This is a genomic window from Pseudomonas sp. ANT_J28 (genome assembly GCF_008370005.1).
Lineage (GTDB): Bacteria > Pseudomonadota > Gammaproteobacteria > Pseudomonadales > Pseudomonadaceae > Aquipseudomonas > Aquipseudomonas frigoris.
Genome location: NZ_VOBM01000050.1, coordinates 1 through 42,778 on the forward strand (window position 1 = coordinate 1; position 42,778 = coordinate 42,778).

33 protein-coding genes and 2 pseudogenes are annotated in these 42,778 nt (G+C 60.3%); 28 read left to right on the forward strand and 7 right to left on the reverse strand.

The window, feature by feature from the left end:
- Window positions 1-150 precede the first annotated feature (150 nt).
- Window positions 151-594 (reverse strand): YkgJ family cysteine cluster protein, encoded by a 444-nt coding sequence (locus FQ187_RS26035; protein WP_129439247.1) that lies wholly within the window; start codon window positions 592-594, stop codon window positions 151-153.
- Window positions 595-849: 255 nt separating this feature from the next.
- On the opposite strand from FQ187_RS26035, the gene FQ187_RS26040 reads away from it, so the two are divergent.
- The 5 genes from FQ187_RS26040 to FQ187_RS26060 all read left to right on the forward strand — a co-directional run bounded on the left by FQ187_RS26040 (window position 850) and on the right by FQ187_RS26060 (window position 10,122).
- A complete protein-coding gene (locus FQ187_RS26040) occupies window positions 850-3,300 on the forward strand; it encodes a glycogen/starch/alpha-glucan phosphorylase (RefSeq protein WP_149631671.1) in 2,451 nt (816 codons plus the stop codon).
- A 102-nt stretch (window positions 3,301-3,402) separates the two neighbouring features.
- Window positions 3,403-6,975, forward strand: a complete 3,573-nt coding sequence (locus tag FQ187_RS26045; protein ID WP_149631672.1) for a DUF2339 domain-containing protein — start codon at window positions 3,403-3,405, stop codon at window positions 6,973-6,975.
- A complete protein-coding gene (locus FQ187_RS26050) occupies window positions 6,972-8,345 on the forward strand; it encodes a DUF3999 domain-containing protein (protein ID WP_149631673.1) in 1,374 nt (457 codons plus the stop codon). The genes FQ187_RS26045 and FQ187_RS26050 overlap by 4 nt, the downstream gene beginning before the upstream one ends.
- 159 nt (window positions 8,346-8,504) lie before the next feature.
- Complete coding sequence (locus FQ187_RS26055; RefSeq protein ID WP_129439239.1) at window positions 8,505-9,515, forward strand: class 1 fructose-bisphosphatase; 1,011 nt, start codon at window positions 8,505-8,507, stop codon at window positions 9,513-9,515.
- Window positions 9,516-9,519: 4 nt separating this feature from the next.
- Window positions 9,520-10,122 carry a DUF924 family protein gene (locus tag FQ187_RS26060; RefSeq protein WP_149631674.1) on the forward strand — a complete coding sequence of 201 codons (603 nt, stop codon included), beginning with the start codon at window positions 9,520-9,522 and terminating at the stop codon, window positions 10,120-10,122.
- 117 nt (window positions 10,123-10,239) lie between these two features.
- On the opposite strand, the gene FQ187_RS31000 is transcribed toward FQ187_RS26060, so the two are convergent.
- The 3 genes and pseudogenes from FQ187_RS31000 to FQ187_RS30050 form a co-directional block, all read right to left on the reverse strand.
- Window positions 10,240-11,004: a methyl-accepting chemotaxis protein gene (locus FQ187_RS31000; protein ID WP_371925557.1), complete on the reverse strand. Its 765-nt coding sequence runs from the start codon at window positions 11,002-11,004 to the stop codon at window positions 10,240-10,242.
- A gap of 93 nt (window positions 11,005-11,097) precedes the next feature.
- A pseudogene (locus FQ187_RS31005) lies at window positions 11,098-12,132 on the reverse strand (cache domain-containing protein); the annotation flags it as partial.
- A 74-nt stretch (window positions 12,133-12,206) separates the two neighbouring features.
- Entirely contained in the window at window positions 12,207-12,383 is a 177-nt protein-coding gene (locus tag FQ187_RS30050) for a hypothetical protein (RefSeq protein ID WP_178122769.1), read from the reverse strand.
- Window positions 12,384-12,413: 30 nt separating this feature from the next.
- On the opposite strand from FQ187_RS30050, the gene FQ187_RS26070 reads away from it, so the two are divergent.
- Window positions 12,414-12,668 (forward strand): lipoprotein, encoded by a 255-nt coding sequence (locus tag FQ187_RS26070; RefSeq protein WP_033055306.1) that lies wholly within the window; start codon window positions 12,414-12,416, stop codon window positions 12,666-12,668.
- 31 nt (window positions 12,669-12,699) lie between these two features.
- The gene (locus tag FQ187_RS26075) at window positions 12,700-13,269 is read left to right on the forward strand and encodes a lipocalin family protein (RefSeq protein ID WP_149631676.1); all 570 of its coding nucleotides are present in this window, start codon (window positions 12,700-12,702) and stop codon (window positions 13,267-13,269) included.
- A gap of 113 nt (window positions 13,270-13,382) precedes the next feature.
- On the opposite strand, the gene FQ187_RS26080 is transcribed toward FQ187_RS26075, so the two are convergent.
- Window positions 13,383-14,747 carry a formimidoylglutamate deiminase gene (locus FQ187_RS26080; protein ID WP_149631677.1) on the reverse strand — a complete coding sequence of 455 codons (1,365 nt, stop codon included), beginning with the start codon at window positions 14,745-14,747 and terminating at the stop codon, window positions 13,383-13,385.
- 146 nt (window positions 14,748-14,893) lie between these two features.
- Here FQ187_RS26080 and hutC point away from each other — a divergent pair, with 146 nt between their 5' ends.
- The 21 genes from hutC (at window position 14,894) to FQ187_RS26185 (ending at window position 40,551) form a co-directional block, all read left to right on the forward strand.
- Complete coding sequence (gene hutC / locus FQ187_RS26085; protein WP_177326944.1) at window positions 14,894-15,604, forward strand: histidine utilization repressor; 711 nt, start codon at window positions 14,894-14,896, stop codon at window positions 15,602-15,604.
- Window positions 15,601-16,170, forward strand: coding sequence for a HutD family protein (locus tag FQ187_RS26090; RefSeq protein ID WP_149631678.1), 570 nt, complete (start codon window positions 15,601-15,603; stop codon window positions 16,168-16,170). The genes hutC and FQ187_RS26090 overlap by 4 nt, the downstream gene beginning before the upstream one ends.
- Window positions 16,171-16,630: 460 nt before the next feature.
- Entirely contained in the window at window positions 16,631-18,319 is a 1,689-nt protein-coding gene (gene hutU, locus FQ187_RS26095) for a urocanate hydratase (RefSeq protein ID WP_149631679.1), read from the forward strand.
- Between the two features lie 44 nt (window positions 18,320-18,363).
- Entirely contained in the window at window positions 18,364-19,836 is a 1,473-nt protein-coding gene (locus FQ187_RS26100; RefSeq protein ID WP_149631680.1) for a cytosine permease, read from the forward strand.
- A gap of 68 nt (window positions 19,837-19,904) precedes the next feature.
- The gene (locus tag FQ187_RS26105) at window positions 19,905-20,873 is read left to right on the forward strand and encodes an ABC transporter substrate-binding protein (RefSeq protein ID WP_149631681.1); all 969 of its coding nucleotides are present in this window, start codon (window positions 19,905-19,907) and stop codon (window positions 20,871-20,873) included.
- Window positions 20,874-20,943: 70 nt separating this feature from the next.
- Entirely contained in the window at window positions 20,944-21,795 is an 852-nt protein-coding gene (locus FQ187_RS26110) for a proline/glycine betaine ABC transporter permease (protein ID WP_129439221.1), read from the forward strand.
- Window positions 21,792-22,622, forward strand: coding sequence for a glycine betaine/L-proline ABC transporter ATP-binding protein (locus FQ187_RS26115; RefSeq protein WP_008149478.1), 831 nt, complete (start codon window positions 21,792-21,794; stop codon window positions 22,620-22,622). Before FQ187_RS26110 ends, FQ187_RS26115 begins: the two co-directional genes overlap by 4 nt.
- 141 nt (window positions 22,623-22,763) lie before the next feature.
- On the forward strand, window positions 22,764-24,287 hold the full coding sequence (gene hutH, locus FQ187_RS26120; protein ID WP_149631682.1) for a histidine ammonia-lyase: 1,524 nt from the start codon (window positions 22,764-22,766) through the stop codon (window positions 24,285-24,287).
- A gap of 132 nt (window positions 24,288-24,419) precedes the next feature.
- Window positions 24,420-25,952 carry a histidine ammonia-lyase gene (gene hutH, locus FQ187_RS26125; RefSeq protein ID WP_149631683.1) on the forward strand — a complete coding sequence of 511 codons (1,533 nt, stop codon included), beginning with the start codon at window positions 24,420-24,422 and terminating at the stop codon, window positions 25,950-25,952.
- A gap of 110 nt (window positions 25,953-26,062) precedes the next feature.
- Window positions 26,063-27,472: an amino acid permease gene (locus tag FQ187_RS26130; RefSeq protein WP_149631684.1), complete on the forward strand. Its 1,410-nt coding sequence runs from the start codon at window positions 26,063-26,065 to the stop codon at window positions 27,470-27,472.
- 17 nt (window positions 27,473-27,489) lie between these two features.
- Entirely contained in the window at window positions 27,490-28,713 is a 1,224-nt protein-coding gene (gene hutI / locus FQ187_RS26135; RefSeq protein ID WP_149631685.1) for an imidazolonepropionase, read from the forward strand.
- Window positions 28,706-29,506, forward strand: a complete 801-nt coding sequence (gene hutG / locus FQ187_RS26140; protein WP_149631686.1) for an N-formylglutamate deformylase — start codon at window positions 28,706-28,708, stop codon at window positions 29,504-29,506. The genes hutI and hutG overlap by 8 nt, the downstream gene beginning before the upstream one ends.
- 169 nt (window positions 29,507-29,675) lie before the next feature.
- Window positions 29,676-30,623 carry a choline ABC transporter substrate-binding protein gene (locus tag FQ187_RS26145; protein WP_149631687.1) on the forward strand — a complete coding sequence of 316 codons (948 nt, stop codon included), beginning with the start codon at window positions 29,676-29,678 and terminating at the stop codon, window positions 30,621-30,623.
- Window positions 30,623-31,543 (forward strand): alpha/beta hydrolase, encoded by a 921-nt coding sequence (locus FQ187_RS26150; protein WP_149631688.1) that lies wholly within the window; start codon window positions 30,623-30,625, stop codon window positions 31,541-31,543. Before FQ187_RS26145 ends, FQ187_RS26150 begins: the two co-directional genes overlap by 1 nt.
- A gap of 113 nt (window positions 31,544-31,656) precedes the next feature.
- Window positions 31,657-32,628 (forward strand): prolyl aminopeptidase, encoded by a 972-nt coding sequence (gene pip, locus FQ187_RS26155; protein ID WP_056741134.1) that lies wholly within the window; start codon window positions 31,657-31,659, stop codon window positions 32,626-32,628.
- The gene (gene dtd, locus FQ187_RS26160; protein WP_008149496.1) at window positions 32,625-33,062 is read left to right on the forward strand and encodes a D-aminoacyl-tRNA deacylase; all 438 of its coding nucleotides are present in this window, start codon (window positions 32,625-32,627) and stop codon (window positions 33,060-33,062) included. The genes pip and dtd overlap by 4 nt, the downstream gene beginning before the upstream one ends.
- 321 nt (window positions 33,063-33,383) lie before the next feature.
- Window positions 33,384-35,213, forward strand: coding sequence for a glucan biosynthesis protein G (locus FQ187_RS26165; RefSeq protein ID WP_149631689.1), 1,830 nt, complete (start codon window positions 33,384-33,386; stop codon window positions 35,211-35,213).
- Complete coding sequence (gene mdoH / locus FQ187_RS26170) at window positions 35,206-37,776, forward strand: glucans biosynthesis glucosyltransferase MdoH (RefSeq protein ID WP_149631690.1); 2,571 nt, start codon at window positions 35,206-35,208, stop codon at window positions 37,774-37,776. Before FQ187_RS26165 ends, mdoH begins: the two co-directional genes overlap by 8 nt.
- Before the next feature lie 208 nt (window positions 37,777-37,984).
- The gene (locus FQ187_RS26175; RefSeq protein WP_149631691.1) at window positions 37,985-38,782 is read left to right on the forward strand and encodes a transporter substrate-binding domain-containing protein; all 798 of its coding nucleotides are present in this window, start codon (window positions 37,985-37,987) and stop codon (window positions 38,780-38,782) included.
- Window positions 38,783-38,864: 82 nt separating this feature from the next.
- A complete protein-coding gene (locus FQ187_RS26180) occupies window positions 38,865-39,824 on the forward strand; it encodes an amino acid ABC transporter permease (RefSeq protein WP_149631692.1) in 960 nt (319 codons plus the stop codon).
- Window positions 39,817-40,551 carry an amino acid ABC transporter ATP-binding protein gene (locus tag FQ187_RS26185; RefSeq protein ID WP_033055330.1) on the forward strand — a complete coding sequence of 245 codons (735 nt, stop codon included), beginning with the start codon at window positions 39,817-39,819 and terminating at the stop codon, window positions 40,549-40,551. Before FQ187_RS26180 ends, FQ187_RS26185 begins: the two co-directional genes overlap by 8 nt.
- 100 nt (window positions 40,552-40,651) lie before the next feature.
- Here FQ187_RS26185 and FQ187_RS31010 read toward each other — a convergent pair whose 3' ends face one another.
- Window positions 40,652-41,524 (reverse strand): methyl-accepting chemotaxis protein, encoded by an 873-nt coding sequence (locus FQ187_RS31010; RefSeq protein ID WP_371925558.1) that lies wholly within the window; start codon window positions 41,522-41,524, stop codon window positions 40,652-40,654.
- Window positions 41,510-42,589: pseudogene (locus tag FQ187_RS31015) on the reverse strand (methyl-accepting chemotaxis protein); the annotation flags it as partial. The gene FQ187_RS31010 and the pseudogene FQ187_RS31015, both read right to left, overlap by 15 nt.
- Window positions 42,590-42,778 lie beyond the last annotated feature (189 nt).

Consider the following 42,778-nt stretch of genomic DNA (forward strand, 5'->3'; position numbering starts at 1 on the left):
TTTGTTTGTCTGGGGGTTGTGCGGTGTTTGTTCCGGCCCCTTCGCCAGCAAGCCCGCTCCCACATTGGATCTGCGTCGTTCACAGAACCAATGTGGGAGCGGGCTTGCTCGCGAAGGCGGACGGTCAGCCGCCGAAGAACTCAGCGACGATCAGAACTTCTCGAGGGTCCGACGGCTCTCGCTGGTCTCACGCGCCATTTCTTTCGGCTTATACGCGCAATACCCCGGCCGCGGCCCGATTTTCGGGTGGTTGCGGCAAGTATCCGGGCGCTTTTCATAAATAGTGCACAGACGGCTCTTACGATCCAGGTACAGGCAATCGTTGTTGCTCATGCGCTGAAGGGTGAAGATCTCGGACTTCTGGTTGTAACGCTCGACGATCCCTTCCTTCTGCAAACGCTTGGCGATGTTCTTCGGCGGCTCGCCGCGCTCGAATTCATCGACGATGCCGATACGGATCAGATCCTTGATCTTGACCTCGACCGGCAGGGTGCAGCAGCTGGAAACACACGAACCACACATCGGGGCGGAATACTTGGCCCAGGTATCGAGGCGATCGATCTCCGCGGCGGCGATCAGGTTGGACTTCATCATCGGTTGTTACCAGCGTGCATCAGGGCGCGCGATGATACCGGGACTGGTGGATTTTTGAACAACCTTTCGCCAGATTTTTTCGTTTGCCGCCCAATAACACCTGCATTCCGGCACGGGCCCTGCATTCTTTCCGGCACATGACGTTGTAATGTCGGCCTATCTCGCACTATCAGGAAAAACTGCCGAACCAGAGTTCAAACGGCCTGTCAGACCGTCTAGGCTCAGACAATTCCACGCTCGCTCGAGGTCCTATCGATGACTCAAGAACCACTTGTTCGCGAAGCAGAGGTGGCCGCATTCCGCGACGCCGTCTTGACCAAACTCACCTACGCGGTGGGCAAAGACCCAGATCACGCCTTCGACCACGACTGGTTCGAAGCCATTGCCCTGGCGGCGCGCGATCACATGGTCGAGCACTGGATGGACCACACCCGGCAGATCTACCGCAAAGGTCAAAAGCGGGTGTATTACCTCTCCCTCGAATTTCTGATCGGCCGTCTGCTCTACGACAGCCTGAGCAACCTCGGCCTGCTGGACGTTGCCCGCGAGGCACTGACTGAGCTTGGCGTCGACCTTGAACGCATCCGCCTGCTGGAACCCGACGCAGCGCTGGGCAACGGCGGCCTCGGTCGTCTGGCTGCGTGCTTCATGGAAAGCATGTCGACCCTCGGCATTGCCGGCCACGGTTACGGCATTCGTTATGAACACGGCTTGTTCCGCCAGGCCATCGTCGACGGCTGGCAGCAGGAACAGACCGAACACTGGCTGGATTTCGGTAACCCTTGGGAGTTTGAACGGCCAGAGGTCGTTTACCCGATCGGTTTCGGCGGCAGTGTCGAAACCGTCACCGACGAAGCGGGCAAGTCCAAGCAAGTCTGGACGCCAGCGGAAACCGTTCGCGCGATTGCTTATGACACTCCGGTCGTCGGCTGGCGCGGAGCGAGCGTCAACACGCTGCGCCTGTGGCGCGCCCGGGCCATGGAAGATTTGCACCTGGAACGCTTCAACGCTGGCGACCACTTGGGCGCCGTAGCGGAAGTCGCCCGGGCCGAAAGTATTTCCCGAGTGCTCTACCCGGCGGACAGCACCGAAGCCGGCCAGGAACTGCGCCTGCGTCAGGAGTATTTCTTCGTCGCCGCGTCCTTGCAGGACTTGCTGCGCCGCCATCGCAACATGCACACCTCGGTCCTGACCCTGGGCGATCATGCCGCGATCCAGCTCAACGACACCCACCCTTCGATTGCCGTGGCCGAACTGATGCGGCAACTGGTCGATGTCTATGACGTCGCGTGGGATGCGGCATGGCAGGTTACCGTCGATACGCTGTCCTACACCAACCACACGCTGCTGCCGGAAGCGCTGGAAACCTGGCCGGTCGGTTTGATGGAGCGGATGTTGCCGCGGCACATGCAGATCATTTATTTGATCAACGCCCAGCACATCGATTCGCTGCGGGCCAAGGGTATCCATGACTTCGAGGTGCTGCGCGCGGTATCGCTGATCGAGGAAGACAACGGTCGCCGCGTGCGCATGGGCAACCTGGCGTTCCTTGGCTCCCACAGCGTCAACGGCGTGTCCGGCCTGCATACGCAACTGATGCGCAAAACGGTGTTCTCCGAACTGCACAACCTCTACCCGGACCGGATCAACAACAAGACCAACGGCATCACCTTCCGGCGCTGGCTCTATCAGGCCAACCCGGAGTTGACCTCGATGATGGTCGACGCTCTCGGCCCGGATCTGCTGGATAACCCCGAAGAGCGTTTGCTCGGCCTGGAACCGTTCGCCGAGAAAGCCGCGTTCCGCAAAGCCTTCGCCGAGCAGCGCCTGCACAGCAAAAAAGCCCTGGCGTACATCATTCACGAACGGCTGGGGGTCGCGGTCAACCCGGCCGCGATGTTCGACGTGCAGGTCAAACGGATCCACGAATACAAACGGCAGTTGCTCAACCTGTTGCACACCGTTGCGCTGTATCAGGCCATTCGCGCCGAGCCGGAAATCGATTGGGTGCCGCGGGTGAAGATCTTCGCCGGCAAGGCAGCGGCCAGTTATCACCAGGCCAAGCTGATCATCAAACTGACCAACGACATCGCCCGGGTGGTGAACAACGACCCGACGGTGCGCGGTTTGCTGAAAGTGGTGTTCTTGCCCAACTACAACGTCAGTCTGGCGGAAAGCATCATCCCGGCAGCGGATTTGTCGGAGCAGATTTCCACCGCAGGCTTCGAAGCCTCGGGCACCAGCAACATGAAGTTCGGCCTCAACGGCGCGCTGACCATCGGCACCCTGGACGGGGCCAACGTGGAAATGTGTGAACGCATCGGCGCCGAGCACATGTTCATCTTCGGCCTCAGCGCTCAGCAGGTTGAAGCGCGCAAGCAGAACCATGAGTTCAATGCGACGCCGGATATTGCGGCATCCCATCGGCTCAATGACGTGCTGCAAGCGATTCGCGGCGGGGTGTTCTCGCCGGATGATCCGTCCCGTTACACAGGATTGATCGATTCGCTGATCGACTACGATCGCTTCCTGGTCTGCGCCGATTTCGACTCTTACTGGGACGCGCAGATGCGGGTAGAAGCCCATTGGCACGATTCGAAGGAATGGTGGCGTTCGGCGGTGTTGAGCACTTCCCGGATGGGCTGGTTCTCGTCCGACCGGACCATTCGCGAGTACGCCACCGATATCTGGAAAGCGTTGGAGTAACTTTTAGCAATAATTGCGAGCCAGGCCCGACGGTTGTCGGGCCTGGCCGATATACTGAGCGCCAGTTTGCCGGATTGGCCACTGCGCTTAGGGATATCGACCATGCAATGGATGTTCATGCTGATTGGGCTGGTGCTGGGCTGGGTACTCGACGAGTCGTTCAGCGATGCGCTGCTGGGCGGGCTGCTCGGGTTGGGTATTGGCCAGGCCATTCGCATTGGCCGTTTGGGTTCACAAACTGACGAGCAACGTAAGCTACTTGATCAGGCTCAGATCGCGCTGAATGCGGTGCAGCAACGGCTGTCATTGCTGGAAGTGTCAGGCGTCAAGACGCCGGAAGCCCACGAACCCGCGCCGCCTCCTGAATTCACTCTCGACGAAATCCCTGTCGAAGCCCCGGAGCTGATCTGGGAGCTCCCTCCCGAACTGGAACCGATTACTGCGGCCGCCGCCGAAGCGAGCCGTCCAGTGCACGTTGATGCCTGGAAACCCGAACCGGTCGCCCGCGAGCCGCAACAACCCGCCATCCCACGCGGCCCGAACTTCATCGAACGCGCCATCAGCGGCGCACGCAACTGGCTGTTCGGCGGCAACACTGTGCTGCGGGTCGGTGTGGTGCTGTTGTTTCTCGGTCTGGCCTTCCTGTTGCGTTACGCCACCGAAGGCATGGTGGTGCCGATCGAGTTGCGTTACGCCGGTGTTGCGGCGGCGGCATTGGGTCTTCTGGGGCTGGGTTGGTGGCTTAGAACACGCAACAGCCATTACGCGTTGATGCTGCAAGGCACCGGGATCGCGGTGCTGTACCTGACCGTGTTTGCCGCGATGCGTCTGCATCCGCTGCTCGATCCTACGGCGGCGTTAGGTCTGCTGGTCGCGGTGACAGTGTTCTCGGCGATTCTTGCCATCACCCAGGACGCTCTGGGTCTCGCCGCCGCTGCGGCACTCGGCGGTTTCGCGGCGCCGATCCTGACGTCCACCGGCGCCGGCAACCATGTCGCGCTGTTCAGCTACTTCGCCTTGCTTAACGCTGGCATCCTCGCCATCGCCTGGTTCAAGGCCTGGCGGCTGCTTAACCTGATCGGCTTCGTCGGCACCTTCGGCATCGGTTTCGCCTGGGGCTTGCGTTCCTATACCCCGGAACTGTTATGGAGTACCGAGCCGTTCCTGATTGTGTTTTTCCTGATGTACCTGGCCATTGGTCTGCTGTTCGCCCGGCGCAAGTTGCTGGAAATGGGCGACGCGCCCGAGGATGGCAGTCGTGAAGCGCTGCTGCGCTGGTCGGCGCGCAAGGGCGATTACGTCGACGGCACGATGCTGTTCGGTCCTGCGTTGGTGGGCTTCGGCTTGCAGTTCGCATTGGTCCAGCACTTGGAATTCGCCGCAGCCTTCAGCGCGTTGGCGTTGGGCATGATTTACATGGGCCTGGCGCGGTTGTTGATGGGCGGACGAGCGTTGCTGCTGGCGGAAACCTGTCTGGCGCTGGGGGTGATCTTCGCCAGCCTGGCGATTCCGTTGGGGCTCGATGCACGCTGGACTGCTGCTGCCTGGGCCGTCGAAGGCGCCGGCATCTTCTGGCTCGGCCTGCGTCAGCAACGACCGCTGGCCCGAGCCTTTGCCTTGCTGCTGCAACTGGGCTCGGCGCTGGCGTTTATCAGCGAACTGCGGATCGGTGAAAGCAGCCTGCTCGACGGTGCGCCGCTCGGTGCGTTGATGCTCGGCGTGGCGTTGTTGTTCAGCTTCTACCAGTTGCGTAAAGCCTTGCCCGAGCAGACGTCGGAATGGGAGCGCAAAGGGCTGCCGGTATTGGCCTGCCTCGGTCTGACCTTCCTCTATCTGCTGGCGCCGTTGTTCTTCTTCACTCACGGCACGGCGATCAGTTGGGCGCTGGCGGGGTTGGCGACGTTGTTTGTTGGCTTGCGTCTGCAATCGCGCACGTTCCTGTTCACTGCGTTCGCCGTGCAGTTGCTCGGCGGTGCGTTGTTCCTGATGCGGCTACAGGGTTCGAGCGGTGAGTCTGGCGCCGTGTTCAACGCTGGTTGGAGCGGCCTGCTGAGCGCGTCGTTGATCGGCCTGGCGCTGATCGCTGGCATGTTGCTGGCGGCGCGCGATGAGATGGTCCGAAGCGATGTGCGTTTGCTGCGCGGGTTGTCGGTGGTGCTGCTCGCCGGTCTGGTGTTGATCAATCTGGCGGTGCTGTTCGTCCTGCCTTGGCAAACGGCGAGTGCGGTATGGGCGGCCAGCGGTCTGTTCATTATTTGGCTGAGTCTGTACCTGAAGCGGCGTGTGAGTTTTGTCTTCGGTTTGCTGTTGCAGGTGATTGGCGGCGCGGCGTTCCTGATGGCCGGGCCTGATTTGCTCGGACCGCTTGCGAGCGAAGGATTGAAGCCTCTGACTCACAGTGGTTTCTGGACTCCGCTGTTGTTGGGTTTGGCTGCGATGGTTGGCGCCTGGCGCTTGCAGCTCGGCAACCATGCCTCGGCCTTCGATGTGCTGAGCTTGCAGCGTTTGTCCGAAGTGCTGTTGGTATGGGGCGCGGGTTGGTGGGCGCTGGCGTGGGTCAGTGAAGTACTGCGCTTCGCACCGTTGAATCTGCAAGCGACGTTGTTGCTGGCGGTCGCGGCGCTGAGCGTGGCGCTGTGGACGGTATTGGCGCTGCGCCTGAAATGGTCGTCGCTGGGCTTGCTCTGCACCTTGCTGATGCCTGCGGCCGGTTTGGTGTTGCTGGCTGCGTGGCACTCGCGTTATCACCCGGCGGCCAACGTCGGTTGGCTGGTGTGGGCGGCCGTGTTCGTTGTGCATTTCATCTCCCTGCGGCGTCTGGCTCCGATGTTGCCGGCGCGCGCCCTCAGTACCGCGCACGTGCTCGGCTGCTGGCTGTTGATCGGTGTGCTGGCCCTGGAGCTGCGTTACGGCCTGTTGCTGTTGTCCGAGCAGTACAACGCCTGGCGCTGGTTGGGTTGGGCGATTCTGCCGAGCCTGTATCTGGTGCTGATGGCGGCGCCCCGTGCCTGGCCATGGCCGGTGTCGGCTTATTCGCGCGAATACCGTGTGTATGCGGCGGCACCGCTGGCGTTGCTGATGCTCGGCTGGTTCTGGCTGGCGAACGTTGTCAGCGACGGCACCGCCGAGCCATTGCCTTACGTGCCGCTGATCAACCCGCTGGAGTTGGGCCTGCTGTTTGCGCTGTTCGGCGTTTACGTGTGGTCCCGCAGCACCGTGGCGCAACTGGCGATTCGCAAGGACTATGCCGAACACGCCACGCACTTGATCGCTGGCGCCTCGCTGTTTGTGTTCTTTACTGCGCTGGTGATGCGCACGGCCCATCATTGGGGCGGTGTGCCGTTCGAACTGGATGCGTTGCTCCAATCCATGCGGGTGCAGGCCGGTCTGTCTATCGTCTGGACCTTGATGGCCCTGAGTCTGATGATCGGCGGCCATCTGCGTCATCGCCGCGAAGTCTGGCTGATCGGTGCGGCGCTGATCGGGGTGGTGGTGGCCAAACTGTTCTTTGTCGAGTTGAGTAACCGCGGCGGGCTGGCGCGGATCGTCTCGTTTATCGGCGTTGGCGTGTTGCTGTTGGTGGTGGGCTATTTCGCCCCGTTGCCGCCCAAGCGCTTTGATGCTGTGCCGGAGGCTGAAAAACCGGCCCCGCAAACCGAAGGAGTGTCGTTTTGAGTCAGAAGCTGAATCTTGTCTGGCTGGGCGCTGTTGCGCTGGGTGTGGCGCTGTCGGCCAGTGCTCAGGAAAAACCGGCGGACTTCGCCACGCATGTGCCGTTGTCGGTCAGCGGCGAAGGTCCGTGGTATCGCCTCGAATTGCCGTTGAGCGTGCAATTGAATGCGCGGCAAACCGATCTCAGCGATGTGCGCGTGTTCAATGCCGCCGGTGAGGCTCAGGCGTATTCCTTGGCTCGCGCGCCGGCGCAGACCAGCGAAAACCGCACCCTGACCGACGTGAAATGGTTTCCTCTGTACAACTCGGCGGACTCCACCGAGCACGCACCGAGCGTGCGGGTGCAATCGAGCGCCAACGGCACGCTGGTCGAAGTGCAGCCGTCCAGTCAGCTGGAGGCGGGCGAAGAAATGCTGCGCGGCTGGTTGCTCGACGCCAGCAGCATCAAAGCACCCTTGCAGCAGTTGATCCTCGACTGGACCAGCGAACGCGATGGCTTCCAGCGTTTCACCATCGAGGCCAGCGACGACCTGCAGCATTGGCAGTCGTGGGGTGAAGGGCAGGTGGCACGCCTGACGTTCGCCGACGAGCAGGTCGAGCAACATGAAGTCGCTCTGCCGGGTCAGTCGGCCCGTTATCTGCGATTGCTATGGAGCACGCCGCAATCGGCACCGACGTTGACCTCGGCGCAACTGCAAAGCGCCAAGACTCGCAGCCTGCTGCTACCACTTGTCTGGTCGCAGCCGCTGGCCGGCAGCAGCGTGAAGGCCGGTGAATACACCTGGCAATTACCCATGGGGCTGAATGTCGAACGCTTGCAGGTCGAGTTGAGTCAGCCCAACAGTTTGGCACCCGTGACCTTGTCCGGTCGTCGGGAAAGTAGCCTGCCGTGGCAGGCGCTGAGCAGCGGTTTGCTTTATCGCCTGACCCAGAGTGGCCAGGATGTGGTGCAGAACGAATTGCAGCTGTCGGGGCAAACCGTGCAGCAGTTGAAACTGACGGTGGACGAGCGCGGCGGCGGTCTGGGTGCCGAGGCACCGACTGTGCGATTCGCCGTGCGCTCCATTCAATTGGTGTTCCTGGCGCGCGGGGCGGGGCCTTATACGCTCGCGCTGGGAAGTGCCACGGTGAAGGCGGCGAACCTGCCGCTGTCGACGTTGATTCCGGATTACAACGCTGCAAAATTGGCGACATTGGGCAAGGCTACGGTGGAGGGCGGGGCGGTGGCCACGCCGGTATCGACCGTGACAACGGCTGCGCCGATGGACACAAACTGGAAGAAGTTCGGGTTGTGGGCGGTGTTGCTGCTCAGTGTTTTGGTTCTGGCCGCGATGGCGTTCAGTCTGTTGCGCAAGCCGCCAGTCAAACCCTGAAACTGGCAGTTACGCCCGGCCCACATCCGGGCGGTTTCGAACTACGCTCAATCGGGCGCATGAACTCTATTGGGTGTAACACGTCTGATAGGAGGAAATGCGCCCCGACTCGCGTTAAACTGCGCGGGTTTTTAGCCCCCCATTCCACCGGAGCCTTCCATGTCCCGCGTTACCCTGAGTCGCTATTTGATTGAGCAGACCCGTAGCAATAACACCCCTGCCGATCTGCGTTTCCTGATCGAAGTGGTGGCGCGTGCTTGCAAAGAGATCAACCACGCCGTGTCCAAAGGCGCCCTCGGTGGTGTTCTGGGCAGCATGGGCACTGAAAACGTCCAAGGTGAAGTGCAGAAAAAACTCGACGTGATCTCCAACGAGATCCTGCTCGAAGCCAACGAATGGGGCGGTCACCTGGCCGGCATGGCGTCCGAAGAAATGGACAATGCCTACCAGATCCCGGGCAAATACCCGAAAGGCGCGTACCTGTTGGTTTTCGACCCGCTGGACGGCTCGTCGAACATCGATATCAACGCGCCGGTCGGTACGATCTTCTCGGTGCTGCGTTGCCCGAACGAATACCTGAGCCAAAACGAGCCCTTGAACGAAAAGGCTTTCCTGCAGCCAGGCACCGAGCAAGTGGCTGCCGGTTACGCGATCTACGGTCCACAGACCATGTTGATCCTGACCCTGGGTGACGGCGTAAAAGGCTTCACCCTGGACCGCGAAATGGGCAGCTTCGTGCTGACCCATGAAGACATCAAGATCCCGACCTCGACTCAGGAATTCGCGATCAACGCGTCCAATCAGCGCCACTGGGAAGCGCCGGTACAACGCTACGTCGGCGAATTGCTGGCTGGCGAAGAAGGCCCGCTGAAAAAGAACTACAACATGCGCTGGGTCGCCGCGATGGTCGCGGACGTGCACCGCATCCTGACCCGTGGCGGTCTGTTCATGTACCCACGCGACAGTCGCGAGCCGTCCAAGCCGGGCAAGCTGCGTCTGATGTACGAAGCCAACCCGATGTCGTTCCTGGTTGAACAGGCTGGCGGCGCGTCCACCGATGGCCATCAGCGCATCCTCGACATCAAGCCGGACGGCTTGCACCAGCGTGTCGCCGTGTTCCTCGGTTCGAAAGAAGAAGTCGAACGCGTCACGGCTTACCACAAGGAATAAACCCATGACCGCGCCCTGGCAGCCATTGCTCGAATGGTGGTTCGGAACCCTCGAATCCCCCCACGAAATAGCGGCTGACAAGGGCAAGTTATGGTTCGGCAAGCGCGACAGCCAGGACCTCGAAGCGCGCACGCGTTTCGGGGACTGGGTCGAGCAGGCACTGGCCGGCGGATTGACCGAGTGGGCGCAACGCCCCGAAGGTTGGCTGGCCCTGGTGCTGCTGCTCGATCAACTGCCGCGAATGATCTTTCGCGACACTCCCAAATCCTTTTCAGGCGATCTCAGGGCTCAGGCACTGGTGGCGCAAGGCATTGCTGCGGATTTTGATCGGCAGTTGCGGCCGATCCAGAGGGTATTTATCTACCTGGTGTTTGAACACTGCGAGAATCTGGCGGTGCAGAACGAAGCGGTTTCGCGGTTTATCGATCTGCTGGCGCAGCAACCTGAGGGTGATCGGGCGGTGTTTGCCGATAACCTGGATTATGCCGAGCGGCATCAGAAAGTGATTGCGCGGTTTGGACGGTTTCCGCATCGCAATGCGGTGTTGGGAAGGGAATCTACGGCTGAGGAGTTGGCGTTTCTTTCGAAGCCCGGGTCTCGTTTCTAAATCTTCGTTGTTGCAGATGCCGTCTTCGCGAGCAAGCCCGCTCCCACAGGGGATTTGTGATCGACGCAAATCCAATGTGGGAGCGGGCTTGCTCGCGAAGGGGCCCGCAAGAATGGCTTAAATCCTGAAACTACCGACCAACTGTTTAAGCCGCGCCGCCTGCTGTTCAAGGTCTGAACACGCACGCAAGGTCGACTGCAAGTTCTCCACGCCTTCCTGATTCAGCGTGTTGATCTCGGTAATGTCGACGTTGATCGACTCCACCACCGCCGTCTGCTCTTCCGTCGCAGTGGCCACCGACTGGTTCATCCCGTCGATCTCACCGATACGCTGAGTTACGCTGCCCAGACGTTCGCCCGCCAGGTTGGCGATGCCGACGCTGCTTTCGCTCTGGCGCTGGCTGTCGGTCATGGTGCTCACGGCTTCCCGAGCGCCGACTTGCAGTTCCTCGATCATCTTCTGCACTTGCTGCGCCGAATCCTGAGTACGGTGCGCGAGGTTACGCACCTCGTCCGCTACCACGGCAAAACCGCGACCGGCTTCACCGGCACGGGCCGCTTCGATGGCGGCGTTGAGTGCCAGCAAGTTGGTCTGCTGGGAGATGCTGGTGATCACTTCCAGAATCTGCCCGATGTTCACGGTGTTGCTGTTGAGCGTTTCGATGTTGCCACACGAATCGCTGATCTTCGCCGAGAGCTGCTGCATCGCCGCGATGGTTTTATCCACGACTTGCTGGCCGTCCTCGGCCAATGCGCGAGCATCGCTCGAATGCTGAGAGGCGAGGGCGGCGTTCTGGGCGATTTCCTGGGCGGCGGCGCCCAGCTCGTTGATGGCGGCGGCGACGCTGCTGGTGCGCGAGGCTTGCTGGTCGGAGTTGAACATCGACGAGTTCGACGCGGCAACCACACGCAAGGCGACTTCGTTGACCTGGCCGGTGGCCGAGGACACTTCGCGAATCGACGTATGAATACGCTCCACAAAACGGTTGAACGAGGTGCCCAGCGCACCGAATTCGTCCTGGCCGTGGATGGTCAGGCGTTTGGTCAGGTCACCTTCGCCTTCGGCGATGTCATGCATGGCGCGGCCCATAGTCAGCAGCGGCTGCATCAAGAAGCTAATCAGCATGCCCAGCAACGCGATGATGATTACCACGGCAATGACCATGGCGATGATCGCCGAGGTGCGGAATTCGCTGAGCATTGAGAACGCGGTGTCCTGATCCAGCACCAGTGCCACGTACCAGTCTGCCGAGGGCACACCATTGACGTGGGTAAAGGAGATGAATTGGGTCTTGCCGTCGATCTCGACTTCTTTCATGCCCGGGCTGACTTTCGGCGCGCCATTCGGGTAGGCGTCGGTCAGGCTCTTGAGCACCAGTTTGCTGTCCGGGTGAATCAGGATCTTGCCGTCGGCACTGACGATGAACGCGTGGCCGTGGCCGCCGAAGTTCAGCGAGTTGATGATCGCGCTGACGCTGGACAGGTCGATGTCTGCGCCGGCGACGCCGATCATTTGATTCTGATGTTTCACCGGGGTGGCAACGGTGATCACCAGTTTGCCCGACGACGCGGCGATATAAGGTTCGGTGACGATGGTCTGTTGCGCGCCGTTGGCCGCCTTGTACCAGCCACGGGCGCGGGGGTCGTAATCCGCCGCACGATTGCCGGCCGGGACCGAGAACATCACGCCGTCAGTGCCACCGAAGTAGCTCAACTGAAAATTACTGGTGTAGGCCGGCAGGTCGATGGCGCGCTTGAGGTTGGCCAGGTCACTGCCGTCCACGGCGATCTGCTGGGACAGCGATTGCAGCAACTGAATGCGGCTTTCCAGCCAGGTCTGGATGTTGCTGGTGGTCAGGCTGCCGAGTTCCTGCATCGAGGATTCGGTACTGCTGCGCAGGGTTTGCCGCTGGCGGTAGTCGTTGAAGAGGATGAAACAAGCGAATGCAACGGCCACCACGAGGGCGGCAGCCAACAAGATCTTGTGGCTGAACTTCATGTTTCTGGTCATTAAATGAGCTACCGCGGATAGGCTAGTCAACAAAGGGGCGTCAATTTGCCACAGTCGTGGGCTTTGCGCTGCTTTTATGTCGACTGAGCGGCGCCAAAGATTAGGCGGCTTTTGCGAAAACCGACGAAATGGTCATCAGCAAACAAAAGTTCCTTATATTTCACGAAAGGCGGACGAGCGGCCCAAAAATAGCCGGCCGGCCACGGAACCAGACAGGGGTTTTCTCTTCTAAGCTTCAGCTTGGCAGCCATGCCATTCCCCTTCGCCCCAGGAGCTACACCATGTCGCTGCGTTCAATCGCCCTGCTTTCGTTCTGTGTGTTGCTGGCCGCGTGCAGCAAGATCAATCAGGAAAACTACTCGAAGCTGTCGTCAGGCATGCCCAAGGCCGAGGTAGAAACCTTGCTGGGTAAACCCGCCGATTGCTCGGGCGCGCTCGGCATGTCCAGCTGTACCTGGGGCGACAAGAACAGCTTTATCAGCGTGCAGTACGCCGGTGACAAAGTGCTGATGTTTTCCGGCCAAGGCCTGAAGTAATCCGGGGCTATGCGCCCACGGGAGAAAAACAATGAAGCGGTTATTGATAGTCCTTTTAGCCGGCCTGGTATTGGCCGGCTGCGCCACTTCCGGCGTAGATCCGTTGGCACCGAAAACGGTCAACAGCGTCAATCTCAAGAAGTACCAAGGGACCTGGTACGAGTTGGCTCGTCTGCCGATGTATTTCCAGCGCAACTGCGCGCAATCCGAAGCCCATTACACGCTCAAGCCTGACGGCAAGGTGTTGGTGCTGAACCGCTGCCTGACGGCAGACTGGCAATGGGAAGAGGCCAAAGGCACGGCCTGGCCACAGGAGCCGGGCAAAACCGACAAGCTGTGGGTCGAGTTTGATAACTGGTTTTCGCGGCTGATTCCGGGTGTGGCGAAGGGAGAGTACTGGGTGTTGTATGTCAGCGATGACTACAAGACCGCAATCGTTGGCGATCCGAGCCGCAAGTATCTATGGCTGCTGGCACGGACCCCGACGGTCAATGGTGTAGTGCGTGAGGAGCTGCTGAGCAAGGCACGTCAGCAGGGTTACGACACCACGCGGCTGATCTGGCGCGCGACCGATACGCAGATGGCCAAGATCTCGAACTAACGGTTACCGGAATCCCAATGCGGGCTTGCTCGCGAAGGGGCCATCAAATTCAACAGAGATGTTGACTGACAGTCCGCCTTCGCGAGCAAGCCCGCTCCCACATTTTTTTTGCGTCAGCCCAGGAGGTCGCGCAGGACTTGGGTGAAAGCCCGATTGCTCTCTTCTTCGCCCGCATGACGCCCGTCGCGCACAACCCACTGGCCATTGACCAGCACATCTCGCACCTGACGGTCACCACCGGCAAACAACCAACGATTGAGAATCCCGTCGCCGCTGGCTGTCGCCAGGTACGGATCGTTGCCATCCAGCACCAGCCAATCCGCACGTTTGCCAACTTCCAGCGCACCAATCGGCTGGCCCAGCGCCTGAGCCCCGCCCTCCAGCGCTGCGTCGTACAGCGTGCGGCCAACCATCGGCTGATCCGCGCCATACAAACGATTACGGCGTTGGTCGCGCAGACGCTGGCCGTATTCCAGCCAACGCAATTCTTCCACCACGCTCAATGACACATGGCTGTCGGAACCGATGCCCATGCGCCCGCCCTGAGCGAGGAAGTCCACCGCCGGGAAAATCCCGTCGCCGAGGTTGGCTTCGGTCGTCAGGCACAAGCCGGCGATGGCGCGACTCTTGGCCATCAGCGTGACTTCTTCCGGGTTGGCGTGGGTTGCGTGAACCAGGCACCAGCGCTGATCGACCTCGGTGTTTTCATACAGCCATTGCAGCGGACGGCGGCCGCTCCAGCTCAGGCAGTCATCGACTTCCTTCTGCTGTTCGGCGATGTGAATGTGCACCGGGCTCTGCTGGTCGCTGGCGGCCAGCACTTCGCTGATCTGCTGCGGTGTTACCGCGCGCAACGAGTGGAAACACAAACCCAGCGACTGCGCCGGTTGCTGCGCCAGGATTGGCTGCAAGCGCGACTGAAGCTTGAGGTAGTTTTCGGTGCTGTTGATAAAGCGGCGCTGGCCTTCGTTCGGGGCCTGGCCGCCGAAACCGGAATAGCTGTAGAGCACCGGCAGCAGGGTCAAGCCGATCCCGGCGGAACTGGCGGCCTGGCTGATGCGCAGCGCCAGTTCGGCCGGGTCCGCGTAAGGCTGGCCGTTGGTGTCGTGGTGTACGTAATGAAATTCCGCGACCGAGGTGTACCCGGCCTTGAGCATTTCGATGTACAGCTGACGGGCGATGACGCCGAGTTGATCCGGGCTGATTTTTCCGACGAGGCGATACATCAAATCGCGCCAGGTCCAGAAACTGTCATTCGGATTCCCTGCCACTTCCGCCAACCCGGCCATGGCGCGCTGGAAGGCGTGGGAGTGTAGATTCGGCATACCCGGCAGTAGCGGACCGCTTAGCCGTTCGGCGCCATCTGCATTGGAATCGGCCTGGATATGGGTCAACACGCCATCGGCGCTGACCTCAAGACGTACATTGTTGGCCCATCCACTAGGCAGCAGCGCGCGTTCGGCAAAGAAGGCGGACATGGTTCAGCACCCCATCGTGTGTTATTTGTATATACATATACAGACGTTTGCCTGCTCGGTAAACTCCGGCAAGCTAGCAACCTCTACCAAATGAACAAGGATTAACCGTGCCGACTCCGCCTGCAGTCTCTCCGTTGGCCGCACACATGGGCGACAGTCCGGCGCCCTTGTACGCGCGCGTCAAACAGATGATCACCCAGCAAATCGACAGTGGAAACTGGCCGCCGCACTACCGCGTTCCGTCGGAAAGCGAGCTGGTCAACCAGTTGGGTTTCAGCCGCATGACCATCAACCGTGCCCTGCGCGAGATGACCGCCGACGGTCTGCTGGTGCGCATGCAGGGTGTCGGCACTTTCGTCGCCGAGCCGAAAAGTCAGTCCGCGCTGTTTGAAGTCCACAACATCGCCGACGAAATAGCCTCCCGTGGCCATCGCCACACCTGCAAGGTCATCACCCTCGAAGAAGAGGCCGCAGGTTCCGAGCGGGCGCTGGCACTGGATATGCGCGAAGGCCAGAAAGTCTTTCACTCGCTGATCGTGCATTTCGAAAACGATATTCCGGTGCAAATCGAAGACCGTTTCGTCAACGCACTGGTGGCGCCGGACTACCTCAAGCAGGACTTCACCCTGCAAACGCCATACGCCTATCTGAACCAGGTCGCGCCGCTGACTGAAGGCGAACACGTGGTCGAGGCGATTCTGGCTGAGGCCAGCGAGTGCAAGTTGCTGCAGATTGAAAAGGGCGAGCCGTGCCTGCTGATTCGTCGCCGTACCTGGTCCGGCCGTCAGCCAGTGACCGCCGCCCGTTTGATCCACCCCGGTTCCCGTCATCGTCTGGAAGGGCGCTTTCATAAATGAATGAGTTGAAGGTTTTACGCGCCGTTGATTACCCACGCATGCCGTGGAAAAACGGCGGCGGCAGTACCGAAGAAATCACCCGCGATGCGGGCACCGGTCTTGAGGGTTTCGGCTGGCGTCTGTCGATTGCCGATATCGGTGAGTCGGGCGGTTTCTCGACATTCGCCGGCTATGAGCGAGTGATCACTGTGCTGCAAGGCGACGGCATGACCTTGCGTGTCGATGGCCAGGACACAAAGCCACTGTTACCGCTGGACCCGTTTGCCTTCAGCGGCGAGAGCCAGGTCTCTTGCACCTTGCTCGGCGGACCGATTCGCGACTTCAACCTGATTTATGCACCGCAGCGTTATAGCGCGCGGTTGCAGTGGCTGGACGGCGAGCAGCGGTTTTTCAGCTCGGCAGGCACCGTGCTCGTATTCAGTGTCACCGAAGAGCTTGAAGTGAAAGTCGGTCATAGCGCCTCACAACTCGGTCGCCATGATTGCCTGCAACTCGACGGTAACGTCGGCCTGCTGGAAGTCTCCAGCAATGGCCAGTGCTGTGTGATCGAGCTGACTGCACGCTGATTCAAAATACCTAAAAGATCGCAGCCTCGTTTCACTCGACAGCTCCTACAAGATGAACACCATCCCTGTAGGAGCTGTCGAGTGAAACGAGGCTGCGATCTTTTGCTTTTCAACGTTCCCGAATGCGCACCAACTTGTTACCGAACGCCCCAGCGTGGCGCAAACCCCCGCTCAAGTAACAGCTGTAAGCCTCCTCGCAAAATCCCCCCGAAAAATTTCATCTTCGCCAGAACCCTTGATCCAGGCGCTTTCCAGCCCTTTCAAAACTTTTCTTGAGCACTCATCCAACAAGTTGGCCGCTTGATTGCATATGCTTGTATGTACAAGTAAAGACGTATGCGTATGAGTCGATCGAGACTCCTCGCAACGTCCACTGATTCGCTTGTGTCGCTTTGACGCGCACAGGCTGGCTTACCCACCGCCAGGGTTGGTTTGGATTGATCGCTGAGGAGTCTTTTTCGTGACTGACAATACCCAGAAACCTACTAAGTTTCGTAACGTCGAAATCCGCGCTGCCCGCGGTAACAAGCTGACCGCCAAGAGCTGGCTGACTGAAGCGCCGCTACGCATGTTGATGAACAACCTCGACCCGGAAGTCGCCGAGAACCCTAAAGAACTGGTGGTTTACGGTGGTATCGGTCGTGCGGCACGTAACTGGGAATGCTACGACAAGATCGTCGAAAGCCTGACCAACCTGAATGACGACGAGACCCTGCTGGTGCAATCCGGCAAGCCGGTCGGCGTGTTCAAGACCCACACCAACGCCCCACGCGTACTGATCGCCAACTCCAACCTGGTGCCACACTGGGCGAGCTGGGAACACTTCAACGAACTGGACGCCAAAGGCCTGGCCATGTACGGCCAGATGACCGCCGGCAGCTGGATCTACATCGGCAGCCAGGGCATCGTCCAGGGCACCTACGAAACCTTCGTCGAAGCCGGTCGCCAACACTACAACGATGACCTGACAGGTCGTTGGGTCCTGACCGCAGGACTCGGTGGCATGGGCGGCGCTCAACCACTGGCCGCCACCCTGGCCGGCGCTTGTTCGCTGAACATCGAATGCCAACAGATCAGCATCGACTTCCGCCTGAACAGCCGTTATGTCGATGAGCAAGCCACCGACCTCGACGACGCGCTGGCCCGCATCGCCAAATACACCAAGGAAGGCAAAGCGATTTCCATCGCCCTGCTCGGCAACGCGGCTGAAATCCTGCCGGAACTGGTCAAGCGCGGCGTGCGCCCGGACATGGTCACCGACCAGACCAGCGCCCACGACCCGCTTAACGGTTACCTGCCGGCCGGCTGGACCTGGGAAGAGTACCGCGCTCGCGCCAAGACCGAGCCAGCCGCTGTCGTCAAAGCCGCCAAGCAATCGATGGCCGTGCACGTTAAAGCGATGCTCGAATTCCAGAAAATGGGCATTCCGACCTTCGACTACGGCAACAACATCCGTCAGATGGCCCAGGAAGAAGGCGTCGAGAACGCATTCGACTTCCCAGGCTTCGTACCCGCTTACATCCGTCCGCTGTTCTGCCGCGGTATCGGTCCGTTCCGTTGGGCTGCACTGTCGGGCGATCCGCAAGACATCTACAAAACCGACGCCAAAGTAAAAGAGCTGATCCCGGACGACGCCCACTTGCATAACTGGCTGGACATGGCGCGCGAGCGCATCAGCTTCCAGGGTCTGCCGGCACGTATCTGCTGGGTAGGTCTGGGCCTGCGCGCCAAGCTCGGCCTGGCGTTCAACGAAATGGTTCGCAGCGGTGAATTGTCCGCACCAATCGTGATCGGTCGCGACCACCTGGACTCCGGTTCCGTGGCCAGCCCGAACCGCGAAACCGAATCGATGCAGGACGGTTCCGATGCCGTGTCCGACTGGCCATTGCTCAACGCTCTGCTGAACACCGCGAGCGGCGCAACCTGGGTTTCCCTGCACCACGGCGGTGGCGTCGGCATGGGCTTCTCCCAGCACTCGGGCATGGTGATTGTCTGCGACGGTACTGACGAAGCGGCTGAGCGTATCGCTCGGGTGCTGCACAACGACCCGGCGACCGGTGTTATGCGTCACGCCGATGCGGGTTACCAGATCGCGATCGACTGCGCCAAGGAACAGGGTCTGAACCTGCCGATGATTACCGGCAAATAACAACGCAAAGCCGACCCCACAAAACAATCCTCAGAGGTTGAATCATGGCTGTTAACAGCGATCGTGCAGGCAGTAAACCGTTGATCGAGAAGCGTTCGATCGACTACATCCCGGAAGCGGAGAGACACGGTCGTCTGTTGAGCCAGTTCACCCTGTGGATGGGTGCCAACCTGCAAATCACCGCGATTGTCACCGGGGCCCTGGCCGTGGTGCTGGGCGGTGACGTGTTCTGGTCGTTGATCGGTCTGTTGATCGGTCAACTGCTCGGCGGTGGCGTAATGGCGCTGCATGCGGCGCAAGGGCCCAAGCTTGGCCTGCCGCAGATGATCTCCAGCCGGGTGCAGTTCGGCGTTTACGGCGCGGCCATCCCGATCGTGCTGGTGTGTTTGATGTACCTCGGCTTCACCGCCACGGGCACCGTGCTGTCCGGTCAGGCGCTGGGCCAATTGTTTGGCGTCAGCGACAGCGTCGGCATCCTGATTTTCGCCAGTGTCATCGTGCTGGTCACGGTGCTCGGTTATCGAGTGATCCATTGGATTGGCCGTGTTGCCAGTGTTATTGGTGTGATCGCCTTCGTTTACCTGTTCAGCCGTCTGATGAGCCAGACCGACGTTGGCGCGCTTCTGCAAATCCGCCACTTCAGCTGGAGCAGCTTCCTGCTGGCGGTGTCGCTCGCGGCGTCCTGGCAGATCGCCTTCGGCCCGTACGTGGCGGACTATTCTCGCTACTTGCCAAGCAAGACGTCATCGGTGAAAACCTTTTTCGCAGCGGGTGCGGGTTCGGTGATTGGCGCACAGGTGGCGATGATCCTCGGTGTGTTTGCCGCCGCTTCGGCAAACGGGCAATTCGCCGGCCATGAAGTGGCTTACATCGTGGGACTGGGTGGTACCGGTGCCACCGCTGCGCTGCTGTACTTCAGCATCGCGTTCGGCAAGGTCACCATCTCCACGCTCAACTCCTACGGCAGCTTCATGTGCATTGCGACCATCATCAGCGGCTTCCGTGGTGAACTGAAGGTCTCGCGCTTGCAGCGTCTGGTCTTCGTGCTGGTCATCGTTGGTACTGCGACCCTGATGGCGCTGCTCGGTCAGCACTCGTTCCTCGGTGCGTTCAAGTCCTTCATCCTGTTCCTGCTGGCGTTCTTTACGCCATGGAGCGCGATCAACCTGGTGGACTACTACTGCATCACTCGCGAGCGCTATGACGTGCCGGCGCTGGCCGATCCGAACGGTCGCTACGGTCGCTGGAACCCGCTCGGTATCAGCGTCTATGTCTTCGGTGTGCTGGTGCAACTGCCGTTTATCTCCTCCAAGTTCTATACCGGTCCGCTGGTGGCAGCTCTGGGTGATGTGGATATCTCCTGGATCATCGGTCTGGTGCTGCCCGCAGCCCTGTATTACGTATGTGCAAAAAAATGGCACAGCGCAGTACCCGATCAACTGATCCTGCCGGTCGAGCAGGACAGCGTTGTACAACCTAAAACAAGCGGGGCCGGTCGCGCTGCGGCGCAGGCCTGATTGGACGTGGACAGGGCTGGATGCCTCTTGACTGCCGTAAGCCAACTCATGATTAGGAGCGTCACACAATGAAATCGAACAAGACCCTGCTGACCACATTGCTTTCCATGGGCCTGCTGGCCAGCGCCGGCGCCACTCAGGCGGCTGGTTGGTGCGAGTCGGGCAAACCGGTGAAATTTGCCGGCCTGAACTGGGAAAGCGCCATGCTGCTGACCGACGTGCTGCAAGTCGTGTTGGAGAAAGGCTACGACTGCAAGACCGACAGCCTGCCGGGCAACTCCATCACCATGGAAAACGCCCTGAGCAGCAACGACATTCAAGTGTTTGCCGAAGAGTGGGTCGGCCGCAGCGAAGTCTGGAACAAGGCCGAGAAGGCCGGCAAGGTTGTCGGTGTTGGCGCTCCGGTCGTTGGCGCGATCGAAGGCTGGTACGTGCCGCGTTACGTGATCGAAGGCGACGCCAAGCGCAAGCTGGAACCGAAGGCGCCGGACCTGAAAAACATTGCTGACCTGGGCAAGTATTCCGCGGTGTTCAAGGACGCCGAAGAGCCATCCAAGGGCCGTTTCTACAACTGCCCGGCCGGCTGGACCTGTGAGCTGGACAACAGCGAAATGCTGAAAAGCTACGGCCTGGAAAGCACCTACACCAACTTCCGTCCGGGCACCGGCCCGGCGCTGGATGCCGCGGTGTTGTCGAGCTACAAGCGTGGCGAGCCGATCCTGTTCTACTACTGGTCGCCAACCCCGCTGATGGGCCAGGTTGATCTGGTGAAACTCGAAGAGAAACCAGGCGTGGACAAGCGCGTGACCATCAAGGTCGGCCTGTCCAAAACCTTCCACGAGCAAGCCCCGGAATTGGTGGCGGTGCTGGAGAAGGTCAACCTGCCAATCGACCTGCTCAACCAGAACCTCGGGCGCATGGCCAAAGAGCGGATCGAGTCACCAAAACTGGCGAAAATCTTCCTCAAGGAACATCCTGAAGTCTGGCACGCATGGGTGAGCGAAGACGCAGCCAAAAAGATCGACGCGGCCTTGTAGGTTGAGTTTCTCCGACTGCCCTGAGCGGCAGTCGGATGCTTGATCGCAACCCCTTGATTGAGAGCCTCTTATGTTTCCCGAAAGCTTTACCTTTTCCATCGCCGACTGGGTCAACAGTTGGGTCGATTCGCTGGTCACCAACTACGGCGACGTGTTCCGGCAAATCTCCGACACCCTGTTGTGGGCCATCGTCAATCTTGAAGGGCTGCTGCGTGCGGCGCCCTGGTGGCTGATGCTGGCGATCGTGGCGGGCGTTGCCTGGCACGCGACCCGCAAAGTCGTGACCACCGCCGTGATCGTTGGCTTGTTGTTCCTGGTCGGTGCGGTCGGCCTCTGGGACAAGCTGATGCAGACCCTGGCGCTGATGATGGTGGCGACCATCATTTCGGTGATGATCGGCATTCCGCTGGGCATTCTTTCGGCACGCAGCAATCGCCTGCGTTCGATTTTGATGCCGCTGCTGGACATCATGCAGACCATGCCGAGTTTCGTGTACCTGATCCCGGTGCTGATGCTGTTCGGCCTGGGCAAGGTCCCGGCGATTTTCGCCACCGTGATCTACGCCGCACCACCGCTGATTCGCCTGACTGATCTGGGTATTCGCCAGGTCGACGGCGAAGTGATGGAAGCGATCAACGCCTTCGGTGCCAACCGCTGGCAGCAACTGTTTGGTGTGCAACTTCCGCTGGCCCTGCCGAGCATCATGGCCGGGATCAACCAGACCACCATGATGGCCCTGTCGATGGTCGTGATTGCCTCGATGATCGGTGCCCGTGGCCTGGGTGAAGACGTGTTGGTGGGGATTCAAACCCTCAACGTTGGACGTGGTCTTGAGGCGGGTCTGGCGATCGTGATTCTGGCAGTGGTTATCGACCGTATTACTCAGGCGTATGGTCGGGCACGGCATGAGGTGAGCAAATGAACAACGAAGCCATCAGCAAGATCGAAGTCAAAAACGTCTTCAAGATTTTCGGCAACCGTTCCAAGGATGCGCTGGCCATGATCGGCCAGGGCAAAACCAAAGATCAGGTGCTGTCCGAAACCGGCTGTGTGGTCGGCGTGAACGACTTGTCCCTGAGCATCGGCACCGGCGAGATCTTCGTGATCATGGGCCTGTCGGGTTCCGGCAAGTCGACGCTGGTGCGCCACTTCAATCGTTTGATCGACCCGACCAGCGGCGCGATCCTGGTGGACGGCGTGGACATCCTGCAATACGACATGGAAGCCCTGCGCGAATTTCGCCGGCACAAGATCAGCATGGTGTTCCAGAGCTTCGGCCTGCTGCCGCACAAGACCGTGGTGGATAACGTCGCCTACGGCCTGAAAGTGCGTGGCGAGACCAAGCAAATGTGCTCCGAGCGCGCGCTGCACTGGATCAACACGGTGGGCCTCAAGGGCTACGAAAACAAATACCCGCATCAGCTCTCGGGCGGCATGCGTCAGCGTGTGGGCCTGGCCCGCGCCTTGGCGGCGGACACCGACATCATCCTGATGGACGAAGCCTTCAGTGCCCTCGACCCGCTGATTCGCGCCGAAATGCAAGACCAGTTGCTGGAACTGCAAAAGACCCTGCACAAGACCATCGTCTTCATCACCCACGACCTCGACGAGGCCGTGCGCATCGGTAACCGCATTGCGATCCTCAAGGACGGGCGCCTGATTCAGGTCGGTACGCCAAGAGAGATCCTGCATTCGCCGGCGGATGAGTATGTGGACCGGTTCGTACAGCGTCGGGCTGCGGTGGTTTAAAGGTTTGCGGTGTTTGTGCTGGCCTCTTCGCGAGCAAGCCCGCTCCCACATTTGGAATGCGTACCCCTGTGGGAGCGGGCTTGCTCGGGAAGGCGTCAGCGAAGCTGCATCAATATTCAAGTTGTACGCACGAGGTTGAAGATGTCTCAGGCTGAAAAAATCGTTATCGCCGACGCCCCGTTGCGTTGGCAGGATGTGGTCGCCGTAGCCCGTCATGGCGCACAGCTTGAGCTGTCACCACAGACCTGGGCACGGATCGAGAATGCCCAAGCGATCGTCCAGCGCATCGTCGTCAGCGGCGAGCGCGCCTATGGCGTCAACACCGGACTCGGCGCGCTGTGCAATGTCTCGCTCAAAGACGAACAACTCAGCCAACTGTCGCGCAACACCTTGCTCAGTCACGCCTGTGGCGTTGGCGCTCCATTGGCCGACGAACAGACCCGCGCAATCATCTGCGCCGCCATTCGCAACTACAGCCATGGCAAATCCGGCATTCATCGCCGGGTGGTCGAAGCCCTGTTGGCGCTGCTCAATCGCGGCATCACCCCGCAAGTGCCGTCCCAAGGTTCGGTCGGTTACCTGACCCACATGGCCCACATCAGCATCGCGCTGCTGGGTGTCGGCAATGTCAGCTATCGAGGGCAGATCGTTTCCGCGCAGCAGGCCCTGGCCGAAGAAGGGCTGCAACCGGTTCAGCTGGGCGCCAAAGATGGCCTGTGCCTGGTCAACGGCACGCCGTGCATGTCCGGCCTCAGTTGCCTGGCACTCGCGGACGCCACGCGTCTGGTGCAATGGGCCGACGTGATCGGCGCCATGAGTTTCGAAGCCCAGCGCGGTCAAATTGCCGCGTTCGATGCCGAGATCATCGCGCTCAAACCGCATCCAGGCATGCAGCAAGTCGGCATCAACCTGCGGGCGTTGCTCGATGGCAGTGAAGTAATTGCCAGCAGCAAAGGCATTCGTACTCAGGATGCGCTGAGCATCCGCTCGATTCCGCAAGTTCACGGCGCCGCTCGCGATCAGCTTGAACACGCGAAAAAGCAGATCGAAACCGAACTCAACTCGGTCACCGACAACCCGATGCTGCTGGGCACGCCGGACGACTTCCGCGTCATGTCCCAAGCCAACCCGCACGGCCAATCGGTCGCGCTCGCCGCGGATTTGCTGGCGATCGCCATGGCGGAAATCGGCTCCATCGCCGAACGTCGTCTGGACCGTTTGATCAACCCGCATGTAAGCGGTTTGCCGGCATTCCTGGTGGCCAACCCGGGGGTGAATTCCGGGATGATGATCGTCCAGTACGTCGCCGCTTCGCTGTGTGCGGAAAATCGTCAACTGGCGCAACCGGCGGTACTCGACAACTACGTCACCTCGGGCCTGCAAGAAGACCACCTGAGCATGGGCACCAACGCCGCGTTGAAGCTGCATCGCGCCCTGGAAAACTGCACACAGATCCTCGCCATCGAATACCTGCTGGCGTCTCAGGCGTTTGAGTTCTTGAAAGAGCAACGCTTCGGCGCCGGCACCGATGCCGCCTGGCGCCTGCTGCGCGAGCGAGTCCCGGCCTACGACCAGGACCGCTGGCTGGCACCGGACATCGCCAGTGCCGCCGCCGTTTTGAAAGACCCGATTTTGCTGCACAACGCTTTACCTAACCTGAACTGATTTCCACAAAACACCAGCGTGCCAAGGCGCAGCCCCCCAAAAGGTGGGAAGCGACGGACAACGGACATCTCCGGAGCGTCTGGTGAGAACTCTTCACCTAAGAAGAAGACAAACTCTCAAAAGGAGCACGAAATGACTGCGTTAAACCTTATTCCCGGCCAACTGAGCCTTGCCCAACTGCGTGATGTCTATCAGCAGCCGGTCAAAATCACCCTCGATGACAGCGCCTCGAACCAGATTGAAGCCAGCGTTGCCTGCGTGGAACAGATCCTCGCCGAGAACCGCACCGCTTATGGCATCAACACCGGTTTCGGCCTGCTGGCTTCGACCCGTATCGCCAGCGAAGACCTGGAAAACCTGCAGCGCTCGCTGGTGCTGTCCCACGCCGCCGGTGTCGGCGAGCCGATCAGCGACGCGCTGGTTCGCTTGGTCATGGTGCTCAAGGTCAACAGCCTGAGCCGCGGTTTTTCCGGCATTCGTCGCGTAGTGATCGACGCGCTGATCGCCCTGATAAACGCCGAGGTTTACCCGCACATTCCATTGAAAGGTTCGGTCGGTGCATCCGGCGACCTGGCGCCTTTGGCCCACATGTCGCTGGTGCTGCTGGGCGAAGGCAAGGCTCGCTACAAAGGCGAGTGGATGGAAGCAACCGAAGCGCTCAAAATCGCCGGTCTGACTCCGTTGACCCTGGCCGCGAAAGAAGGTCTGGCGCTGCTCAACGGTACTCAGGTGTCCACCGCTTATGCGCTGCGTGGTCTGTTCGAAGGCGAAGACCTGTTTGCTGGCGCCCTGGCCATTGGTGGTATGACTGTTGAAGCCGTGCTGGGCTCGCGTTCCCCGTTCGACGCCCGCATCCACGCCGCTCGTGGCCAGAAAGGCCAGATCGATGCCGCTGCCGCTTACCGCGATCTGCTGGGCGAGCGCAGCGAAGTGTCCGACTCGCACCAGAACTGCGAAAAGGTCCAGGACCCGTACTCCCTGCGCTGCCAGCCGCAAGTCATGGGCGCTTGCCTGACCCAGTTCCGTCAGGCCGCCGAAGTGCTCGCCATCGAAGCCAACGCCGTTTCGGACAACCCGCTGGTATTCGCCGCTGAAGGCGACGTGATCTCCGGCGGTAACTTTCACGCCGAACCGGTCGCCATGGCTGCCGACAACATGGCCCTGGCCATCGCTGAAATCGGTTCCCTGAGCGAGCGTCGTATCTCGCTGATGATGGACAAGCACATGTCGCAACTGCCGCCGTTCCTGGTGGCCAATGGCGGCGTGAACTCCGGCTTCATGATTGCCCAGGTGACCGCTGCGGCATTGGCCAGCGAGAACAAGGCGTTGTCCCATCCGCACTCGGTGGACAGCCTGCCGACGTCGGCGAACCAGGAGGACCACGTTTCCATGGCGCCGGCTGCCGGCAAGCGTCTGTGGGAAATGGCCGAAAACACTCGCGGCGTTCTCGCGGTGGAATGGCTGGCGGCCTGTCAGGGTCTGGATTTGCGTGACGGTCTTAAGACCTCGGCGAAGCTGGAAAAGGCTCGCGCCATCCTGCGTGCTGAAGTGCCGTTCTATGAGAAGGATCGGTTCTTTGCACCGGACATCAATGCTGCTAGCGAGCTTCTGGCGACTCGTTGCCTGAACGAGCTGGTTTCGGCGAAGTTGCTGCCTAGCCTGTAATGGCCTCTTCGCGAGCAAGCCCGCTCCCACATTGGATTGTGTAAACCCTGTGGGAGCGAGCTTGCTCGCGATTCGATTTTGCGTCGAATAAGAATAAATAAGGACGAGCAATGCAACATCCAGCAAAAGGTTTGAAACGCGGGCTCTCTGCCCGACATATTCGCTTCATGGCACTGGGGTCGGCGATCGGCACCGGGCTGTTTTACGGTTCTGCCTCGGCCATTCAAATGGCCGGGCCTGCGGTGCTGCTCGCTTACCTGATCGGTGGCGCGGCGGTGTTCATGGTCATGCGCGCCCTCGGTGAGATGGCGGTGCACAACCCGGTGGCCGGCTCTTTCGGCCATTACGCCAGCACCTATCTTGGGCCGATGGCGGGCTTCATCCTCGGTTGGACCTACGCGTTTGAAATGGTCATCGTCGGCATGGCCGACGTCACCGCCTTCGGTATTTACATGGGCTTCTGGTTTCCGGAAGTCGCCCGCTGGATCTGGGTGCTGGGCATCGTTTCGGTGGTCGGCGGCTTGAACCTGTGCAACGTCAAAGTCTTTGGTGAAATGGAATTCTGGCTGTCGCTGCTCAAGGTCGCAGCCATCGTCGCGATGATCCTCGGTGGCTTCGGCATCATGCTGTTCGGTATCAGCACGGCCCCCGGCGCCCAGGCGACCGACATCAGCAATCTCTGGAGCCATGGCGGCTTCATGCCCAATGGCGTGGGCGGCTTGATCGCTTCGTTCGCGGTGGTGATGTTTGCGTTTGGCGGCATTGAAATCATCGGCGTGACCGCCGGTGAAGCCAAAGACCCGCAGCACGTGCTGCCCAGGGCGATCAATGCCGTACCGTTGCGTATCCTGCTGTTCTACGTGTTGACGATGTTCGTACTGATGTCGATCTTTCCATGGCAGCAGATCGGCAGCCAAGGCAGTCCATTCGTGCAGATTTTCGACAACCTGGGGATCAGCTCGGCGGCGACCATTCTCAATATCGTGGTGATCTCGGCGGCGGTGTCGGCGATCAACAGTGACATCTTCGGCGCTGGCCGCATGATGTACGGTCTGGCTCAGCAAGGACACGCACCCAAGGGCTTTGCTCGCTTGTCGCGCAATGGCGTGCCATGGATGACCGTGGTGGTAATGAGTGCCGCGCTGCTGTTGGGCGTGCTGCTGAACTACCTGATTCCGGAGAACGTGTTTCTGTTGATCGCGTCCATCGCCACCTTTGCGACGGTGTGGGTCTGGTTGATGATTCTGTTCACCCAAGTGGCCATGCGTCGCTCCATGAGTGCCGAGCAGGTCGCCCAACTGAAGTTCCCGGTACCGTTCTGGCCTTATGCGCCGATGGCGGCGATTGCCTTCATGCTGTTCATCTTTGGCGTGCTGGGCTATTTCCCGGACACCCAGGCGGCTCTGATCGTCGGCGTGGTCTGGATTGTATTGCTGGTGCTGGCCTACCTGACGTGGGTGAAACCGGCGGCAGGGAAGGCAGTACCGGTGGAGCGGGAACCTTCTTTTTCTCATCGATAACCTAACGGAGGCCACGGATGAAAACTCTCTGGCAACACTGCCACGTCGCAACCATGGCGCAAGGCGTCTACTCGATCATCGAGGATGCGGCCATCGTGACGTCAGGAGCGCACATTGAGTGGATCGGCCCACGCGCTGAACTGCCGTCGGGCGAGTACCCGGCAGTCAATGATCTTAAAGGGGCCTGGGTGACGCCGGGCCTGATCGACTGCCACACCCACACGGTGTTCGGCGGTAACCGCAGCGGTGAATTCGAGCAGCGTCTGCAAGGCGTCAGCTATGCAGAAATCGCAGCGGCTGGCGGTGGTATCGCCAGCACCGTGCGCGCTACTCGCGCGGCGACCGAAGACGAGCTGTTCGCCAGCGCCGCCAAGCGTCTGAAAAGCCTGATGCGCGACGGCGTGACCACCGTAGAGATGAAATCTGGCTACGGCCTGGACCTGGCCAGCGAACGCAAGATCCTGCGGGTCATTCGCCGTCTCGGCGCCGAGTTCCCGGTCAGCGTGCGCAGCACCTGCCTGGCCGCTCACGCCTTGCCGCCGGAATACGCGGACCGTGCCGACGACTACATCGATCACATCTGCGCCGAGATGCTTCCGGCCCTGGCCGCCGAAGGGCTGGTGGATGCGGTGGACGCGTTCTGCGAATACCTGGCGTTTTCGCCGGCGCAGGTCGAGCGGGTGTTCATCGCCGCACAACAACTTGGTCTGCCGGTGAAGCTGCACGCCGAACAGTTGTCGTCGTTGCATGGCTCGAGTCTGGCGGCGCGTTACCACGCACTGTCGGCCGATCACCTGGAATTCATGACCGAAGACGACGCCATCGCTATGGCCAAGTCCGGCACCGTCGCGGTGTTGCTACCCGGCGCGTTCTACTTTCTGCGGGAAACCCAATTGCCGCCGATGGAAGCTTTGCGCAAACACGGCGTGAAAATCGCCATCGCCACCGACCTCAACCCCGGCACCTCACCGGCACTGTCGTTGCGTTTGATGCTGAACATGGCGTGCACCTGTTTCCGCATGACCCCGGAAGAAGCCTTGGCGGGTGCAACGATTCATGCCGCCACGGCGCTGGGCATGGCTGAAACCCACGGTTCGCTGGAAGTCGGCAAGTGTGCAGATTTCGTCGCCTGGCAAATCGATCGTCCGGCCGACCTGTCGTACTGGCTGGGCGGCGACCTGGAAAAACGCGTCGTGCGTCACGGCGTTGAAGTGAGCATTCAGGAGAACAGTTGTGGATAAGGTTCTGAACTTCAAACAAGGTCGCGTGCCGCTGCTGATCAGCATGCCCCACGCCGGCCTGCGCCTGACGCCGACGGTCGAAGCCGGGTTGATCCCCGACGCGAAAAGCCTGCCGGACACTGACTGGCATATCCCGCAGCTCTATGAATTTGCTGCCGAGCTGGGCGCCAGCACCTTGGCCGCCGAGTACTCGCGTTTTGTCATCGACCTTAACCGCCCGTCTGACGACAAGCCTTTGTATGCCGGCGCGACCACCGGTCTGTACCCGGCGACGCTGTTCGACGGTATTCCGTTGTTCCGTGAGGGTATGGAGCCGTCAGCGGCGGAACGAGCGACTTACCTGGAGCAGATCTGGACGCCGTACCACAGCACTTTGCAGAACGAACTGGCGCGACTGAAGGCCGAGTTCGGCTACGCGCTGCTGTTCGATGCGCACTCGATCCGTTCGGTGATCCCGCACCTGTTCGACGGCAAGCTGCCGGACTTCAACCTTGGCACCTTTAACGGCGCCAGTTGCGATCCACAGTTGGCTACTCAGCTGGAAGCGATCTGCGCGCGCCACGGCGATTACAGCCATGTGCTGAACGGTCGCTTCAAGGGCGGCCACATCACCCGGCATTACGGCAATCCGGCCGAGAACATCCATGCGGTGCAACTGGAGTTGGGCCAGTGCACGTACATGGAAGAGTTCGAGCCGTTCCGTTATCGCCCGGACCTGGCGGCGCCAACTCAGGTGGTGCTCAAGGAATTGCTGCAAGGGCTGCTGACCTGGGGTGAGAAGCACTACGGTTGACTGTTCGTTCCCACGCTCCCGCGTGGGAACGATCGATAGGAACGGTCGCCACCGTGCAAATCTCGGTCGCTACAGTTCGCTTTTACCCTCTCGACGCTGCGTAATGTTCTGGGCACGGTGCACAAAGACACCGGCCCACAATAATCCGCTGCCGCACGAGATCATCCCAATGAAAAGACTGTTCACCCGCTGTCTCTCAATCCTCTGCGGCACTGCTCTGCTGAGCACCAGCGTTCTGGCCAGTGACGACGCCTCCTGCAAGGCCGTGCGCATGGGCGTGGTCAACTGGACCGACGTGATCGCCACCAGCGGCATGGCCGATGTGTTACTCAACGGCCTCGGTTACGAAAGCAAGCAAACCAGCGCCGTGCAGCAAATCATCTTCGCCGGCATCCGCGACAAGCGTCTGGACATCTACCTCGGTTACTGGAAACCGGCGATGGACAAAAACATCGCGCCGTTCCTGGCTGCCAATCAGGTGAAGGTCATGGACAAACCGAGCCTGGCCGATGCTCAGGCAACCCTCGCCGTACCTGAATATGTCGCCGAAGCGGGTCTGAAAACTTTCGCCGATATCGCCAAATTCAAGGATCAACTCGGCGGCAAGATCTTCGGCATCGAGCCGGGCAGTGGCGCCAACACCACCATCAAAACCATGATCGAGACCAATCAATTTGGCTTGAAGGATTTCAAGCTGATCGAGTCGGGTGAGGCCGGCATGCTTGCCGCCGTTCAGCGGGCGGTGAATCGCAAGGAGTTCGTGGTGTTCGTCGGCTGGACCCCGCACCCGATGAACATCAACATGAAAATCGCCTACCTGACTGGCAGTGAAGACGTTTATGGCCCGAACGAAGGCGCCGCCACCGTCTCCACCGTAACCGCCCCGGACTACGCCCAGCGCTGCCCGAATGTGAATCGCCTGCTGGAAAACCTGACCTTCACCGCTGCCCAGGAAAGCCAGTTGATGGTGCCGATCATGGAGCGTAAAACGCCGCAGGATGTTGCCAGACAATGGCTACGTGATCATCCCGAGGATCTTCAGCGCTGGCTTGCCGGTGTCACCAGTTTTGATGGCAAGGATGGCGTGGCGACCGTTCAGACCAGTTTGAAACTTTGATGAGTTCCTATCCGTTATCCGGGCAAATGGCGGCTTTCGTCGAGAAAACCGTCAGCTTCAACAGCACTGACGGCAGCCTCAACGGTTTGCGCCAGGCCTACAGCGGGATGTGCCGGGCGTTCACCCCGTCACGTCCCTCCGGGCTTTATGTGGTGGATTTTGAATTGGTCGGCGTGCCGGTGCGGTCTTATCAACCGCCGGTTTCGCCACCGACCAGCGGTTGCCCGTGCATCGTGTATCTGCACGGCGGCGGGTGGGTGGTGGGGGATCTGGATTCCCACGACTTCATCTGCGCCGAACTGGCGTCGACGCTCGGCGTGCTGGTGATCGCCGTCGATTATCGGTTGGCGCCGGAACATCCGTTTCCGGCGGCGTTCGAGGATTGTCTGGGTGTCTGGCGCGCGCTACGGACCGGGCCATTCCGGCTCGATCCCGAGCGAACGCTGGTGGCCGGGGACAGTGCCGGTGGCAACCTTGCGGCGGCGTTGTGCCTGGCGTTACGCGATGCGGGCGAGCCATTGCCGGCGGCGCAGGTGCTGATTTATCCGGGGCTGGGCGGTGATCACCGATTGCCATCGCGCAGTGAATGCGTCGATGCTCCCTTGCTCAGCAGCAGCGATCTGGATTGTTATCACGCCCTGTACTTGCGCGGCACCGGACAGCCAAGTGCTTATGCGATGCCGTTGCTCGCCGAGGATTTCAGCGGGTTGCCGCCGGCCTTGATCGCCGTGGCGCAATTCGACCTGCTGCGCGATGACGGCATGCTCTACGCCGAGCGACTGAATGCAGCAGGCGTGGCAGCGACGCTTTATTACGGGGAGGGTTTGGTTCACGGCTGTTTGCGGGCTCGGGGGCAGGTCGCCGAGGTGGACGCACTCTATGAAACGCTGCTCGGCTATTTGTCTGAAAAAACGGGCTGAAAAACTCTGAGCCTGCAAGGCATGCTCATTGGCGTAATTCGGGTTTATGATGCCGGACGGCAGAATCATAGAAGTCCCCCCAGGGATGACCTCGACCCCTTACGGAGCGCGCAATGCAGACTTTGTACCCGCAGATCAAACCCCACGCCCGGCACGATCTGGCCGTCGATGAAACCCACACGCTGTATGTCGACGAAAGCGGTTCGCCGGAAGGTTTGCCGGTGGTGTTCATCCACGGCGGCCCCGGCGCCGGGTGTGATGCCCAGAGCCGTCGGTTTTTCGATCCGAATCTGTATCGCATTGTGACCTTTGACCAGCGCGGTTGCGGTCGTTCCACGCCCCACGCCAGCCTGGAAAACAACACCACCTGGGATCTGGTCGCCGACCTTGAGCGAATTCGCCAGCACCTCGGCATCGATAAATGGGTGTTATTTGGCGGTTCGTGGGGCTCGACCCTGGCGCTTGCCTACGCGCAAACCCACCCGGAGCGTGTGCACGGTCTGATTCTGCGCGGGATTTTTCTCTGCCGTCCGCAGGAAATCGAGTGGTTCTACCAGTGTGGCGCCAGTCGTCTGTTCCCCGATTACTGGCAGGACTACATCGCGCCGATCCCGCTGGACGAACGCGAAGACTTGCTCTCGGCTTTCCACAAGCGCCTGATCGGCAACGATCAGATTGCCCAGATGCACGCGGCCAAAGCCTGGTCCACCTGGGAAGGTCGGACTGCCACCCTGCGCCCGAACCCGATGGTGGTCGATCGTTTCTCCGAGCCACAGCGCGCACTGTCCATCGCCCGCATCGAATGTCACTACTTCACCAACAACGCGTTCCTTGAGCCCAACCAACTGATCCGCGACATGGGCAAGATCGCCCATTTGCCTGGCGTGATCGTCCACGGTCGCTACGACGTGATCTGCCCGCTGGATAACGCCTGGGAGCTGCATCAGAACTGGCCGAACAGTGAATTGCAGGTGATCCGTGACGCCGGCCATGCCGCCTCCGAACCTGGCATTACTGACGCACTGGTTCGCGCCGCCGATCAGATGGCCCATCGTCTGCTCGACCTGGCCCCTGAAGAAGCATGAAGGGCCTGCTGCAACGCGTGCGTGGCGCGCGAGTCGAGGTAGCGGGGGAGGTGGTGGGCGCCGTCGATCAGGGATTGCTGGTGCTGGTGGCGGTCGAGCCCGAGGATACTCGGGCCAGCGCCGACAAACTTCTGCAGAAACTGCTTAACTATCGTGTATTCAGTGACGCCGAGGGCAAGATGAACCTGTCCCTGGCGGATGTAGGCGGTGGGTTGCTGCTGGTCTCACAGTTCACCCTGGCCGCCGATACCAAGAGCGGGTTGCGTCCGAGTTTTTCGACCGCTGCCCCTCCGGCCCTGGGCGAGGAGCTTTTCGACTATCTATTAGGTAAGGCGAAACAGGTGCATGGCACTGTGGCATCAGGTAGATTCGGCGCGGATATGCAGGTGCACCTGGTCAACGACGGCCCGGTAACCTTCCTGTTACAGACCTGAAAGCGCTTGAAACATGTTTTTAAGGGCTTTTCGACTGAAAACAGGCGTTTTTCGCGATAAATACTTTGTTACCCCTGATGCGTTGTAACGCGGCCTACTAGATAATCGCGCGCTACGGGGATCAGCGTTCGTTGGTCCATTTTGACTTAGGTAGAGACTTGTCCTGGACCTCTTGGGGAATCATTTAGCCCCATAGGAGTCGGAACAATGCTCGCCAACTTGGCAAGAGTGGTCTGTAGGGTCGGTTTTTTCATGCCGTACACCTCACAGGCACTTTAACTGGCCGTTGGTTTTTTGATCTGTTTTCGGCGAGGGTTGCTCGTGATTGTTAGTCCCTGTAATGCAAAATTGTCTGCCAAACGGTTACGAAGCGCTCTAGTAGCGGGCTCTGCACTGCTCTGCCTGCTCAGCGCCGGTCAGCTTTGGGCATTCAATCTGGATGATGTATCGGTCAAGGCAAAAGAGCTGGCCGGGCAGAAATACGAAGCTGCGCGCAGTAACCTGCCGAACGAGTTCCGCGAGATGAAATTCGCGGACTATCAAAAAATTCGCTTCCTGACCGAAAAAGCCGAGTGGGCCGATCAGAAGACCCCGTTCAAGCTGTCGTTCTATCACCAGGGCATGCATTTCGATACGCCGGTGAAAATCAACGAAATCACAGCTAACACCGTCGAAGAGATCAAATACGACCCAAGTCGTTTCGATTTCGGCGACGTGAAGTTCGATCCTAAAGCCACCGAACAACTGGGTTATGCCGGTTTCCGTGTGCTGTACCCGATCAACAAGGCTGACAAGCAAGACGAAATCATGACCATGCTCGGCGCGAGTTACTTCCGCGTTGTCGGCAAGGGTCACACCTATGGCTTGTCCGCTCGCGGCATGGCCATCGATACCGCGTTGCCGTCCGGCGAAGAATTCCCGCGTTTCACCGAGTTCTGGATTCAACAGCCGAAGCCGGGTGACAAGCACCTGGTGATCTTCGCCCTGCTGGATTCACCACGCGCTACCGGTGCCTATCGCCTGACCCTGCGTCCGGGCAGCGATACCGTCGTCGACGTCAAGGCCAAGATGTTCCTGCGTGACAAGGTCACCAAGCTTGGCGTTGCGCCGCTGACCAGCATGTTCCTGTTCGGTGCCAATCAGCCGTCGAAAGTGCTGAACTACCGTCGCGAATTGCACGATTCCAGCGGCCTGTCGATCCATGCCGGCAATGGCGAATGGATCTGGCGCCCACTGAACAACCCGAAACACCTGGCGGTGAGCAACTTCTCGATCGAGAACCCGCGCGGTTTCGGCCTGCTGCAACGTGGCCGCGACTTCAGCCACTACGAAGACCTCGACGACCGCTACGACAAGCGCCCAAGTGCCTGGATCGAACCAGAAGGCGATTGGGGCAAGGGCTCCGTCGATCTGGTAGAGATTCCGACTGCCGACGAAACCAACGACAATATCGTTGCGTTCTGGAGTCCGGAAAAACTGCCTGAGCCTGGCCAGTCCCTGGATGTTGCTTACCGCATGCACTGGACCATCGACGAAGCTGCACTTCACGCACCGGACAGCGCCTGGGTTCAACAGACCCTGCGTTCTACGGGCGACGTTAAACAGTCCAACCTGATTCGTCAGCCGGACGGTAGCGTTGCTTATCTGGTGGACTTCGAAGGCCCGTCCCTTGCGGCATTGCCGGAAACTGCGGACGTTCGCAGTCAGGTCAGCGTTGGCGAGAATGCCGAGTTGGTCGAGAACAGCGTACGTTACAACCCTGAAACCAAGGGCTGGCGCCTGACGTTACGGATGAAGATCAAGGATCCGGGCAAGCCTACCGAGATGCGTGCTGCACTGGTCGAGAACATCGTGCCTGCCGACTTGGCCAAAACATCGGTACCCGCGTCCAATTCGTCCGTCGCCAAGGCCGACAAGATTGCCGCCCGGCAGCAGGAGAAGCTGGACAAGGAAGCCAAGGAAGCCAAGGAAACCAAGCAAACTGAGGCCAAGCAGGTTGGAGCCATGCCAGCCGCAGATTCCAAGGACAAGGACAACAAAGACGCCAAGCAGCCAGTCGCTGCCGACGCGGCCCCAGCCACACCGGAATCGGCACCGACTGAAGAAGTTCTGACCGAGACCTGGAGCTACCAGTTGCCTGCCGATGAGTAATTCTCAAGTACAGCCAGAAACGCTTGCCGAGTATCTGGCGCATCTACCAATGACCGACGAGCAGCGCGCGGAACTCGCGAGCTGCAAGTCCTTCAGCGAATTGCATGAACGCCTTTCGTCCTCGACGTTCGACGCGCCGACCGAGGCTGCTCAAGCTTCGGTGGGTCGTCGGCTGACCCTGAACACCGCCGAAGAACTGGCCGACGCTGAAATGCTGGTGCTCGACGCCAGCGGCCGGGTCTGTCTGCGGGCAACCCCGCCGATTCGCCGGACCAAGGTCGTGCCGGAGCCGTGGCGCACCAACATTCTGGTGCGTGGCTGGCGTCGTCTGACCGGTCGCACCAATCCGCCGGCCCCGCCGAAGGATGAAAATGTGCTGCCGGCGGCTCGCTGGCGCACAGTCGGTTCGATCCGCCGCTACATTCTGCTGGTACTGATGCTCGGCCAGACCATCGTCGCCGGCTGGTACATGAAAGGCATCATGCCGTACCAGGGCTGGTCGTTCGTCGACCTGAACGAAGTGCTGCATCAACCGCTGTCGCAAACGGCCACGCAAGTGCTGCCGTATGCACTGCAAACCAGCATCCTGATTCTGTTCGGGATTCTGTTCTGCTGGGTGTCGGCCGGTTTCTGGACCGCGTTGATGGGCTTCCTCGAGTTGCTCACCGGTCACGACAAATACCGCATTTCCGGTAAAAGCGCCGGCAACGAGCCGATCCCCACGGACGCTCGCACCGCACTGGTGATGCCGATCTGCAACGAAGACGTGCCACGGGTGTTTGCCGGTTTGCGGGCGACCTTCGAGTCGGTTGCGGCCACGGGCAACCTGGATCGCTTCGATTTCTTTGTCCTCAGCGACAGTAACGACGCCGATATCTGCGTCGCCGAGCAACAAGCCTGGCTGGACGTCTGCCGTGAAGCCAAGGGCTTCGGCAAGATCTTCTATCGTCGCCGTCGCCGTCGCGTTAAACGTAAAAGCGGCAACCTCGACGACTTCTGCCGTCGTTGGGGCGGTGATTACAAGTACATGGTCGTGCTCGACGCGGACTCCGTGATGAGCGGCGATTGCCTGACCAGTCTGGTGCGCTTGATGGAAGCCACCCCGGACGCCGGGATCATCCAGACCGCGCCACGCGCGTCTGGCATGGACACGCTGTATGCACGCATGCAGCAGTTCGCCACCCGCGTGTACGGTCCGCTGTTTACCGCCGGTCTGCACTTCTGGCAGTTGGGCGAATCCCACTACTGGGGCCACAACGCGATCATTCGCATGAAGCCGTTCATCGAGCACTGCGCCCTGGCGCCGTTGCCCGGTAAAGGCGCGTTTGCCGGTGCAATTCTGTCCCATGACTTCGTTGAAGCGGCGCTGATGCGCCGTGCCGGCTGGGGCGTGTGGATTGCCTACGATTTGCCGGGCAGCTACGAAGAGTTGCCGCCGAACCTGCTGGACGAACTCAAGCGTGACCGTCGCTGGTGTCACGGCAACCTGATGAACTTCCGGTTGTTCCTGGTAAAAGGCATGCACCCGGTGCACCGTGCGGTGTTCCTGACGGGCGTGATGTCTTACTTGTCGGCGCCGTTGTGGTTCTTCTTCCTCGTGCTGTCGACGGCGCTGCTGGCGGTCAACACGCTGATGGAGCCGCAATACTTCCTTGAACCACGCCAGCTCTATCCGTTGTGGCCACAATGGCACCCGGACAAGGCGATTGCGCTGTTCTCGACCACTGTCGTGCTGCTGTTCCTGCCGAAGTTGTTGAGCATCATCCTGATCTGGGCCAAGGGCGCGAAAGAGTTCGGTGGCAAGTTCAAGGTGACCCTGTCGATGCTGCTGGAGATGCTGTTCTCCATGCTGCTGGCGCCGGTGCGGATGATTTTCCACACCCGCTTCGTGCTCGCCGCGTTCCTCGGCTGGGCCGCGACCTGGAACTCGCCGCAACGTGACGACGACTCCACGCCATGGAGCGAAGCGGTCAAACGCCACGGTCCGCAAACCTTGCTGGGCTTCTTCTGGGCCCTGCTGGTGATCTGGCTGAACCCGAGCTTCCTCTGGTGGCTGGTACCGATCGTCGGTTCGTTGATGCTGTCGATTCCGGTGTCGGTGATTTCCAGTCGAGTCGGCCTGGGCCTCAAGTCCCGTGACGAAAGCCTGTTCCTGATCCCTGAGGAATACAATCCGCCACAGGCGTTGCTGGCGACCGACCAGTACACCCACGAAAACCGTTGGCATGCGCTGAAAGACGGCTTCGTCCGCTCGGTGGTCGATCCACAGCAGAACGCCTTGGCGTGCTCGCTGGCGACGTCCCGCCACCGTCAGGCCGAGCCGATCGAATGGCTGCGGGTCGAACGGGTTCGTCATGCGCTGAAGGCCGGGCCTGAGGGTCTGAACAACAATGAGCGCGTGCAACTGCTTAGTGATCCGGTGGCATTGGGTCGTCTGCATGAGCAGATCTGGAACGAAGGTCACCCTGAGTGGCTGGAAGCCTGGCGTAAATCGGTGAAGGCCGATCCCCATGCGCCGCTGTTGCCGCTCAAGCCGCTGAGTGTGCAGCCGCAGTTGGCCTGACAAAAAACCCCGCGAAAGCGGGGTTTTTTTTGCGCTGATCAGCGTCGAGTAACAATTCCTGCTTAAACCCTTGTGCAAACGAAAGAGTGCGTTAGCATCCGTCCCCGAATTGGTGCGCCCGGACAACTTTCTGTTCGTATCTGCCGGTTTTCCAAGGGAAAACGGCGGTTTGCGCGCCTCACAACGCGATGGTTTTGGGGACTTGATGATGAAGAAGTATCTCTCGATGCTGCTGGTTGGCGTCACGGCATTGGTTGCGGTCAACGCGGCGCACGCCGGTGCCCTCGATGACGCGGTCAAGCGCGGCACGCTGAAAGTCGGCATGGACCCGACCTACATGCCGTTCGAAATGACCAACAAGCGCGGCGAGATCATCGGCTTCGAAGTCGACATCCTCAAAGCCATGACCAAGGCCATGGGCGTCAAGCTGGAGATGGTTTCCACCGGCTACGACGGCATTATCCCGGCCTTGCTCACCGACAAGTTCGACATGATCGGCAGCGGCATGACCCTGACCCAGGAACGCAACCTGCGCCTGAACTTCAGCGAACCGTTCATCGTGGTGGGCCAGACCCTGCTGATCCGCAAGGAACTGGAAGGCACCATCAAGTCCTATAAAGACCTGAACATCGCCGACTACCGCATCACTTCCAAGCTCGGCACCACCGGCGAGATGGTGGCCAAAAAGCTTATCTCCAAAGCTAACTACCACGGTTACGACAACGAGCAGGAAGCCGTGCTCGACGTGGTCAACGGCAAGGCCGACGCCTTTATCTACGACGCGCCTTACAACGTCGTGGCCGTGAACAAGGTCGGTGCCGGGAAACTGGTGTTCCTCGACAAGCCGTTCACCTACGAGCCGCTGGCCTTCGGTCTGAAGAAGGGTGACTACGACAGCGTCAACTTCATCAACAACTTCCTGCGCCAGATTCACGAAGACGGCACCTACGATCGCATCCATGACAAGTGGTTCAAAGACACCGCTTGGCTCAAGGATATGGAGTAACACTCGGTCAAATAGACCGCGTCGCTCCATTCGCGAGCAAGCCCGCTCCCTGGCAACACAGAATTCGGAACTTTCAGAGCTGATGAAACAGAAAAAAGCCCAATGGCCGTGGCACGTGTTAACCGTGCTGCTGCTGATCGGCCTGGCCGGCGCGTTGTATTACGCCACCTCGCTGATGTCCTACGAATGGCGCTGGAACCGCGTGCCGCAATACTTCGCCTACCACGCCGAAGAGTCCCAGCGTGCCGCCGACATCTCCACCGTCAGCGAACTGGTGCGCAAGGGCGACAAGGTTGACGTCACCCTGCGCAATGATGCAGGTACAGAGCAGCACCTGACCGTCGACGACAACAGTCTGCAAGTCACCCAAGGTGATGACGTGGCCGAAGGCGACGTGATCGGCGTGACCCGCCATTGGGCCGCCGGACCGCTGATGTGGGGGCTCTGGACCACCTTGTGGTTGTCCGTGGTTTCAGGTGTGCTCGGCCTGCTGATCGGCCTCGCCACGGGTCTGTGCCGACTGTCGAACAACCCGACCCTGCGCGATCTCTCGGCGATCTACGTCGAACTGGTGCGCGGTACGCCGCTGCTGGTGCAGATCTTCATCTTCTACTTCTTCATCGGCACCGTGATGAACCTCTCCCGGGAGTTCGCCGGGATCGCCGCGCTGTCGCTGTTCACCGGCGCTTATGTGGCGGAAATCATCCGTTCCGGCGTGCAATCCATTGCCCGTGGCCAGAACGAAGCCGCGCGCTCCCTGGGCCTGAGCGCTGGTCAGTCGATGCGCCACGTGGTGCTGCCGCAAGCGTTCAAACGGGTGCTGCCACCGCTGGCCGGTCAGTTCATCAGTCTGGTCAAGGACACCTCGCTGGTGTCGGTGATCGCCATTACCGAACTGCTGAAAAGCGGTCGCGAAGTCATCACCACCTCGTTCTCGCCGTTCGAAATCCTGTTCTGCGTGGCCGGTCTGTACCTGTTGATAAACCTGCCGCTGTCGAAAATCGCCAGCCGGCTTGAGCGGAGGCTCGCGCAAAGTGATTGAAGTCCGCGATCTGGTAAAAGTTTTCGACACCCGTGGCCACGTGGTTCGCGCGGTGGATAACGTTTCGACGCACGTGGCCAAGGGCGAAGTGCTGGTGGTGATCGGCCCGTCCGGTTCCGGCAAGTCGACCTTCCTGCGCTGCCTCAACGGCCTGGAAGCGTTCGACTCGGGCTCGGTGAGCATCGACGGCCTGCAACTGGCCGACCCGAAAACCGACGTGAATGCCTACCGCCGTGAAGTCGGCATGGTGTTCCAGCATTTCAACCTGTTCCCGCACATGACCGTGCTGGAAAACCTCTGCCTGGCCCAGAAAGTCGTGCGCAAGCGCGGCAAGAAGGAGCGCGAGGCCAAGGCCTTGGCGTTGCTGGAAAAGGTCGGCATTGCGCAGAAGGCCAACGAGTTTCCGTCGCGCCTGTCCGGCGGTCAGCAGCAGCGCGTGGCCATCGCCCGGGCATTGGCCATGGAACCGAAGGTCATGCTGTTCGATGAGCCGACATCGGCGCTCGACCCGGAAATGGTCGGCGAAGTGCTGGACGTGATGAAAACGTTAGCCGTGGAAGGCATGACCATGGTCTGCGTCACCCACGAAATGGGTTTTGCCCGGGAAGTGGCGGATCGGGTGCTGTTCTTCGATCACGGCAAATTGCTGGAAGACGCCTCGCCGGCCGAATTCTTCGATGCGCCGAAGGATCCGCGGGCTCAGGCCTTCTTGCGCCAGGTTCTCTAACTTCCGCGCCTAAAAAAGATCGCTGCCTTCGGCAGCTCCAGGGGTTTGTGTACACCCGTAGGAGTTGCCGAAGGCTGCGATCTTTTCGTTTGACGCGGTTTTAAACCTTGAACCTGCCCACCAGCATCTGCAGATGCGTCCCCAACCGCGCCAGCTCAACGCTGGAGGCCGCGGTCTCTTCACTGGCTGCCGAGGTCTGCTCGGACACGTCGCGCACGTTCAGTACGCTACGGTTGATCTCTTCGGCCACGGCGCTCTGCTGCTCGGCAGCAGCGGCGATCTGCTGGTTCATCGACTGAATCGCCGAGACGGTGCGGGTAATGCTTTCCAGCGAGCCTCCGGCGCGACGGGTCAGTTCGACGCTGCTGTCGGTCAGGCTGCGGCTGTTGTCCATGATGGTCGCCACTTGCTGGGTGCCGGTTTGCAGGCCGACGATCAGCTCTTCGATTTCTTCGGTGGACTTCTGGGTACGCTGGGCGAGGCTGCGGACTTCGTCGGCGACCACCGCAAAACCACGTCCGGCCTCACCGGCACGGGCGGCCTCGATGGCGGCGTTGAGGGCCAGGAGGTTGGTTTGCTGGGCCACGGATTTGATCACGTCGAGGACGCTGCCGATCTTGTCGCTTTCGCGTTTGAGATGACCCATGGCTTCGGTGGAGTTGCCGACTTCCTTGGCCAGGCGCTCGATCTGGGCGATGGCTTCGCCGACCACTTTGTCACCTTCGCGGGCCTGCTGGTCGGCGGCGAGGGCGGCTTCGGAGGCTTCTTCGGCGTTACGCGCGACTTCCTGCACGGTGGCGGTCATTTCGTTCATGGCGGTGGCCACCTGGTCGGTCTCGACCTTCTGGCTGTTGACCCCGGCGCTGGTCTGCTCGGTGACTGCCGACAGCTGTTCGGCGGCACTGGCGATTTGCGTGACGCCGTCACTGATGCCGCCAATCAACTCGCGCAGGCCCAGGGTCATGCTTTGCATGGCGCGCTGTAGCTGACCGAGTTCGTCCTGACGTTCAGAGATAAGGTTTTGGGTCAGGTCGCCGGCAGCAACACGCTCCGCCACCTTGAGGGTCTGGCTCAGGGGGATCACGATCTGGCGGGTGATGGCCCACGCGGCAAGCAGGCCGAAGGCCAGCGCCAGGACGGTGGCCAGCAGCAGTAGGTCTTTGGCATGCGCGGCGTCAGTGTCTCGGATGATGGTTTGCGACAAGGCGAGTTTTTTGCTGACGTCGACCAGGATGTCGCCTTGTGCGGCCATACGTTTGAGCGCGGCAGCGCTGGCAACCTGAGAGTCACGGAACTGGCTGACGGCGGCGCGATAGGCCTTGAGCGAGTCAGTGGCCTGTTGCAGGTTGGCAATGTGCTGTTCCGGCAGTTTGGAGGGCAGGCTTTCGAGGTTTTTCAACGCGCTGTCGATGGCGTTCAGCGCCGGTTGCTCGGCCTCGGTTTTGCCGCTGTAGGTGTAACCGCGCACCTGGAAGCGCGCTTGCTGGATCAGTTTGCTCAGGTCGATCACGCTGTTGAAATCGGCGACGCTGTCACCTTGCAGCATGGATTTTTCGACTTCGGCGACACGGGCCACGGCGTTGTCGGCGGTGGCACCGAGTTTGCCGCGGGCGTCTTCGCGGGTGGCGCCGGCCTGGGTCATGGCGGTGAAAGCTTGTTTGTACTCACTGACGGCGGCCAGTTGCTGGTCGATCATCGCCACGTCGGCCGGTTGTTCGATCATCGTGCGCGCGGTTTTCAGGCCGGTATCGAGTTGGCCAAGCAGGTCGTTGACCGCACCGGGGCCTTGTTCGCCGCGACGCATTTCGTAATCCAGACGGGCCAGGCGCAGGTCTTTGGTCAAGTCATTGAGGCTGGCAATAAACCCCAGCTTGTCGCCGCGACTCATCACGCCGCTCAGGCCGGTCCAGCCGGTGAAGGTGATCAACATGGTAAGCAGCAGCACCAGACCGAAGCCGACACCCAGTTTGCGATTGACGCTGACGTTCCCCAGTTTCTCGGCTAGCCATCGGTACATGCTGCAACTCCCTCGAACCATTCGTTGGTTTTATGGGAACTGTATCGGCCGTGTGGCGACATTCTGTAGATGCCAGGGCGCTTTCCTTGTAATTGGATGGACTCGCCCAAGCCGAGGCGTCAATGCGCCACGGTGGCAGTCTAAACAGCCAACGACAGCGAGGGCGAGTCCATGAAAAATCATAGTTCGATTGATCAATCCCTGTCTTCT

Excerpts from the sequence above, each read along its gene's own strand:
- mdoH (WP_149631690.1), top strand. The coding sequence starts at position 35,206 with ATGAGTAATTCTCAAGTACAGCCAGAAACGCTTGCCGAGTATCTGGCG.
- FQ187_RS31000 (WP_371925557.1), bottom strand. The coding sequence starts at position 11,004 with ATGTTCAACTCCGACCAGCAAGCCTCGCGCACCAGCAGCGTCGCCGCC.
- FQ187_RS26045 (WP_149631672.1), top strand. The coding sequence starts at position 3,403 with ATGCAATGGATGTTCATGCTGATTGGGCTGGTGCTGGGCTGGGTACTC.
- FQ187_RS26075 (WP_149631676.1), top strand. The coding sequence starts at position 12,700 with ATGAAGCGGTTATTGATAGTCCTTTTAGCCGGCCTGGTATTGGCCGGC.
- FQ187_RS26070 (WP_033055306.1), top strand. The coding sequence starts at position 12,414 with ATGTCGCTGCGTTCAATCGCCCTGCTTTCGTTCTGTGTGTTGCTGGCC.
- FQ187_RS30050 (WP_178122769.1), bottom strand. The coding sequence starts at position 12,383 with ATGGCTGCCAAGCTGAAGCTTAGAAGAGAAAACCCCTGTCTGGTTCCG.
- FQ187_RS26105 (WP_149631681.1), top strand. The coding sequence starts at position 19,905 with ATGAAATCGAACAAGACCCTGCTGACCACATTGCTTTCCATGGGCCTG.
- dtd (WP_008149496.1), top strand. The coding sequence starts at position 32,625 with ATGAAGGGCCTGCTGCAACGCGTGCGTGGCGCGCGAGTCGAGGTAGCG.
- FQ187_RS26080 (WP_149631677.1), bottom strand. The coding sequence starts at position 14,747 with ATGTCCGCCTTCTTTGCCGAACGCGCGCTGCTGCCTAGTGGATGGGCC.
- FQ187_RS26040 (WP_149631671.1), top strand. The coding sequence starts at position 850 with ATGACTCAAGAACCACTTGTTCGCGAAGCAGAGGTGGCCGCATTCCGC.
- hutI (WP_149631685.1), top strand. The coding sequence starts at position 27,490 with ATGAAAACTCTCTGGCAACACTGCCACGTCGCAACCATGGCGCAAGGC.
- FQ187_RS26115 (WP_008149478.1), top strand. The coding sequence starts at position 21,792 with ATGAACAACGAAGCCATCAGCAAGATCGAAGTCAAAAACGTCTTCAAG.
- FQ187_RS26130 (WP_149631684.1), top strand. The coding sequence starts at position 26,063 with ATGCAACATCCAGCAAAAGGTTTGAAACGCGGGCTCTCTGCCCGACAT.
- FQ187_RS26145 (WP_149631687.1), top strand. The coding sequence starts at position 29,676 with ATGAAAAGACTGTTCACCCGCTGTCTCTCAATCCTCTGCGGCACTGCT.
- FQ187_RS26180 (WP_149631692.1), top strand. The coding sequence starts at position 38,865 with ATGAAACAGAAAAAAGCCCAATGGCCGTGGCACGTGTTAACCGTGCTG.
- FQ187_RS26175 (WP_149631691.1), top strand. The coding sequence starts at position 37,985 with ATGAAGAAGTATCTCTCGATGCTGCTGGTTGGCGTCACGGCATTGGTT.
- FQ187_RS31010 (WP_371925558.1), bottom strand. The coding sequence starts at position 41,524 with ATGCAAAGCATGACCCTGGGCCTGCGCGAGTTGATTGGCGGCATCAGT.
- FQ187_RS26055 (WP_129439239.1), top strand. The coding sequence starts at position 8,505 with ATGTCCCGCGTTACCCTGAGTCGCTATTTGATTGAGCAGACCCGTAGC.
- hutC (WP_177326944.1), top strand. The coding sequence starts at position 14,894 with ATGGGCGACAGTCCGGCGCCCTTGTACGCGCGCGTCAAACAGATGATC.
- hutH (WP_149631682.1), top strand. The coding sequence starts at position 22,764 with ATGTCTCAGGCTGAAAAAATCGTTATCGCCGACGCCCCGTTGCGTTGG.
- FQ187_RS26090 (WP_149631678.1), top strand. The coding sequence starts at position 15,601 with ATGAATGAGTTGAAGGTTTTACGCGCCGTTGATTACCCACGCATGCCG.
- FQ187_RS26035 (WP_129439247.1), bottom strand. The coding sequence starts at position 594 with ATGATGAAGTCCAACCTGATCGCCGCCGCGGAGATCGATCGCCTCGAT.
- FQ187_RS26100 (WP_149631680.1), top strand. The coding sequence starts at position 18,364 with ATGGCTGTTAACAGCGATCGTGCAGGCAGTAAACCGTTGATCGAGAAG.
- FQ187_RS26150 (WP_149631688.1), top strand. The coding sequence starts at position 30,623 with ATGAGTTCCTATCCGTTATCCGGGCAAATGGCGGCTTTCGTCGAGAAA.
- FQ187_RS26060 (WP_149631674.1), top strand. The coding sequence starts at position 9,520 with ATGACCGCGCCCTGGCAGCCATTGCTCGAATGGTGGTTCGGAACCCTC.
- hutH (WP_149631683.1), top strand. The coding sequence starts at position 24,420 with ATGACTGCGTTAAACCTTATTCCCGGCCAACTGAGCCTTGCCCAACTG.
- pip (WP_056741134.1), top strand. The coding sequence starts at position 31,657 with ATGCAGACTTTGTACCCGCAGATCAAACCCCACGCCCGGCACGATCTG.
- FQ187_RS26110 (WP_129439221.1), top strand. The coding sequence starts at position 20,944 with ATGTTTCCCGAAAGCTTTACCTTTTCCATCGCCGACTGGGTCAACAGT.